Here is a 54,780-nt window from a genome sequence, read left to right on the forward strand (position 1 = left end):
GATTGTTTTGGAATTGTTAAACATTAGCTTTATTTGTGTTCTCGTATTGCCTTGTTGTTAATGCCAGTGGTTACTGAACGCGTTTTGTTGTGACACGTCCCAATAAGGCTCATTCGATAACCTCCAACGGAAGCTTTGTGCTTAAAACTTAAAATAGCCGTGCCAATAATCGGTGAGGAAACATCATGATTGCTGAGCATGTGGTAGACCTATCGCGGTTCCAGTTCGCTGCGACGGCCCTTTATCACTTTTTGTTTGTACCCCTGACGCTGGGAATGGCCTTTCTCCTGGCGATCATGGAATCCGTCTATGTGATGACCAACAACACCATCTACCGGGACATGACCAAATTCTGGGGTAAGTTGTTTGGTATCAACTTTGCCTTGGGGGTCACCACAGGTCTGGCCATGGAGTTCCAGTTCGGGACGAACTGGGCGTACTACTCCCATTATGTCGGCGATATCTTCGGGGCCCCGCTGGCTATCGAAGGGCTGATGGCCTTCTTCCTGGAGTCCACCTTCGTCGGTATGTTCTTCTTTGGTTGGGATCGTCTGAGCAAGCATCAGCATCTGGCTGCCACCTGGTTGATGGCGCTGGGTACCAACCTTTCAGCCCTCTGGATCCTGGTCGCCAACGGCTGGATGCAGAACCCGGTCGGTGCCGAGTTCAACTTCGAATCCATGCGGATGGAGATGATGAGCTTCGCTGACGTGGTGCTCAACCCGGTTGCTCAGGTCAAGTTCGTCCACACTGTGGCGGCTGGTTATACCTGTGGCGCCATGTTTGTGCTGGGTATCTCCTCCTACTACCTGCTGAAGAATCGTGATGTGGCGTTCGCCCGTCGCTCCTTCGCCATTGCCGCCGCGTTCGGTATGGCTTCCATCGTGTCCGTGCTGATCCTCGGTGACGAATCTGGTTACGAGACCGGTGAAGTGCAGAAGGTGAAACTGGCCGCTATCGAAGCTGAGTGGGAAACTGAACCTGCTCCGGCCGCCTTTACCCTGTTCGGTATTCCGAATCAGGAAGAGATGCGCACCGACTACGCCATCAAGATCCCCTATGCGCTGGGCATTATCGCGACCCGTTCTCTGGATGGTCAGGTAACCGGTCTGAAGGATCTGAAGAGCGAGCACGAACTGCGCGTTCGTAACGGTATGACCGCTTACGACTTGCTGACCAAGCTGCAATCCGGTGACAAGTCTGACGAGACCCGCGCTCGCTTCGACGAAGTGAAGCAGGATCTGGGCTACGGTCTGCTGCTCAAGCGCTACACCAGCAACGTGACCGATGCTACCGACGAGCAGATCAAGGCCGCCGTGGATGACTCCATCCCGCAGGTTCTGCCGCTGTTCTTCGCCTTCCGCATCATGGTTGCCGTTGGCATGCTGATGCTGGTGCTGATTGGTATGGCCTTCTATGACAGTGCCCGTCACCAGATCGGCAAGCGCAAGTGGCTGCTCAAGGGTCTGTTGTGGGGTATCCCGCTGCCGTGGATCGCTATCGAAGCTGGCTGGTTTGTTGCTGAATATGGTCGCCAACCGTGGACCATTGCAGAGGTGTTGCCGACTTCCCTCTCTGCATCCAATTTGCCTGCAGCCGAGATCTGGTTCTCTCTGATCGGTATCTGCCTGTTCTATACCGTACTTCTGGTTATCGAGATGTACCTGATGTTCAAGTATGCCCGTCTTGGCCCCAGCAGCCTGAAGACTGGCAAGTATCACTTTGAACAGATCAAGGCATAAGGAGAGCGACCATGTTTGATTACGAAACTCTACGTGTCATCTGGTGGGCTCTGGTCGGCGTACTGCTGATCGGTTTTGCCATCACTGACGGCTTCGACATGGGGGTAGGCGCACTGCTCCCGTTCGTCGGCAAGAAAGATGTCGAGCGCCGCGTGATGCTCAACACCATGGGACCGCACTGGGAAGGTAACCAGGTTTGGCTGGTCACTGCCGGTGGTGCCTTGTTCGCCGCCTGGCCGATGGTGTATGCCGCGACCTTCTCCGGCTTCTACATCGCCATGATCCTGACCTTGATGGCGCTGTTCCTGCGTCCGGTCGGTTTCAAGTACCGCTCCCTGCGTGCTGATGCCAAATGGCGCAGCAACTGGGACTGGGCCTTGTTCGCCGGCAGCGCCGTACCGCCCATCGTCTTTGGTGTGGCCTTTGGCAACCTGCTGCAAGGCGTTCCGTTCGAGTTTAACCAGTTCATGATGTTGACCTATCACGGCAACTTCTTTGGTCTGCTTAACCCGTTCGGCATTCTGGCTGGTCTGGTGAGCCTGTTCATGCTGCTCACCCAGGGCGCAACCTGGTTGATGATGAAGACCGACGGTGAAGTGCTGGCGCGTTCCCGCACTGCCGCCATGATCTGCTCACTGCTGACCCTGGTGCTGTTTGCTGCCGCAGGTTGGTGGGTAAGCGGTATGGAAGGCTATGTCATCGTCAAGGCTGCTGCGACTGACGCGGTATCCAACCCGATGAACAAGGAAGTTGTCCTGCAGGCTGGTGCCTGGATGAACAACTACACCCTCTATCCGTGGATGGTGGCTGCCCCTGTACTGGGCCTGGCCATGAGCCTGCTGACTGCGCTGTTTGCCCGCATGAACATCGGCTGGCTGGCGTTTACCAGCTCCTCGCTGGCGATTGCCGGGGTCATCCTCACTGCCGGTTTCTCCATGTTCCCGTTTGTGATGCCCTCAAGCCTTGAGCCATCACTGAGCCTGACCATGTGGGATGCTACCGCCTCTTTCAACACCTTGCAGGTGATGACTGTGGCTGCAGCGATCTTCGTACCGATTGTGCTGGGTTACACCATCTGGACTTACATCAAGATGTTTGGCCGGGTAACCAACAAGCACATCGAAGATAACCAACAATCTCTCTATTAAGAGGTGCGCTGACAATGTGGTATTTCACCTGGATCCTGGGATTGTTGCTGGCCTGTGCATTTGGCATCATCAATGCGCTGTGGCTGGAACACACCGAGAACATGGATCGTCAGATCGATGAAAACAAGTGATCGACTCGCCAGGCTGGCCGCTCCACTGGAGCGGCAGCCGTGGCAGGGGTTGATGTTACTCGCGGCGGCCTTGTTGGCCGTCGCTATTTTACAGGCCCCCAATCTGATCGCGGCCAACACCAGCGAGCATGGTCTCTGGCTTGCTCCCTGGCTGATGTGGGCCGTCTGTTGTGGCGTACTTAACGGGCTTGGCTTTCATCTGAAAAGCCTGCCCGGACGTGTGCTGTTCAACCCCTGGCTCGCCTGGCCCAGTTTGTTGTATGGCCTCTGGCTGACACATTCATATTTCCTTTCATAAAAAACGGGGGGAGGCAGGATTTCCCTGTCTCCCCCTGCTTCTTTCCTATTCAGCCCTGCGCTATGATAGCCCCCCATCTGACTGTCGAATGGATCACAGATTGTTATGGGGGAAGTCTTTGAGTTTCCGGTGCGTGTCTACTACGAAGACACCGACGCCGGGGGCATCGTCTACAACGCCAATTATCTCAAGTTTATGGAACGTGCTCGCACCGAGTTTCTTCGTGCCAAAGGGGTCGAACAGGACGTCTGGCTGCAGGAGGGATATGCCTTCGTGGTGAGCCGAACTGAGATCGATTTCCGCTCGGCGGCCCGTTTTAATGAACTATTGAATGTATTAACGCAAGTGATTGAAGTGAAACGCGCATCCCTGCGCTTTTCGCAGCAGATCCTGGCGGCTGATGGACGACTGATCACCCAGGCCATGGTACAGATAGCCTGTGTCAGTCATCCGCAAATGAAACCTGTAGCTATACCTGAAAAAATCAAGGGAGTGCTGTTAAGTGCACGCTGAAATTTCGTTTATTGGCCTGTTTTGGCAAGCCAGCCTGTTGGTAAAACTGGTCATGATGACCCTGATGAGCATGTCTATTGTCTCGTGGGCGCTGATTATCCAGCGTTCAAAGGCGATCAAGGCGGCCAATCTCGCATCGGAACAGTTTGAAGATCGCTTCTGGTCAGGGGTCGATCTCAATCGCCTCTATCAGGAGTCCTCTTCCCGCCGCGATGACATCGAAGGCATGGAAGATATCTTCTACTCCGGCTTCAAGGAGTATGCCCGCTTGCTCAAGGCCGGTGCCCGTGGTCAGGATGCGGTGATGGATGGTACCTACCGCGCCATGCGCGTCTCTCTCTCCCGCGCGGTGGACGATCTGGAATCCAACTTGCCGGTGCTGGCGACCATCGGCTCCATCAGCCCCTATATCGGTCTGTTCGGTACCGTATGGGGGATCATGAACGCCTTTATCGCCCTGGGTCAGGTGCAGCAGGCCACCCTGCAAATGGTGGCACCGGGTATCGCGGAAGCGCTGATCGCTACCGCCATGGGTCTGTTTGCCGCTATCCCGGCGGTTATCTTCTACAACCGCTTCTCCAACAAGGTCGAGCGGCTGGAGAACGCCTACGCCAACTTCATGGACGAGTTCACCACCATTCTGAACCGTCAAATTGCACAGCAGCAGGGTGATCAGTAATGCAAACCTATCAGCGGATCCGGCGCAAGAAGGTGGCCGAGATCAACGTGGTTCCCTATATCGACGTCATGCTGGTGCTGCTTATCATCTTTATGGCGGTCACGCCGGTGATCACGCAAGGGGTCAAGGTGGATCTGCCACAGGCTGAGTCCGAGCAGTTGCCGGAAGATGCCAAGCCGCCCTTCATCGTCAGCGTCAATACCGAAGGCGAGTATGTCATCAAGGCTGGCGAAGCCGATGACGAGCCGGTGCCAAGCGGCACGCCAGAGGCGATGCAGCAATACATCACCGAAAAAGCCATGGGCTATCTGGCGATCAACCAGAATGCCCCCGTGGTGGTCGCGGGTGACAAGGCCGTGCGCTACGAAGAGGTGATCCTGTTGATGGTGGCCCTCAAGAATGCGGGTGTGCCTCAGGTTGGCCTGATGACAGATCCGGTGAACTAACGGAGATGGATGTGAAGCGTGGTATTTCCGGTTATCTCATCGCGTCGTTTCTGCTGCACCTGATCATCGGCATCATCCTGTTTGTTGGGCTCGATTTCAGCAAACCGAAACGACCCGAATCGAAGGGGCAGATCGTCAATGCCGTCATGCTCGATGAGAACTTCCTCAACGAACAGGCCAAGCAGATCCAGCAGCAGAAATCTCAGCCCAAGCCTCAAAAGGTAGATAAAGAGAAGGATAAGGAAGACACGGATCTCGCCAAGCGCGAGCTGGCTCAGAAACAGGAGCAGCTTCGCATCGCCGAGACCAAGCGCAAGCAGGCCGAAGAGGCGACTCGCAAGGCCGAGGCCGAGAAGCAGAAGAAGGTTGCCGAGCAGAAGCAGGCGGAAGAGAAGGCCCAAAAAGCCGAGGAAGCCCGCAAGCTGGAAGAACAGAAGGCCAAGAAGGCTGAAGCCGAGCGTAAAGCGGCGGAAGCCGAAAGCAAGGCGTTGGCGCTGAAGAAGAAAAAGGAACAAGAGAAGAAAGAGGCCGAAGAGAAGGCAAAGGCGGCAGAAGCCAAGGCCAAGAAAGCGGAAGCTGACAAGAAGGCCAAAGCCGAAGCCGAGAAGAAAGCCAAGGCAGAAGCAGAGAAAAAAGCCAAAGCCGAGGCCGAGAAGAAGGCCAAGGAAGAGGCTGAGAAAAAGGCAAAAGCTGACGCAGAGAAGAAAGCCAAGGCAGAGGCCGAAAAGCAGGCCAAGATCGCGGCTGAGCGCAAGCGTAAAGCGGCCGAGCAGGCCAAGCTGCAAAAAGAGATGGAAGAGATGATGCAGCAGCAGCTGTCGGCTGAGGCCAATGCTCGCAGTCAGGCGGCATCGGCAGCAGCCCAGGGCGAAGTCGACAAATATGCGGCGCTCATCAAGGCCACTGTTGAGCGGTATATGATTTTGGATCCCACCATGCGGGGCAAAACATGTACTATCGGCGTACGTCTTGCGAGCAGTGGCTTTGTCATATCGGTAGATAACGGCCAGGGTGACCCGGCGGTTTGTCGTTCCGGTAAGGCGGCTGTTCTGAAAGCCAATCAACTGCCTGTGCCCAAGGATCCTGCGGCATTCGAGATGTTGAAGGAATTTAACCTGAAGTTAGAACCGAGTATCTAAGCGTGATAAAACGAGGTTGCTTGCCTCCGGTTGGCAACCTCTCGCCGAGAAAGGAATTTAACCTCTCATCTATATTGGAACCGAGTATTTAAGCCATGATCAGAAAAGTATTTTTTGCTTTGGTTGGCTGTTTGTTGCTGGGCCAGAGCGCCCAGGCGGCCCTGGACATCGTCATCACCGGCGGTATTGATAGCGCACGCCCCATCGCCGTCGCCCCCTTCAAGTGGGAAGGTAACGGACAGTTGCCGCAGGACATCGCGGAAGTGGTCTCCAACGACCTGATGCGCAGCGGCAAGTTCAAGCCGCTGGCCCGTGGCCAGATGCCGCAAACCCCGAGCAGCAGCAGCGAGATCAACTTCGCTCCCTGGGCCTCCCAAGGGGTTGAAGCCGTGGTGGTGGGTTCCATTTCGGCAGTCGGTGACGGCACCTACAAGGTCAACTTCGAGCTGGTCGATGTGCTGAAAGGCCAGCTGGCCAAGGCACAAGGTGGCGAGAGCAACGGTTACATCCTGGATAGCCGTATGGCGACCATCCCGGGTGCCCAGATGCGCCAGTTTGCCCACCGTATCTCAGACATCGTCTATGAGCGCCTGACTGGCGAGCGCGGTGCCTTCCTGACCCGTCTGGCTTATGTCTCCGTACAGCAGGGTACCCAGTTCCCGTACCAGCTGCGTATTTCTGACTACGACGGTTACAACGAGAAGACCCTGCTGCGCTCCCGCGAGCCCTTGATGTCTCCAGCCTGGTCGCCGGATGGCAGCAAGCTGGCTTACGTGAGCTTCGAGAACCAGAAGTCCGAAATCTATGTGCAGGATATTTACACTCAGCAGCGCAGCCTGATCACCAGTTTCCGTGGTATCAACGGTGCGCCGGAGTGGTCTCCGGATGGTCGTCGTCTGGCTATCGTTCTCTCCAAAGATGGTTCACCGAACCTCTATGTGGTTGATGTCGCTAGCAAGCAGCTGACCCGCGTCACAACCAGCCGTGTGATCGACACTGAACCCTCCTGGATGCCGGATGGGCAAAATTTGTTGTTCACCTCTGAACGTGGTGGCAAACCCCAGATTTATAGCGTAAATTTGGCGACTGGTATGACTCGCCGGATGACTTGGGAAGGTGAATCCAACCAGGGTGCATCCATCACTCCTGATGGCAAAATCATGGTGATGGTGACCCGTGTTCAGGGACAGTATCGTATTGCCCGTCAGGACATGGAAAACAATGCCCTGTTGGTCCTTACCCAGAGTGCTCTGGATGAGTCGCCAAGTGTGGCTCCCAATGGCAGCATGATCATTTATGCCACCATCTATCAGGGTCGTAAGAGTCTCGCGTTGGTGTCGACTGATGGTCGCTTCAAGGCTGTGCTTCCGACCAGTAGCGGTGAAATTCGTGCACCAGCTTGGTCGCCCTTCTTGAATTGATAAAAATCCAATTGTTTTTTGTTTTGTTATAAAGGTTTAAGGAAATAGCATGCAACTCAATAAACTGCTCAAGGGTTTGGCCATCGCACTGCCACTGTTCACCCTGGCCGCTTGTAGTTCTTCTTCTGATTCCGACGCCGCTGGCGCTGAATCAGGTATGACCGACGGCATGGGCGGTGTACAAACCGGCGGCGCCAACGGCATGTTGTCCCCGGAAGAGCAGATGCGTCAGAAGTTCGAAGCACTGCAACGTGACAACGTGATCTACTTCCCGTTCGACGGTTACGATATCCAGGGTCAGTACGCTGATCTGCTGGATGCCCACGCCAGCTACCTGCGCGAGCGCCCGAGCGTTAAAGTCCTGATCGAAGGTCACGCCGACGAGCGCGGTACTCCCGAGTACAACATCGCCCTGGGCGAGCGTCGTGCCAAGGCTGTTGCCAAGTATCTGCAAACCCTGGGTGTGCAGGCCGAGCAGCTCTCCATCGTCAGCTATGGCGAAGAGAAGCCGCTGGACATGTCCCACACCGAGGATGCCTTTGCCAAAAACCGCCGCGCGGTTCTGGTTTACTAAGGTTTAAACCGAACGAAGTTCGTTTATATGCAAGCGGCCATTTCGATGGCCGTTTTATTTGCACTAAACGCCAAGGTTTGATCCGAATGAAATCTGCATATGCGAGCGACGATGGCGCTGGCCGTTTTATCTGTACTAAACGCTAAGGTTTGATCCGAATGAAATCTGTGTACAAGCAAGCTGTCGTTGCGCTGGCCGTATTGGTTGCTCTGAATGCGCAAGCTGCGGCTCCTGTCAGCGATCTGGGCGGTGACTCAAGTGGTGGGGTTGTCCTTAGCGGCAACAACGGCGCCATCGTGCCCACCGGTAGCCTGGAAGATCGGGTTGCCCTGCTGGAGCGCACCCTCAATGCCCGTCTGCGACTGCAAGCTGAATTGCAGCAACAGGTCGACTCCCTGCAAGGGGAGGTCTCCGAGCTGCGTGGTCAGCTGGAGCAGCAGACCTACCAGATGGAACAGTCGCAAGAGCGCCAGCGCCAGCTCTACCAGGAGCTCGACAAGGTTGCCAGCAGCCAGCAAGCTGCTCCAGCCGCCCCGGCCCCTGCTGCTGCCACACCGGCTGCTGCCGCCAATTACTCAACCAATCAGGATGAGAACCAGGCCTACGACGCAGCGGTCAACATGGTGCTCAAAGAGAAGAACTACGACAAAGCCATTCCGGCTTTCCAGGGCTTTATCAAGCAGTACCCCAATTCAGGCTATGTTCCCAATGCACACTACTGGCTCGGCCAGTTGCTGTTCAACAAGGGTGACAGAGCCGGTGCCTCGGCCCAGTTTTCGACCGTGGCCAACAAATACAGCAAATCCCCCAAGCGAGCCGATGCGCTGCTGAAGTTGGGTATGCTGGCGCAACTGGATGGCAAGAAGGCGGAAGCCAAATCCTTCTATGAGCAGGTGATCAAGGGCTATCCCAACACCTCGCCAGCCCAGTTGGCCAAACAGAGTCTGGCCAAGCTGTAACATTGCTGTATGTCACTGTTTTCGTAACGCTACTGTAAAAACAGCCTGCATTTGTACGCACAGTGAGCAAACGGATTTAAATTACGAATTTTCTGTTGCACCGGAAATTTAAATCCGTAATATAGGCCGCCGTCAGAGCCGAAGCAGTAATGCAGTCGGAACTGGTCGTGGTGAGGGTCGTTAGCTCAGTCGGTAGAGCAGTTGACTTTTAATCAATTGGTCGCTGGTTCGAATCCAGCACGACCCACCATTTTCTCCACTCGGTGGAGACAGAATTCCCAGGTCGTTTAGCTCAGCTGGGAGAGCACCTCCCTTACAAGGAGGGGGTCACTGGTTCGATCCCAGTAACGACCACCAGTTTGTAGAAAAAATGATTTAGATGGGTCGTTAGCTCAGTCGGTAGAGCAGTTGACTTTTAATCAATTGGTCGCTGGTTCGAATCCAGCACGACCCACCATCATTTCAGAATCCCAGGTCGTTTAGCTCAGCTGGGAGAGCACCTCCCTTACAAGGAGGGGGTCACTGGTTCGATCCCAGTAACGACCACCAGTTTGTAAAAAAAATGATTTAGATGGGTCGTTAGCTCAGTCGGTAGAGCAGTTGACTTTTAATCAATTGGTCGCTGGTTCGAATCCAGCACGACCCACCATCATTTCAGAATCCCAGGTCGTTTAGCTCAGCTGGGAGAGCACCTCCCTTACAAGGAGGGGGTCACTGGTTCGATCCCAGTAACGACCACCAGTTTGTAGAAAAAATGATTTAGATGGGTCGTTAGCTCAGTCGGTAGAGCAGTTGACTTTTAATCAATTGGTCGCTGGTTCGAATCCAGCACGACCCACCATCATTTCAAGAATCCCAGGTCGTTTAGCTCAGCTGGGAGAGCACCTCCCTTACAAGGAGGGGGTCACTGGTTCGATCCCAGTAACGACCACCAGTTTGTAGAAAAAATGATTTAGATGGGTCGTTAGCTCAGTCGGTAGAGCAGTTGACTTTTAATCAATTGGTCGCTGGTTCGAATCCAGCACGACCCACCATCATTTCAAGAATCCCAGGTCGTTTAGCTCAGCTGGGAGAGCACCTCCCTTACAAGGAGGGGGTCACTGGTTCGATCCCAGTAACGACCACCAGTTTGTAGAAAAAATGATTTAGATGGGTCGTTAGCTCAGTCGGTAGAGCAGTTGACTTTTAATCAATTGGTCGCTGGTTCGAATCCAGCACGACCCACCATCATTTCAAGAATCCCAGGTCGTTTAGCTCAGCTGGGAGAGCACCTCCCTTACAAGGAGGGGGTCACTGGTTCGATCCCAGTAACGACCACCATATTCGCAAGCGAGGCTGAGATATCAGCTGCGTTTGCAGAGAAAGTCCCCACTCAGATGGGGATTTTTTTTGCCCGCAATTCAGTACTTCAACTTCTTCTGTTGCCGGTGTGGCGAGCCGAACCTCTTATTGTGCCACTCTGCCACTCTGCCACTCCGATCCTTCTTCATCCTGCTCTTCCGAGATTGCTCGACGGCCACTGACTTCACTCCTGTCCATCGTGATGCTGCTTATATGAACGCCAGCAATAAAAAGGGCAGGCCAAGGCCTGCCCGCAAAGATGCGCAAGGTGCTACATGATCCCGCGGATCAGGATCCCGCTGATCAGCAGCGGCGCCACCACGCGCCAGCACCAGAGCAGCGCCAGACGCAGGGCGGGTGACAGGCCTACAGGGAGAATGGCATCACCCAGGCGCCAGCCCAGCAGCAGGGTCAGTACCAGACCAAACAGCGGCATCATCAGGTTGGAGGTGAGATAGTCGAGCAGCTCGAAGATGGTCTTGCCAAACAGGGTCAGATCGCTCCATGGGCCGAACGACAGACTCACTGGGATGCCGGAGGCCATGATGAGCAGAGTCAACACCCGGCAGGCGCCGCGGCGTGACCAACCCCACTCTTCGGTAGTGAAGCGCACCAGATGCTCCAGCATGGAGATGGAGGAGGAGAGCGCCGCCACCAGCAGCAACAGGAAGAAGACCACCCCCAGCCCCTGACCGAACGGCAGATGGCTGAACACGGCAGGCATGGTCATAAATGTGAGCCCTGGGCCCGCGGTAGGGTCGATACCGGTGGAGGCCAGCGCCGGGAAGATCATCAAGCCCGCCAGCACCGAGATAAGGCTTGCCAGTGTGACCACCCAGACCCCGGAGCGCAGCACCCCTTCGCTATTGGGCAGGTAGGCGCCATAGGTCGTGTGTACCCCGAGCCCGATGGAGAGGGAGAAGAAGGCCAGCCCCAGCGCGTCCAGCACGCTCTGGCCGGTCAGCATGGAGAAGTCCGGCAGCAACAGCTGGCGCACACCCGCCATGGAGCCCGGCATGGAGAGACCGACCCCCACCAGCAGCAGCATCATGATGAAGAGTGCGGGCATCATCCAGCGCAGTGCCCGCTCCACCCCTTTCTGAATACCTCCCTGCACGAACCACCAGGTCAGGCCTGCGAAGATCAGATGGGTCAGCACCGGCCACCAGGGGTTGCTGACATAGCCGTTGAACAGGGCGGTGAGGGCGCTTCCTTCGCTCAGATTGAGCTTGCCAGCCATCGCCAGCGCGGCGTAACCCACGGTCCAGCCGCCCACCACGCTGTAGAAGCTGTAGATAAAGAAGCCGCAGGCGATCCCCATATACCCCATCCAGCGCCAGTTCGGCCCCACCAGTTTGCGAAAAGCGCCGAGCACCCCGCGCTGGCTATGGCTGCCGAGCAGAGTTTCGCCGACCTGTACCGCTACCCCCAGGGTGAAGCTGAACAGCAGAAAAACCAGCAGAAAAGCGCCACCGCCATTGGTGGCGGTCACATAGGGAAACTTCCAGATGGCACCAAGGCCAATCGCTGTGCCTGCTGCGGCCAGCACATGACCGAGACGGGAAGACCACTGAACCTGGCTCATACAACCTCCGGGTAACACGACATCGAAGCAATACTCCTCTGTAGCAATAAACGACAGACCATAAAAAAGGCCGCCTGAGGCGACCTTTGCAATGAACATTCAGAAAAACTGTGCGTGCAAGGTCACCTCTCTTGCGAGCTAAAAAATCGACCAAACAGCACGAGGATGGCAGACATGAGGTGACAACCTGACTAATGAATGAGGGAACAGCCTAAACCATGGAAAGAATAATTGACACATAAAATCAAAAATTTTTTATGTGTGCCGCTGTCATCACTCTGACTGTACGTACAACTCAATCGGTGAGCGCGTTACCTGGCCGTATCTTTTCTACCTTGTAGCTATTTACTGGGCGATAATCGACGTAGCTTCTTCTGGAACTAGTGACCGCTACATGGCGCTGACGGGAACAACGATGAGACAGGATGTCGTATGAGATGGATGGTGCTGCCCTGGTTACTGATCAGCCTGAGTGTGTCGGCGCAGCCCGCATTAACCCTGCTGAGTCACGACTTACCCCCCTTTACCGAATACCGCGACGGCAAGCTCGACGGATTTGCCATTCGCCTGATCGATGAGGTGCAGGAGGAGCTTGGCACCCGTTATCCGGTGCGGATTTACCCGCTCAAGCGGGCGCTGGCGCTGGCACGGGTCGAGCCCGGCTATGGACTGTTCGTGGTACAGCGGCTCCCGGAGCGGGAGTCTCATTTCAAATGGGTTGGCCCGCTCTTTATCAATCGGGTCTTTATCTATCAAGCGCCGGATAGCCGCCACCCGCTGACCTCGCTGACACAGTTGCGAGATCTGCCCAGAGTGGGGGTCGTGCTGGGCAATGCCGATGATGTGCGGCTGACCCATGAGGGCTACACCAATCTGGTGCGCTACAAGACGGTCGGGGAGGCGATAGAGCGGCTGATGCTGGGCAAGATCGATGCCTTGCCGATGGCGGAGCTGGTGATGGAGGCCACCCTCGACAAGATGGGGTTATCCCGGCGCAGCATCGTCAGCAGTGGCGTGCTGCTCCATCAGGCCGGTCTCTATATCGTCTTCTCCAAGGGAACGGATGATGCCGAGATCACCCGCTGGCAGCATGCCCTGGATGCCGTCAGAGCCGCCCAGGGGCGGGCCGATGAGCCCACCCGCGAAGAGTAACCGTCACACCAGACCGCGAATCAAGATCCCGCCGATCAGCAAGGGGGCAATCCAGCGCCAGCAGTTCATCAGCAGGTGATGCCAGTGGCTGGCAATCCCCTGCGGCAGCGCCTTGCGTCCCAGCTTCCAGCCCAGCAGCAGCGTCAGCATCAGGCCGAACAGCGGCATCATCAGGTTGGAGGTGACAAAGTCCAGCAGCTCGAAGATGGTTTTGCCAAATAGGGTTGCGTGTTGCAGCGGGCCAAACGACAGGCTGACCGGAACACCGCTAACCATGACGAATCCAGTGATGGCGCTGCAGGCCGCGCGGCGTGACCAGCCCCAGGTCTCGCACAGGAAGCACTGCAAATGCTCCAGCAGGGAGATGGCCGAGGAGAGCGCCGCAAAGACCAGCAGGGCGAAGAAGATCACCTCAAGCACCTGACCGAAGGGCAGCAGCTGAAACACCGCCGGCATGGTCATAAAGGTGAGACCGGGGCCGGAGGCCGGGTCGATACCGGTCGAGGCCAGCACCGGGAAGATCATCAGCCCCGCCAGTACTGCCACCATGCTGGCCAGCAGCACCACCCAGAGGCTGGAGCGACCAACCCCTTCGCTGGTCGGCAGATAGGCACCGTAGGTGGTGTGAATGCCCAGACCGATGGAGAGGGAGAAGAAGGCCAGCCCCATGGCATCGAGCACGCCGGACATCCCCAGCTTGCTGAAGTCGGGCATCAGGAAGTGACGTACTCCCGCCATCGCATTGGGCAGGGTGAGGCCAAAGGCGACCAGCATCAGGATCATCAGGAACAGGGCCGGCATCATCCAGCGCAGGGTGCGCTCCACCCCTTTCTGAATGCCTCCTTGTACCACCATCCAGGTGAGGGCGGCAAACAGCAGGTGAGTGAGGATTGGCCAGACGTCGCCGCTGACATAGTCATTGAAGCGGGCGGTGAGGGCTGCTGCATCACCATGGTTGAGATCGCTGGAGATGGCCATGCCGGTATAACCGAGCGTCCAGCCGCCCACCACGCTGTAGAAGCAGTAGATGAGCAGGGTAGAGATCACCCCCATTACCCCAACCCAGCGCCACTGTTTGCCGAGCAGATCGGAGAAGGCACCGACTACCCCGCGGCGACTCATGCTGCCGAGCAGGGTCTCCCCCATCAATACCGCCACCCCCAGGGTGAAGCTGAACAGCAGAAAGACCAGCAGGAAGGCGCCGCCGCCGTTGACGGCGGTGACATAGGGGAATTTCCAGATTGCACCGATACCGACCGCGGAACCCGCTGCGGCGAGGATGTAGCCGAGTCGGGATGACCATTGGGACTGCTTCATAAGAACTCCAATCGAGCGCCCCTTGGCAGGGGCAGAATGGCGCTCATATTACGGAGGTCACGGCGCAATCACTACGACGGTTATCAGGTGTAAATGCGATTTATTAGCATGATTGGCTAATTTAATTCTGTTTTTAGCCCAATCATGCCACCAAATAAAAAACCGGAGCGAGATTGCTCCGGTTTGGTCTCTGGCAACTGCTCGTCGGCGGACTAGATCACCCCGAGCTCCCGCAGCCGCTCCATCAGGTAGCTGTGGGCGGTATGACGCTCGGAGAGCACCACATCCGGGCGCGGGTGGAGGAACAGCGGCAGGGAGATGCGTGACTTGCTGGCACTGCCACCGGTCGGGTTGATGACGCGGTGAGTGGTGGAGGGGTAGTAGCCGCGAGAGGCCTCCTGCAGCATGTCGCCGATATTGATGATGAGGGTGCCAAAGTCGCACGGCACATCCATCCACTCGCCATCGGAACCCTTCACCTGCAGACCGGGCTCGTTGGCGGCGGGCAGGATGGTGAGCAGGTTGATATCCTCGTGGGCGGCGGCGCGGATGGCGCCCGGCTCCTCGGTGCCATCGAACGGCGGATAGTGCAGCACCCGCAGCAGGGTCTTCTGGCTCTCTTCGATCATCGAGGAGAGGGGGCAGCTGTAGTTGGCGGCAATATCGGCCGGGGTGTACTGCTCGACCCAGCCCAGCAGCTCGGCGGCCAGACCGTTGGCGAGACGGTAGTACTCCATCGCCTGCTCCTTCAGTTCTTCCGGCATCTGGCCCCAGGGGTAGATGTGGAAGTACTCCTTGATGTCTTTCTGGCTATGGCCCTTGGCCACCTCGGAGACCGAGGGTGGGAAGTAGCCATCCTGGGTCTCGCGGTTGAACAGGAAATCCTGCTTCTGCTCGCTCATGAAGAAGCGATACCAGTTGTCGTAGATGGACTGCACCAGCTCTTTCGGAATGGGGTGGTTGGTCAACACGCCAAAGCCGGTGGTTCGCAGGGATTCGGTGAAGCGTTGGGCCGCATCGGGTGAGCGGTAATCGACGGTCAGGACTTTCATTGTTTTTGTTGCGCGCCAGTTAAAAGATGGCGCAGTTTACCCTGCAAGCCGTAACAAGGAAAGGGACGCGGCCTCCAGCTGCCGCCCCCTGCCTGATAGTGATAAAAACATCAGATAAAAGAGGCGGATAGTGGCGAGAGTGGCTCCCTTGTCCTGCCTGCCCATCCTCACTAGAATGCCAGCCACTGTCTTTTCCGGAGTCTGTCCATGTCCTCGAAGATCCTGTTGCTCACCCTGCCACTGCTGCTGGCCGGATGCAGCTCCCTGTCAGAAGATGAGTGCCGCACCATGAGCTGGTACAACCTGGGTTATCAGGATGGATCGGAGGGCAAAACCCGTCAGGCGACCCGTGATTACGTTTCGTCTTGCAGCGAATATGGCCTCAAAGTGGATGAGGCCGAGTGGAAACGGGGCTACGACAAGGGGTTGGAGCTCTACTGCATTCCCGAACTGGCTTACAGCAAGGGTAAGGAGGGGCAGGCCTATCTGGGGGTATGCCCCAATGACGCCAGCTTCCTCAAGCAGTATCAGCGTGGCTACGAAGAGTACAAACTGGCTGCTCGCCTGCGGGAGATCAGCGACGAGCTGGAGCGTACCGAGCGTGATATCGATACGCTGGAGCGCAGCATCCGCAACGAAACCAACACGGAACAGCGTGACTATTACCGCGCCAAGCGCGATCGGGCCATTCGCCACTACGAATCCCTGCGCCGGGAGTACAATCGTCTGCGTTATCCGGATCGGGTGATCCAGTTCTCCTTCGGCGGTTAATCCCTCTCTTTATGGCCAGCCCGCGTGCTGGCCATGTTGCACCTTGTCAGATCAGGGCAGTACCCAGCGCTGCAGTGCCAGTGCGATACCATCTTCGTTGTGGTCGGCCGTGACCCGATGGGCATGGCTCTGGATCTGCGGCGCCGCATTGCCCATGGCTACCGCCAGCCCAACTTGCTCGAACATGCTGATGTCGTTGTTGTTGTCCCCAAACGCCACCACCTGCTCCATTGCAATCCCTTCGCTGGCTGCCCACTGGGCAAGCCGGTTGCCCTTGCTGCAACCGGGCTGTACCAGCTCCACCGCATAGGGGGCCGCCCAGTCGCGGGTAAAGGGCATCTGCTCGACCACCTCGCCCATAAAGGTGTGCAGGCGCGCAGGATCCTGATTGAACAGCTCCAGCTTCCAGACCGGATTGTCGAGCCAGCCTGCCAGCTCCTCGACCGGGTGGAGGGCGATCTTGAGGTGGTCCGGCTGATTGGCCGACCAGTGGCGGATGCGGGTGACATGCTCTTCACAGCCGATGTAGCCAATGCCCTCGCTCAGGTGGAACAGGGCGCCCATCTGCTGCGCTTCGACCGCGGCCAGCAGCTCGGTAAGCGGGGCAGCCGCCAGCGGGTCGCCGCTGATGATCCGGTTTTGCACCGGATCATAGAGATAGGCGCCGTTGCTGCAGATGAGGGGGGTATCGAGGGCCAGCTCGTGGTGAAAGGGGCGCGCCGTCATATAGTGGCGCCCCGTGACCAGCAGCACCTTGATGCCGTGGGCGCGGGCCTGCGCCAGTGCTGCCCGGGTGGCCGACGAGATCTTGTGATCACGGGTCAGCAGGGTGCCATCCATATCGAGCGCGATGGCCTTGTACTCACTCATAGCTCCTCCAGCATCGAACAAATCCGTAAAGAGCTTTACCGTCCCAGACCCGGCGCCCCGATGCAAGCCTTGCCCGCGGCCGAAGCACCGAACTGTGATCCCTTCGTGGCTCAGGTGCAGCTGGCCAGCTGTTGACGACGGTCGGCACGGCGGCGCAGCAGATAGAAACCGGCGGCACTGGCAAGGGAGCAGAGGGTGGCGAGATAGAAGGGCCACTCGGTACCGGCCAGCAGCACCAGACTGCCGAGCAGCACCGCCAGGATCTCGCTACCCACGGCGAGGGCGCGGTAGAGCCCCATCGCCTGCCCCTGCTGCTCCGGGTGACTGCGGTTGGAGATCGCCACCGAGGTGGCCAGCTCCCCCAGACTCATGCCGATGCCAGCGGGAACGAAGGTAAGCGCCAGCCCCCACCAGTGCACGGGCAGGATAAAGAGCAGCATGCCGCTCGCCATCACCAGATGGCCGACAATCCCGAGGGAGCTGCCGCGCCAGTGGCGGGCGATGCGAGAGCCGAGCCAGGAGCCCGCCATCATGGGCAGGCTCACCAGCACCGCCGCCTGCGCCAGCTGGGCCGGATCCCAGGCCAGCCTCTCCACCAGCCAGATATTGAAGTAGGTGAAATAGAGCTGCACGGCGCCATAGCTGATCAGGGTGAGTGCGAAGTAGGGGAGCAGGGCCGGTTGCAGCAACAGCTGGCGGCTGGAGAGGGTCGGGGCCTGCCGGGCGGCCGCCACCGGCGGACGATAGGGGATCAACCAGTAGACCAGCAGCAGGTTGAGCAGGGTCATTCCTACCGCCAGCCAGGCGGCCAGACTGTAATCCCCCGAGATCACCGCGGCGTAGCCCCCGATCATCGGCCCTACGACCCAGCCCAGATTCATACCGATGTTGATCCAGGCGAAGCTGCGGGTCTTGTGCTCCTTGCCGGCGAGATCCGCCGCCATCGCCTGCACGATGGCGATGTTGCCGTTGCATAGCCCCTCCACCACCCGGCTGAGCAGCAGCAGGGGGAGGGAGCGCCAGGCGATACCGAGTGCCATCAGGGCATAGCCTGCCAGCACCCCCGCCAGCGAGAGCAACAGCAGTGGCTTGCGGCCATAGCGGTCGGAGAGGCGACCGAGCCAGGGACTGCCCACCAGCTGGAACAGGGGATAGAGCCCCATGGTGACCCCCAGCCACACCTTGCGGCTCCAGTCGGAGGCATCCGGCGTCAGCATGCCGTGGGCCGGATCCAGCAGCAAGGGTGCCAACACCGGGGAGGGGAGACTGAAACCTGCAACTGCCAGCGTGACCGTCATGACCAGCACCCAGAGGGGATTTTTGTGCTCGTGTTTCTCCATGCTGCACTCATTAAGTAAAGTTATTGGTTTATTTATGCTGGTTCATAGACGGGATTAAGTAAAGTGAATTATTGATTTAATAAAGGGCGCTCCCCATAATGAGATCATGAACGCAAGCACCGACAAGATCCTGTTTCTGCTCAAGAGCCATGGCCCGCAGAGCGCCGCCGCGCTGGGGGAGCAGTTGCAGATGACCTCCATGGGCGCCCGCCAGCACCTGCTCACGCTCGAGCAGGAGGGGTGGGTCACATTCAGCGACGAGGCGCGCGGGCGCGGTCGTCCCGTGCGGCTGTGGCAGCTCACCGAGCAGGCCTGGCAGCGCTTCCCCGATAGCCATAGCGACCTGACCGTGCAGCTGATCGACAACGTGCGCGAGCTGTTTGGCGAGGAGGGGATGGAACGGCTGATCCAGCAGCGGGAGCAGCAGATGCTTGCTCGCTATCAGGAGGCGCTGGGGTCCTATGGCCTCTCTGGCCGGCTGGCGGCGCTCAGGGAGCTGCGTACTCGCGAGGGCTATATGGCGGAGATCCGCCGCGAAGAGGATGGCAGCTGGCTGCTGTGGGAGAGCCACTGTCCCATCTGTGCGGCAGCGCGTACCTGCCGCGGTTTCTGTCGCAGCGAACTGGCGCTGTTTCGCCAGCTGCTGGCGCCGGCGACGGTGGAGCGGGAGCAATATCTGCTGGAGGGGGCGCATCGCTGCCTCTATCGCATCACGCCGCCCGCGCTCTGATTTCGTCAAACGCCCAAAAACAACAAAGCAGGCGCCGGGATGCCTGCTTTGTTGCCTTCGGGGAGGGGGTTCTCTCGTTCCAGCCCGTCGTTTCCCGATAAGGTAAGACGGCTGATGGGGCTCTTGACCCGGTAAGGTCCTTCACCGCAGAGACCCGGTCAGGTATCTGCTTTGCCACCGGAAGATGTAACCATAGTATCCCTCCCGTGCCGGTGAGTGGTTGCAAAGCAACCACTTATTTCGGTTGTTTTTGCAATAGTTCACCCTTAATCTAGGAAAAGTGGATTAGTCATTGCAACGAGGAAGGGTAAATGCTGAAACTTGATCGCATAGACAGACATATTCTCGAGCTGATGCAGGAGAATGGCCGCATCAGCAATCTGGAACTGGCCGAGCTGGTCGGGCTCTCGCCGTCCCCCTGCTCCCGCCGGGTCAAGGCGCTGGAGGATGCCGGCCTCATCGACACCCACGTTACTCTGCTCAACGCCCGCCAGCTTGGCCTCACCCTCACCGCCTACATTCACATTTCCATGGACAGACACACGCCCGAGCGGTTCGAAAACTTCGATCGCGCCATCAGCGAACTGCCCGAAGTGCTGGAGTGTGACCTCATCACTGGCAATGATGCCGACTACCAACTCAAGGTGGTGGTGCGCGACATGGAGCACTATCAGCACTTCCTGCTGGACAAGCTGACCCATATTCCGGGGGTGACCGGAGTGCGCTCCAGCTTCGTGCTGCGTCGCATCAAGCACAAGACGGCACTACCGCTCAACCATCTGGGGTGAGCCCGCGCAAGCCGCTTATAGAAACAGAAAGAGGAGGCCAGTGGCCTCCTCTTTTGCTATTCGCTCTTGGTTATTCGGTAGTGGTTATCGGGTCTGGATTAGCTGTCGCGGTGACGGGGCGACTGCCGCTGTCAGACGCTGACCTGGCTGATGTCTTCCACCTGCAGCAGCCAGCCGCTCTGCTCCTGCTGCGGTTCGCCGCTGACCCGCAGCCGCTCGCCGGTCGGCACCCACTGCCCCTCGGGCAGGGATACCAGCAGGCTCTCGCTGCCGTTGTCGAACAGCCAGCGATCTTCGCCAAGCGATTCAATCAGATAACCTTCCATCTCCACTCTGGACTCGGCTTGCCAGGATGGCGCAACGGAATCACGGCTCTCGATGAAATCCCCCTGAACACCAAAACTGGCTAGCCCCCACAGAATGGAGAGCCCGACGATGGATGTTTGCATCTTGTCTCTCCTCTTTTGGAACTGTAGGGCCAGTATGGGAACAGAAAACTGAGCGCACCATGAACAAGGTGGCAAAGTGCTGGCGAGATCGCGAAAAAATCCGGTCAATTGGCCGGCAGAGTCATTTTATGGTGCCTGGATCACACTATTTGGCGGCTTCTTCTGCCATCCGTTCAGCTCTTGGCTTATTCGTCCACATGGCTACCCCGCGATGATCCCCACAGATCCCCTCTGCCACCACGGCGCGAACCCGGGTGCCATCTTTGCAAATGGCCTGCCAGGCGTCGGCATCATCGATGGCGAGCGAGTTGGGGGGCGGCGTGGTTTGGCAAGCTGTGAGCAGCAGGGCGCACAGGGGGAGCAATTTTTTCATGGCGGACTCCTCGAGGTAATGGGGAACTGAGAGGATTGGTATGACCTCTCCATCCGGGCTTCACTCCCCAGCATCAGTGATAACCGGTTCAGGGGCAAGGGGAGGGGTCACCGACAGGCGCAGGTGCCGTGCAGCCGGGGCTTGCCCTGTGCCCTTCTTGGGCCTAAGGTGGGGCCGTTTTACTGCCTGATTGAAGGAGCGTTTTCATGTCCACTCTCTATCCCCGCGTCGGGGTCGGCGTCATCCTGACCAACGCCCAAGGCCAGGTGCTGCTTGGCAAACGCAAAGGGAGCCATGCCCCCTACTGGTCGATCCCGGGTGGTCATCTGGAGTTGGGGGAGAGCTTCGAGTCGGCGGCGATCCGCGAGGTGGCCGAGGAGACCGGACTTGAGATCCACGGGCCCGAGGTGGTGGCGGTGACCAACAATCTGGAGACATGGCGCGAGAGCGGGCTGCACTATATCTCGGTGACGCTGCACGCCCGGGCCGATGGTGAGCCGCAGCTGCTGGAGCCGGAGAAGTGCGAAGGCTGGGTCTGGTGCGATCCGCGCGCGCTGCCTGAGCCCCATTTCGACGCCAGCCGTCAGTCCATCGCCTGCTGGCTGGCGGGACGCTGCTACTTGCCGGGTGATGTGCCAATGGTGTCGGCCGAATCAGTCTGATTGTCATAAAACGATCATCGCGCTGTCATAATATCCCCTCTCCATCGGGAGAAGAGGGATGAGGGAGAAGAGCGTGGGACAGGTATTTATTCAGTTTTTATGGCTGGGATGCATCAGCTTTGGTGGTCCAGCCGCTCATATCGGCTATTTCCAGCGCACCTTCGTCCAGCGGCTCGGCTGGTTGACACAGGCAGAATTTGCCCGCTTGCTGGCGCTGTGCCAGCTGCTGCCGGGGCCCGCCTCCAGCCAGCTTGGTTTCGCCATCGGTCGTCATCGCGCCGGTCTGGGCGGGGCGCTCTCTGCTTTTGTTGGCTTCACGCTGCCCTCATTTCTGCTGCTACTGGCGGCCGCGATCGGCATCGGCCAGCTGGGCAGCAATCTGTGGCTCGATGCGGCGTTGCACGGCCTCAAGCTGCTGGCGCTTATCGTGGTGGCCGATGCGGTGCTCACCATGAGTCGTCAGTTCTGTGCCACTGGAGTGACCCAAGGGATCATGGTGGTGACCGCTGCGGCACTCTGGTGGCAGCCCAGTCTGCTGACTCAACTGTTGATGCTGGCGGGAGCGGCGCTTATCTGCGCCCGCAGCCAGCGCGGGGCGGGTAGTCGCCCAGCCTCCGCCGAGTTGCCTTCTGCCGCCAGCAGTCAGCCTCATTGGCCGACCCTGCTGCTGTTTGGTATCCTTTTTATCGGTCTGCCGCTGCTCGGTAGCCCGCTTGGCCAGCTGGTTGCCGACTTCTATCGCGCCGGTAGTCTGGTGTTTGGCGGTGGCCATGTGGTGTTGCCGCTGCTGCAAGAGAGCGTGGGACACACTCTCAACGAGCAGCAGTTTCTGACCGGTTACAGCCTGGCCCAGTTGGTGCCGGGCCCCATGTTTACCCTTGCCACCTATCTTGGCGCCCAGCTGCAGCCCGAGATGCCGATGATCGGGGCCCTGTTGGCGACCCTGGCGCTCTTTGCACCCGGCTTTCTGCTGCTCTGGGCGGTGGGCCCCTGCTGGCAACAGTGGCTGGCCCATCCCCGTCTGGCGGGGGCCGTCACCGGCATCAATGCTGCCGTAGTGGGATTGCTGCTGGCGGCCCTCTATCAGCCGGTGTGGCAGAGTGCGGTGCTGGCGCCGACCGATCTGGCGCTGGTGGCCATCGGCTTTTATCTGCTGCGGGTGTTGAAGTTGCCGGTGCCGGCCATCGCGGCCCTGTTAGTGATGACTGCTATCCTGCTGGCGTGAACGCGGTGAAATCCCGATAAAAAACGGCGCCTCCGTGATGGAGGCGCCGTTTTTATTGCAATGGGTCAGCCGCTTAAGCGTCGGGATCGAAATCCAGACTCAGGCTGTTGACGCAGTAGCGCTGGCCTGTCTCGGTCGGTCCGTCGGGGAAGACGTGACCGAGGTGAGATCCGCACTGGCGGCAGGTGATCTCCACTCGCTTCATGCCGTGGCTGTTGTCCTCGGTGTACTCCACCGTCCCCTCGATGGCCTTGTCGAACGAGGGCCAGCCGCAGCCGGAATCAAACTTGGCTCCTGAGTGAAACAGCACGCTCTTGCAGCAGACACAGAGGTAGTCGCCGCTCTTGCGATTGTGGAGCAGGGCGCCGCTGTAGGGGCGCTCGGTGCCCTTCTCCCAGCAGACGTGAAACTGCTCGGCGGTCAGTTTGCTGCGCCACTGTTCCGGATTGTTACTGCTCATACCGACTCCTTGCCATCCATACCGGAGCCCAGCATAACGGCTCCGTAAAGCTGACTCCAGCATGCCTCTTATGCTTTGCCTGTATCTGTGATCGAGGTGGCAACCATCTCCTCACCGGATGCAGGGAGAATTTCCTGCTGCGGTGGCTGGGCATCCTCCGCCGTGCTGGCCAGCGCCACCCGCTCCAGCAGTTTGAGGGAGTGGGCCCGGCCGACCGCCACCTGCCGTTTGATGTCATCGGGCAGGAAGGGCAGCCCATCGTTGGTGGCGGTGTCGATGGTCTGGATCCACTCCAGCCCTTCCCCCGGCGGTGGCAGGCGGAACTGGATGTCGTAGTCGCTGGCGTTGAACAGCACGTACCAGCGCTCGCCGACACAGTTGATCATGCCGATATCCATGGCGAACGCCTGCCCCATGGGGGCGTGCCAATCCTGATCGGTGAGCTGGTGGCCGTCCGGGTGATACCAGTTGACCTGATGGCAGCTGGACGGGGTGCCATTCCAACTGTCGTCGCTCAGTTGCAGGTTGGAGAAGACGCAGGACTCCGCCCGCAGCGCCATCATCTGCTGGGTGAAGGCGAACAGCCGTTCATCCTCCGGTCGCCACTGCCAGTTGACCCAGCTGATCTGGTTGTCCTGACAGTAGGCGTTGTTGTTGCCAAGCTGGCTGCGTCCCATCTCGTCGCCGGCAAGGAAGTGGGGAGTACCTTGGGACAGCAGCAGGGTGGCAATCAGATTGCGCTTCTGCTGCTGGCGCAGGCTGTTGACCCGCGGATCCAGGGTCGGCCCCTCTACCCCATGGTTATAGGAGAGGTTGTTGCCGTGGCCGTCCCGATTGTCTTCACCGTTGGCCTGATTGTGGCGCTGGTTGTAGGAGACCAGATCCTCCAGGGTGAAACCGTCGTGATAGCAGAGGTAGTTGACGCTGCTGTGAGGCGAGCGCCAGTTCTTCGGGAAGATATCCCGCGAGCCTACCAAACGGGTGGCAAAGTCCCCCATCTTGCCCGCATCACCGCGCCAGAAGGCGCGCACCGTGTCGCGGTAGCGGTCGTTGATCTCCTGCCACTGGCTCGGGAATTGACCCAGCCGGTAGCCGAAGGGACCGATGTCCCAGGGTTCGGCGATGAGCTTGACCTGTGACAGCACAGGGTCGGCCATCACTGCCTTGAAGAAGGCGCCCATGGGCTCGAACTCCCCCGCTTCCCGCGCCAGTGTCACCGCCAGATCGAAACGGAAGCCATCCACCTGCATCTCGGTGACCCAGTAGCGCAGGGCATCGAGCACCAGTCGCAGGGTATTGGGATGATCCAGATTGACGCTGTTGCCACAGCCGGTCACGTTGGCGTGACGGGTGTAGTCCGGGCCGTGAGGACCCGCTTCGAACGCGTAGTAACCGGCGTTGTCAAAGCCCTTGAACGAGAGGGTGGGGCCGTCGAAGCCCGAGGCGGCAGTGTGGTTGTAGACCACATCCAGGATCACCTCGAGCCCAGCCCGGTGCAGCTCGCGTACCATGGTCTTGAACTCGGTCACCGCCTCGTCGGCCCTGGTGCTGTAGCGCGGCTCCGGGGCGAAGAAGGCGATGGGGTTGTAGCCCCAGTAGTTGGTGAGTCCCAGCTGCTCCAGTCGCGGTTCCGACATGAAGGCGGCCACCGGCATCAGCTGCACCGAGGTGATGCCGAGGCTCTTCATATGCTCGATAACCAGCGGGTGACAGATGCCAAGGTAGGTGCCCTGCAGCGCTTTGGGGATCCCCGGGTGCTGCTTGGTAAAGCCCTTGACGTGGGTCTCGTAGATAATGGTGCGGGCCGGACTGATCCCGGGTTTGCCAACCCCTTGCCAGTCAAAACTGTCATCCACTACCACCGACTTGGCAATCATCCCGGCGCTGTCACCCTGATAGAGGGCTTCATCCCAGTAGGTGGGACGACTGAGCGCCCTGGCGTAGGGGTCGATCAGCAGTTTTTGCGGATCGAACAGCATCCCCTCCTGCGGGGTGCCATAGACCCGATAGCCGTAGCGCTGACCGGCCTTTACACCGCGCACGTAGCCAAAGCGATACTGGCCACGGCGGCCGGGCAACTCCAGCCGCATCAGCTCCTGCTCCTGCTCGTCGTACAGGCAGATCTCCACCTTGTCCGACTGGGGGGCCCAGACGCAGAAGTGGCAACCGTTCTCGTCAAGGCGGGCCCCCAGCGGGTGGCCCACCCCTTTTTCCATTACAAGCATCAAGACTCCTGTTTGATAAACAAGGTCGCCAGCGGCGGCAAGTCCAGCACTATGCTGTGTGCCATCCCCTGCCAGGGGGTCGGCTCGGCAGCGAACACCAGACCTACATCATAGTTACTACCCCAGTAATACTCGCTGTCGGTGTTGAGCACCACCCGATAATTGCCCGCCGCAGGGACGCCGATCCGATATTCGAGACGGGGCACCGGGGTGAAGTTGCAAGCGACCACAATAGCCTGCTTGCCCTCTTTGTCCGCCCGCAGCCAGGCAAAGATGCTGTTGTCGGCATCGTTGTGATCCAGCCAGCGGAAGCCGGTCTGCTCATAATCGGCCTGATACAAGGCAGGCTCATGACGGTAGAGGTGGTTGAGATCGTGGATCAGCCGCTGCTGACCGGCATGCTTGGGATATTGCAGCAGATGCCATGGCAGCTGGGTATCGTGGTTCCACTCGTTGCTCTGGGCGATTTCGGTGCCCATGAAGTTGAGCTTCTTGCCCGGGTGGGCGTACATGAAGCCCATGTAGGCCCGCAGGTTGGCGGCTTGCTGCCACTCGTCGCCCGGCATCTTGTAGAGCATGGAGTGCTTGCCGTGCACCACCTCGTCGTGGGAGAGCGACAGGATGAAGTTCTCGTCATAGTGGTAAACCATGGAGAAGGTCATGTCGTTGTGGTGATAGCGGCGGTGGATCGGTTCTTTCTGCATGTAGGTTAGGGTGTCGTGCATCCAGCCCATATTCCACTTGAAGCCAAAGCCGAGGCCGCCGAGGAAGGTGGGGCGGGAGACACCGGCAAAGGCGGTGGACTCTTCGGCTATGGTCATGGCGTGGGGATACTTGCCGTAGACCTCCTCGTTGGTCCACTTCAAGAGGCTGATCGCCTCGTAGTTGTGGTTGCCGCCATCGACGTTCGGTACCCACTCACCGGCGTTGCGGGAGTAGTCCAGATAGAGCATGGAGGCGACGGCATCCACCCGCAGGCCGTCGATGTGGAACTTGTCGAGCCAGAACAGTGCGCTCGCCACCAGGAACTGGCGCACTGTGTCGCGGCCGAAGTCGTAGATGTAGGAGTTCCAGTCCGGGTGCCAGCCACGGCGCGGATCTTCGTACTCGTAGAGCGGTGTGCCATCGAAGCGGGCCAGCCCGTGGGCATCGGACGGGAAGTGGGCGGGCACCCAGTCCAGAATAATGCCGATCCCGGCCTGGTGGCACTGGTCGACGAAGTATTTGAAATCATCAGCGGTGCCGTAGCGGCTGGTGGGGGAGAACATGCCCACCGGCTGGTAGCCCCAGGAGCCGCTGAAGGGGTGCTCGGAGACCGGCAGCAGCTCGATGTGGGTGTACTCCATCTCCTTGACGTAGGCGACCAGCTCCACTGCCAGCTCGCGCCAGCTCAGGCTGTCGCCGTTGGGGTGGCGCTTCCAGGAGCCGACGTGCAGCTCATAGATGGAGAGCGGCTGCTCGCGTTTGTCGTTGTGCTGGCTGGCAATCCACTTGGCATCCTGCCACTGGTACTGGGCGTGGTCATAGACCACGGAGGCGAACGACGGATACTGCTCGCAGTAAAAGCCGACCGGATCGCTCTTGTGGGGCAGCCGGTTGCCCATGGGGTCCTTGAGCTCGAACTTGTAGCGATCCCCGGCCTTGAGGCCCGGCACAAACAGCACCCAGTGACCGCAGAGGCTGCGCTGCATCGGATGGCGGCGGCCATCCCAGAAGTTGAAATCGCCGATCAGGCTCACGGCGGTGGCGCTCGGCGCATAGACCGCAAAACGCACCCCTTCCACCTGCTGGCCAAGATGTTCCACGGTGCGCAGCTGGGCGCCAAGGGTGTGGTAGAGGTTTTCCGGCTGGGCGGTCAGTTCGGCTAGGCCTGCCCAAGCGGCATCCTGAAACTGGTAGGGGTCGATGACCTCGGTGGTGGCATCTTGGTAGCTGGCGATCAGCTGATAGGGGAAGGAGTTTTTGCGGCGGGTGAAAACAGTTTCAAAAAGACCCGATTCATCGGTGGGCGCCAGGGTGGCAACGACTTTGCCCGACTTGAGATCCTTGACGCGAACTTCGAGGGCATCAGGCAACCAGGCGGTCAGTTTGAGGCCGGGCCCATCCGGATTGGCCTGCAGGCCTAAGTGAGAGAAGGGATCGGAACAGCGGGCAGCAACCAAACGTTCAACGAGCATCGAGATTTCCTTTCATGACAGAGCATCCACTCCGGCCGAAGCCGGAGTGGATTTAGGTGAGAGCGCTGTGGGAGACAGCGTCTCAACGACTGGCCTCATCACGGGCTTGGCTCATCTTGCCAGCCAGTGCCTTGAGTGCCTCATTGGCAAAAATATCTTCCAGATCAGCGGAGAGCTTGCGGCGCCAGTTGGGGTATTCGTAACTGGTGCCCGGTACGTTGACCGGCTTGTCCATCTCCAGCCAATCTTCCAGCTGGGTACTGAACAGGGCACAGCTGCCGCGGGACATGTGGATCTGCAGACCGTGGTTGAGTTCGGTGTTCATGCCGACCCAGTTCACGTCATGACTGATGTTGTCAGAGATGACCTTGTGGGCATGCAGGCTGTCGAGGATCCGCTGTTTGGCCTGGTGACGATCAGCATACAGAGTCTTCAAAACATCTTCATCCGGATACAGACCCAGTTGACGGCCGAGCGCCAGATCATCGCAGTGCCAGAAGCCCTTGAGGGTCGGCATGTCGTGGGTGGTCAGGGCCGACATCGCCTGCTCTGTGTAGTGTGCCGGGGAGATAAAGCCGCCATCTTCCTTGGAGCGCTCGAAGAAGAACACCTTGTAGGAGTGGACGCCGTTCTCTTTCAAAGTCACGTCGATCCCCTCCGGCACGGTGCCCAGATCCTCGCCGATCAGCAGGCACTGATTACGGTGGGATTCGAGGGCCAGAATGCCCAGCAGATCGTTGACCGGATAGTAGATGTAGGCGCCCTTGGCGGCGGACGCTCCGGGCGGTACCCACCACAGGCGCAGCAAGGCCATCACGTGGTCGATGCGCAGTGCGCCGCATGAGCGCATGTTGGCACGGAACAAGTCCACCATCGGCTGATAGGCCGCTTCGAACAGCTTGTTCGGGTTCATCGGGGGCAGGCCCCAGTTCTGACCAAGCGGGCCGAGGATATCGGGCGGCGCACCGACCGAGGCTTTCGGGCAGTAGAGATCCTGGTTGGCCCAGATCTCGGTGGAGCCTTCGGAGACGCCCACTGCCAGATCCCGGTAGATCCCCATCACCATGCCGGCAGCCTTGGCGCGGGCATCGGCTTGCGCCAGTTGTTCGTCAGCCAGGAACTGCAGATAGAGGTAGAAGTTGACATCTTGCGGGTGCTCGGCCATCCAGGCGGCAACGGCAGGGTTGTGGTAATCGCGCAGCTCCTGCGGCCATACCGGCCAGCCCCAGGCATTTTCGCCTTTGGCATAGAAGTGGGCCTGCAGGGCATCAAATGCTGCCTGCTGTTGCAGGCTGTCGCCACCGGCGGCCACGAAGGCATCAAAGGCGGCCTGACGCTCGGCGCTCAGGGTGGCTTCGTCGAACACCTGACGCAGCATGCCGAGTTTGGTCTGGATCACGCCGGTGTAATCGACATTCTCTTTGGCGCGCAGATCGGCCAGATGTTGCTGGAAGGCAGGACTTGCCACTTCCGCCTTCAGGCGATCGCTCTGCTGGAATTCGGGCACCGCTTCCACATTGATATAGGCCACGTTGAGCCAGCGACGGGAAGAGGGGCTATAGGGACTGGCGCTCTCGGGATTGGCCGGATAGAGGGCGTGGATGGGGTTGAGGCCGACGAAGTGAGCACCCCAGGCGGCGGCTTTCTCAACCAGCTGGCCCAGATCGCTGAAATCACCGATACCCCAGTTGTGGCGGCTGCGCAGGCAGTAGAGCTGCACGCTCGGACCCCATACCTTGCGGCCATCGGCAATTGGCGCCTGCTTGTAGCAGGCCTTGGGGGCAACGATGAGGCGCATGGTAGCCAGCGGCTCGTCATTGCCCTCTTCCAGCAGCACCAGCTGGTGATAACCCAGCTCCGGGGCCATATCCAGAGTGACGCGATAGGCCTGGCACTCCATCTCTTCAAACTCGGCCACGCCGACCAGCTCACCCTCGATGGGGGTGAATTGACCGGACAACACAGCACCCTGCTCCTGCTGGAGCTGCCAGGTGAGGGCGTCGTTGACGAATTCGATGGGGAGGCGAACCTCAAGGGTAACGGCGTCGCCGGTGCGAACCACCATCACAGGATCCAGCGCCCGCAACCAGTGCTGGCGATGCTCCTCTTCCAGCTGCTGCACCAGTGCGGCCTCGTCATCGACGCGGTAGCCCATGGCGCCCAGCATGGCGGCCTTGCTCTCTTCTGATACCTGGGCCGGGTGGCCCCAGGCATCGACATACTCGCTGGCGATACCTTTTGCGGCAGCCAGCTGTTCAATCAGGGTGGTCATAGTTTGAGAATTCCCGCTGTGGATTCTATCTATACTATTTTGTTTGATTTTTATTGGGTGGTACTTGAACAGTGGCTCTATGGGCCATGCTAAACCGCGCACATTTTTACATATCTCTGTGAATGGTTGTGTGACCGAGTAGGCACTATTGTTGATATCTGCGCGATGCCACGATCTGGCACTTTTTTCGTCAAAACGTGGTAATCAGTTACATAAACAGAAAATTAATTTCACAGTTTTTCATGATATAGCGCAATTTCAGACAGAATGTTGGTTGACTCACCGGAGAGTTCTAGTAAATTTACAAGCGGAATTTTCTTTGACTACTGAACAGTTAGGTAACTAAATATGACTATCAAAGTAGGTATTAACGGTTTTGGCCGTATCGGTCGTTTCGTATTCCGTCTGGCTTGCGAGCGTGCAGACATCGAAGTTGTTGGTATCAACGACCTGATCGATGTTGACTACATGGCTTACATGCTGAAGTACGATTCAACTCACGGTCGTTTCAACGGTACCGTTGAAGTTAAAGACGGCAACCTGGTTGTAAACGGCAAAACCGTACGTGTTACCGCTGAGCGTGACCCGGCCAACCTGAAGTGGGGCGAAATCGGTGTTGACGTTGTTGCTGAAGCTACCGGTCTGTTCCTGACCGACGAGACTGCTCGTAAGCACATCGCTGCTGGTGCCAAGAAAGTTGTTCTGACTGGCCCGTCCAAAGACGCTACCCCGATGTTCGTAATGGGTGTTAACGACTCTACCTACGCTGGCCAGGACATCGTTTCCAACGCTTCCTGCACCACCAACTGTCTGGCCCCGATCGCCAAGGTTCTGAACGATACCTTCGGTATCGAGTCTGGCCTGATGACCACCGTTCACGCTACCACTGCTACCCAGAAGACCGTTGATGGTCCGTCTGCCAAAGACTGGCGCGGTGGCCGCGGTGCGGCTCAGAACATCATCCCGTCCTCTACCGGTGCTGCCAAAGCTGTTGGCGTAGTTATCCCGGAACTGAAAGGCCTGCTGACCGGTATGGCTTTCCGTGTTCCGACTCCGGACGTGTCTGTTGTTGACCTGACCGTTAACCTGAAGAAAGCTGCCACCTACGCAGAAATCTGCGAAGCGATGAAAGCTGCTTCCGAAGGCGCTATGAAAGGCGTTCTGGGCTACACCGAAGACGAAGTTGTATCTACCGACTTCCTGGGTGAGCGTCAGACCTCCGTATTCGACGCCAAGGCTGGTATCCAGCTGAACGACAAGTTCGTTAAAGTTGTATCCTGGTACGACAACGAAATGGGCTACTCCAGCAAAGTTCTGGACCTGATCGCTCACATCTCCAAGTAATTTGGGATGCGCAATCGCGTAGCTTGAAAAAGGCGGCCATTGGCCGCCTTTTTGTTTTTCGGTTTCCCCTGATGACAGGAGTCCACATGCAATCCATTCGTCCCCTGACCGCCAATTGCAAGCTTGCCAACAATGCGGCCGGTCTGCCGGTTCTCACCATTAATAACGACTATGCCAAGGCTGAGATCAGCCTGTTTGGCGCCCATGTGCTGAGCTATCAGCGTCATGGCGAGCCGGCCTCCATCTGGCTGAGTGACAAGGCGGTGCTGGATGGCAGCAAGCCTGTTCGCGGTGGTATCCCGATCTGCTGGCCCTGGTTTGGCCCGGCGCCCGCCCGCGTTGGTAGCGGCAAGCCCTCCCACGGTTTTGCCCGCACCACCCTCTGGATGCTGGACGGGGTCTCCGATCACGCCGATGGCACGCTCGTTCATCTTTCCCTGCGCGACAGCGACGCAACCCGCGCCCTGTGGGATCACCCCTTCGAGCTGGAACTGGACGTGCTGGTGGGCAAAGAGCTTTCGCTGGTGCTGACCACTCGCAACACAGGTGCTCAGCCGCTGACTTATAGTGGTGCGCTGCACACCTATTTGCAGATCAGCGCTCCGGAGGCGTTGAGCGTGAGCGGTCTGGGTGAGCTCTATGCCGACAAGCTGACCGGGCAGGATGCCAAACAGCAGGGTGCATTGACCCTGAGCGGGCCGCTGGATCGGGTCTACTGGCAGCCAGAGGCGCTGGTGAGCGTGCAGGATGGTGAGCGCGAGACCCGGGTTGTCAGTGGCAACCACGACAGCGTGGTGGTCTGGACCCCCTGGCTGGAAGGGGCCACCGCCATGGCCGACATGAGCGACGATGGCTATCGCACCATGCTCTGCGTCGAAGCTGCCATTGCCGGCGACGCTGGGGTGACCGTTGCGCCGGATGAAGAGCACAGCCTCTCCACCGTAATCATCTGAGTTGGATGAGGTTCAGATAAATAAAGAGGGCTCCCGCGGGAGCCCTCTTTGCATCTCGTGACGGCGGCAATCAGGCGTTGCCCTGAGTCTTGAGCTTGAGTTCGGCGGCGAAATTGAGCATCCGGTCGAGCGGAATGAGGGCCTTTACCCGCAGCGCTTCATCGACATGGATCTCGTGGCGTTCGGCACCATCGGTGAGGGCCTCCTTGATCGCCACCAGACCGTTCATCGCCATCCAGGGGCAGTGGGCGCAGCTGCGGCAGGTAGCGCCATCGCCACCGGTCGGTGCTTCCACCATCTCTTTCTCCGGACAAGCCTGCTGCATCTTGTAGAAGATGCCCCGATCGGTCGCCACGATCAGCTTCTGCTGGGGCAGCTCTTTGGCTGCCTTGATCAGCTGACTGGTGGAGCCGACCGCATCGGCCAGCTCAATCACCGAGGCGGGGGATTCCGGATGAACCAGCACGGCGGCGTCAGGATTCTGCTCTTTCAGCTCGCGCAGGGCGCGGGCCTTGAACTCGTCGTGGACGATGCAGTGGCCTTGCCAGCGCAGCATTTGCGCCCCGGTCTTCTTCTCGATATAGGCACCCAGATGACGATCCGGGCCCCAGATGATCTTGTGACCCTGGCTGTCGAGGTGCTCGACGATCTCCAGCGCGATGCTGGAGGTCACTACCCAGTCAGCCCGTGCTTTGACGGCGGCCGAGGTATTGGCGTAGACCACCACGGTATGGTCGGGATTGGCATCGCAGAAGGCGGAGAACTGCTCGATGGGGCAGCCCAGATCGAGGGAGCATTCGGCCTCCAGAGTCGGCATCAGCACCCGCTTGTGGGGGCTCAGGATCTTGGAGGTTTCCCCCATGAAGCGCACCCCGGCGACGATCAGGGTTTGCGCCTCGTGATCGCGGCCAAAGCGGGCCATCTCCAGCGAGTCACCGACGAAACCGCCGGTGGCTTCGGCCAGCGCCTGGATCTCGGGATCCGTGTAGTAGTGGGCAACCAGTACCGCCTTGCGCTCCTTGAGCAGCGCCTTGATTTCTGTGGTCAAGGTCATTCTCTGCTCGGCACTCAGGGGAAGAGGTTTGGCCGGAAAGGGGTAGTCCATCGCGACTACCGGCGGGACACTGCTCAGTGCATTGTTCATTGCGACTGTTCCATCAACGCTCGGGAAGGCAAAAATTATAACCATAAGCCTGTCACAAACCCATCAACAAATCGGGTGAAGCGCAAGTGGGCGAATATACTCAAGTAATTCGTTGTTATTCTGCCATAAGGAGTTGTCGCATGAAGCAACGTTCCCTCAAGTTCAAGTTGTTGTGCCTTACCATGGGGCTGTTTCTGCTGACCGGGCTAGCCATGACCCTGTTGCAATCGGCCTCTTTCAGCTCCCTTCGCAACATGGTGATGACCCAGACCAGCGATGCATTGGAAGAGGAGGTCTCCCGCAGCCTGCAGTATCAGGCAGAGCGCTATGCCATCCAGATTGCCTCGCTGATGCAGAACTCCTATCAGATCCCCCTGACCGTGACCGCCCAGATTGAAGCCGGGATGGTCAAACCGGAACTGCGCTTGTCGCGGCCCCAAGTGGAGTCTCTGCTCGGCAGCAGCCTACAGCAGGCGAGCGGGATCAGCTCCATTTATGCCCAGTTTGAACCGGATGGCTATGATGGCGAGGATGGCAACTGGCTGGGCGGGGCCAGCCACTCGGTGGCAAGCAAGGGGAGTCTGGAGGTCTATTTCACCAAGGATCAGGGAGGGGCCGTCGCCCAGCAAGCGGTGGACGCCGCTGCCAGCGAGGCCAAGTTTGATACCTCCCTCAACGAGTTCGGCATTCGCAACAGCGAGTGGTATCTCTGTGGCCGCGATACCCGCCAGCCCTGCCTGATGGAGCCCTACCTCTACGAAATCAGCCCGGGCAACAAGATGCTGATGACCAGCCTGACGGTGCCCGTGCTGCGTGACGGCAAGTTTGTCGGGCTGGCCGGGGTGGATATGAACCTGCCCATCTTCCAGCAACTAGCTGAAAACCTTGGCAAGAGCCTCTATGACAACAAGGCGGATGTGACCCTGGTCAGCAAGATGGGGCTGATTGTGGGCAGCAACCGCTATGCCGACAAGCTGGGCCGTCCACTCAAGGAGGTGGGTCTGACCCTGCCTGACGGTCAGCCGGTCAGCAGCGACAGTGACTTCATTCTTCATCAGCCCATCCGGGTTGAGGCAGCCAATACCCAGTGGTGGTTGATGATCAAGGTGCCCAAGGCGCTGGCGCTGAGCAAGGCGCACGCCATCAGCAATGAACTGGGCACCCTGCTGGTGGATGCCCAGCGGCAGCAGATCATCGCCATGGGCGGGATTACCCTGTTGGTGTTGGGGTTGCTGGTCTGGTTTATCCAGACCATCACAGCGCCACTTTCTCTTATCAGCCGCCATGTGGGCCACCTCTCCAGCAACGAGGGGGACCTGACCCAGCAGATGGAGATCGACACCCATCAGGAGCTGATCGATCTGGGGGCCCAGCTCAATGCCTTCCTCGGCAAGCTGCGGGGCATGGTGCAAATGAGCAAGGGGATCGGTCAGCAGGTCTACCAGCAGGCGCGGGAGATGAAACATACCGCCGACACCATGCGCAGTAGTCTGGACGAGCAGAATCTGGAGCTGGAGAGCGTGGTAAGCGCCATGCATCAGATGAGCACCACGGCAGTCAGCGTGGCGGGTTATGCCGAGCAGGCGGCGCAGGAGTCGGAAGCGGCGACCCACCACATCAATACCGCCCAGCAGACCCTCAGCAATGCTCGCAACGAGATCCATACTCTGGTCGGCGATATGCATGAGGCGGATAAAGCGGTGGCGCTGGTGGCCCAGCGCAGCACCAATATCAGCAGGATCCTCGATGTGATCCGTGCCATTGCCGAGCAGACCAATCTGCTGGCCCTCAATGCCGCCATCGAAGCGGCACGTGCGGGTGATATGGGCCGTGGCTTTGCTGTGGTGGCGGATGAGGTAAGGGCGCTGGCCAACAAGACCCGTGAATCGACCGACGAGATCGGCCAGCTGATTGGTAGCCTGCAAACAGAGGTGAGCAGCAGCCAGCGTCTGATGAATACCGGCATCGAGCGCTCCACCACCACGGTGCAGGGCACCGAGCAGGCGTTCGAGGCGCTCAATCGGGTGGTGGCGCAGATCCAGCAGATCCACGACCACATCAGTCAGGTGGCTACCGCCGCCGAGCAGCAGAGCGCCGTCAGTGACGATATCAACAAGAATTTGATGCGGATTGGTGATACCGCCAACGTGATCGGGCAGGAGGCCAGCTCCAGCCATCAGCTGAGCGAAGCGCTGGAGCAAGCGGCCACTGCGCTGGCCAGTCAGCTCGATCGGCTGCGTACCTGAGTGGCAGCCAGAGAGACAAAAGCCCGCGAGCGATCGCGGGCTTTTTTATGACTCGATGGCAGAGTTGCGTCAGTTGCGGGGTTCAACCAGCAGGATGTGGGAGTCGGCTCCGACCACCCTGACCTTGCTGCCCGCCGGCAGAGACTCGTCGCAGCGCACCGTCCAGACCGTGTCGTCCAGATGTACCCGACTGGTGCCTTGGGCGACATCATCCAGCAGGGTCAGCTCGCGGCCCATATAGCTCTGCATCCGCTCGTTGATGGTGCTGGCGGCATCCTGACCCGAGTTGTCACGCTGGTGCTGCCAGCGCCACCAGGCCCAGGTGGTGAGCAGGGATTGCACCGCAAACAGCAGCAACTGCGCCTGCCAGCCAAAGGGCCAGATCAGCAGCAGTAGCCCCACTTCCAGCGCGGCGATGCCGGTCCAGAGCAAAAAGCCCACCGAGCCGAGCACCTCGATGGCCAGCAGAATAAAGCCGAGCCCCAGCCAGTGCCAGTGGGTCAGCCCCTCTAACAGGGCTGTCATGACTTGCTGCCCTTGCCATCTTTGTTGAACAGCTCGGCCATGCCAGCCACAGAGCCAATCAGGCTGCCCGCTTCCAGCGGCATCATGATGATCTTGCTGTTGGGGCCTTCACCGATGCGGGCCAGTGCCTCGGTATATTTCTGGGCTACGAAGTAGTTGATGGCCTGCAGGTCTCCTTCCGCAATCGCCTGGGAAACCATGTGGGTCGCCTTGGCTTCCGCCTCGGCAGCCCGCTCCCGCGCTTCGGCGGCGAGGAAGGCGGCCTGGCGCTCACCTTCGGCTTTGAGGATCTGGGACTGCTTCTCGCCTTCAGCTTTCAGGATTTTGGACTGGCGCACCCCTTCGGCTTCCAGCACCTCGGCCCGTTTCTGGCGCTCGGCCTTCATCTGGGCGTTCATCGCTTCTACCAGTGCCAGCGGCGGGCGCACATCTTTAATCTCGATGCGGGTCACCTTGATGCCCCAGGGGGCGGTGGCGGCATCCATGGTGCGTAACAGCTTCTCGTTGATGGTGTCGCGCTGGGATAGCATCTCGTCCAGCTCCATGGCGCCGAGCACGGTCCGCATATTGGTCATGGTGAGATTGCGGATGGCGCTGGTGAGATCGTTAACCTCATAACCCGCTTTGCGGGCATCCACCACCTGCACAAAGCTGATGGCGTCGATGGTGACGTTGGCGTTGTCGCGGGAGATCACCTCTTGTGCCGGGATGTCCAGCACCTGCTCCATCATGATGATCTTGTGTCCGACCCGATCCACATAGGGGATCAGCAGGTTGAGACCCGGGGTCAGGGTACGGGTGTAGCGGCCGAAGCGCTCCACCGTCCAGTTGTAGCCCTGGGGCACGATCTTGATGCCCGCGCTCAGGGTGGCGAGCACCAGGAACACGAAAATCCCTAGCACAATCAATGATTCATTCATCATTTAGCTCCTTATGAAACACAGTCCCTAGCCTATGGTCTGGCGTCAGGTACCACAAGTGACTTTGTACGCCTTTGTCATGAATCGGCTTTGCTAATTACCAAAACGCATTAAAAAGCATTTTTTATTATTTTGAGGGATAAGCTGCCCTGCCTATAGTCGCCCCATATTAGTCGTGTTCCGAGGGATGGGCTGAAATGGATTATTTACCTATGTTTGCCAAGTTGGAAGGCCGCTCGGTACTGCTGGTGGGCGGGGGCGAGGTTGCCCTGCGCAAGGCGCGCCTGCTGCTGGCAGCCGGTGCCCGGCTGTCCCTGGTCTCCCCGGAGCTTGAACCGGAATTTTCGGAATTCACCGGTCGTTTCACCCATCTGGCGGAGCGCTTCACCCCGGCCCATCTGGCAGGCCAGATCCTGGTGGTGGCTGCGACCGACAACCTCGAAGTCAACGCACTGGTTTATCAAAGTGCCAATCAGCTGGGTCTGTTCGTCAACGTGGTGGATGACCCCAAGCGTTCCAGCTTTATTTTCCCCTCGATCATCGATCGCTCGCCGCTGATGGTGGCTGTCTCCAGCGGCGGCAAGGCGCCGGTGCTGGTGCGCCTGTTGCGCGAGCGGCTGGAGAGCCTGCTGCCGCGCCATCTCGGCGGGCTGACCGAGCTCTCCGGCCGGGTCCGTGACAAGGCCAAGCGGGTGCTCTCCTCGATTTCCGATCGCCGCCGCTTCTGGGAGCGCGCCTTTGCCTCCAACACCCTCGCCAGCCTGATTGAAAAAGAGGATTGGCAAGGTGCCGAGCAGTGGCTGAGCGATGGCCTCGACCAGGCGAAAAGCGAAGTAGGGGAAGTGGTATTGGTCGGGGCGGGCCCCGGCGATCCGGGCCTCTTGACCCTCAAGGCGCTGCAACAGATTCAACAGGCCGAAGTGGTGCTCTACGACCAGCTGGTCTCCGCCGAGATCCTCGATCTGGTGCGTCGCGATGCCACTCTGGTGTCGGTCGGCAAGAAGGCGGGCGCCCACAGCGTGCCGCAGGAGGAGACCAATCGCCTGCTGGTGGAATACGCCAAGGCGGGCAACCGGGTGGTGCGGCTGAAAGGGGGCGATCCCTTTATGTTTGGCCGGGGTGGCGAGGAGCTGGAAGTGCTGGCCGACGAAGGTATCCCCTTCTCGGTAGTGCCCGGCATCACGGCTGCTGCCGGTGCCACCGCCTATGCCGGTATTCCACTCACTCACCGTGATTACGCCCAGAGCGCCGTCTTTATTACCGGCCACTGCCAGAAAGAGGGCAAGGAGCCCGACTGGCAGCAGCTCGCCGCCACCAGTCAGACCCTGGTCATCTATATGGGGCTGATGCGCTCCGAGCATATCCAGCAGCAGTTGGTGGATCACGGCCGAAGCCAAGCCACCCCCATCGCCATCATCGAGCGCGGCACCACATCCCGTCAGCGGGTGTTGACCGGCACGCTGGCCGAACTGGCCGAGCTGGCCAAACAGGCGGTGAGCCCGTCGCTTATCGTCATCGGCGAAGTGGTTGCCCTGCGCGAGCGGCTGGCCTGGTTTGGGGAAAAGAGCGGCGAGCAGCAGCGTGCTAACCCGGATCTCGATGGCTGCGACCTCAAGCTGGTGCAGCTGGCCTGACCCGGAAAGAGATATTTGATGCGGTTGCCAGCGCGGCCGCGCACTGAGCCACCCAGCGCCCCGAGCAGGCGCATAAGCAATGACCCGAGGACCAACATGGACCGTGAAAGATTGACGCACTTGCAGCAGCTGGAAGCCGAGAGCATCCATATCATCCGCGAGGTGGCTGCCGAATTTGAAAACCCGGTGATGATGTACTCCATCGGCAAGGACTCCTCCGTCATGCTGCACCTGGCCCGCAAGGCCTTCTATCCGGGCAAGATCCCGTTCCCCTTGCTCCACGTCGATACCGACTGGAAGTTCAAGGAGATGATCAAGTTCCGCGACGAGACCGCCAAAAAGTACGGGCTGGATCTCATCGTCCACAAGAACCCGGAAGGGCTCGCCATGGGCATCAACCCCTTCGTCCACGGCAGCGGCAAGCACACCGACATCATGAAGACCGAGGCGCTCAAGCAGGCGCTCAACAAATATGGCTTCGATGCCGCCTTCGGTGGCGCCCGTCGCGACGAGGAGAAGTCTCGCGCCAAGGAGCGGGTCTACTCCTTCCGTGACAAGTCCCACCGCTGGGATCCGAAGAACCAGCGCCCGGAGCTGTGGCGGGTTTACAACAGCCAGGTCAACAAGGGGGAGAGCATCCGGGTGTTCCCGCTCTCCAACTGGACCGAGCTGGATATCTGGCAATACATCTATCTGGAAAAGATCGACATAGTGCCGCTCTACTTCGCCGCTTACCGTCCGGTGGTGGAGCGCAACGGCATCAAGATCATGGTGGATGACGATCGTATGCCCATCGGCCCGGAAGACGAAGTGAAGCAGGAGCTGGTGCGCTTCCGCACCCTCGGTTGCTACCCGCTCACCGGGGCCATCGAATCCGATGCCACCACCTTGCCGGAAATTATTGAAGAGATGCTGCTCACCACCTCGAGCGAGCGGCAAGGGCGGCTGATTGACCACGATCAGGCCGGCTCCATGGAGCAGAAGAAGCGTCAGGGATATTTCTAAGGAGTCGTCAGCATGAACAGCCATATTCAGACCGCCATCACCGAACAGGGCATCGAAGCCTACCTGCACGCCCAGCAGCACAAGAGTCTGCTGCGTTTTCTCACCTGCGGCAGCGTGGATGACGGCAAGAGCACCCTTATCGGTCGCCTGCTGCACGACTCCCAGCAGATTTATGAAGATCAGCTCAAAGCGCTGGAGTCCGACAGCCAGAAGCTCGGCACCACCGGCGAGAAGCTGGACCTGGCACTGCTGGTGGATGGCCTGCAAGCGGAGCGTGAGCAGGGCATCACCATCGACGTGGCCTACCGCTATTTCTCGACCGCCAAGCGCAAATTTATCATCTCGGATACCCCGGGCCATGAGCAGTACACCCGCAACATGGCGACCGGCGCCTCCACCTGCGATCTGGCCATCATTCTGATCGACGCCCGCAAAGGGGTGCTGGATCAGACCCGCCGCCACAGCTTTATCGCGAGCCTGCTCGGCATCAAGCAGTTCGTGGTGGCGGTCAACAAGATGGATCTGGTGGAGTTCAGTCAGGAGGTGTTCGAGCGCATCAGTGCCGACTACCGCGAGTTCGCCAAGAAGCTCAGCGTGGACACCATCCATATCGTGCCGGTCTCGGCGCTGGACGGTGACAACGTGGTCAACCAGAGCGACAAGCTGGCTTGGTATCAGGGCGAAACTCTGCTTGCTCTGCTGGAGTCTGCCGAGGTTGAGCGCGAGCTGGAGCGTCATCCGGTGCGCCTGCCGGTGCAGTATGTGAACCGCCCCAACCTCGATTTTCGCGGCTTCGCGGGTACGCTCGCCTCCGGCATCCTGCGGGTGGGCGACCGGCTTGCGGTGCTGCCGTCGGGCAAGGAGAGCACAGTCACCCGCATCGTCACCTTCGACGGAGATCTGGAGTACGCCCTGCCGGGTCAGGCCATCACGGTCACCTTCGCCGACGAGATCGACATCAGCCGCGGCGACCTGCTGGTGGATGCGGCCAAGCAGCCGCAAGTGACCCAGAATGTGCTGGCCCATATCGTCTGGATGGGGGAGGAGTCCCTGCAACCGGGTCGGGTCTACGACGTCAAACTGGCCACCAAGAAGAGTCGCGGTCAGGTGGAGGCCATTCGCCACCGCATCGAGATCAACAAGCTGGACGAACTGCCCGCGAGCGAGCTCAAGCTCAACGAGATCGGCCTGTGCGAGCTGAGCCTCACCGACCCGGTGGCGTTTGACCCGTATCAGGAGATCCGTGATACCGGCAGCTTTATCCTGATCGACCGGCTGACCAACGTCACCGTCGGCGCCGGCATGATAGTGGAAGGCTTGGCCGCCAAAGCGGTAAAAGGGCATTACAGCGAGTTCGAGATCGAGCTCAACGCTCTGGTACGCAAGCACTTCCCGCACTGGCAAGCCCTTGCCATCGGTAACGACACAAGCAAGGAGTAAGCCCATGACCTGGCAACAATTCCTGGTGCTGGGTCTGCTGGCTGCTCTCGTGGCCCTGCTGATCCAGGGCAAACTCCGCCCGGCGCTGCTCTTCTCGGGCGCCGTGCTCATCACCTACCTGAGCGGGTTGGCGGATATCAACGCCGTGGCTGCGGGCTACACCAACAGTGCCCTGCTGACGCTGGTGCTGTTGCTGCTGGTGTCGCTGGCGGTGGAGAAGACCCGCATCATGAGCTGGTTCGCCAATCTGGTGGGCACAGGTTCATTCAACAAGGTGCTGGTGAAGGTGTGGTTCTCCACCGCTTTCCTGTCGGCTTTCGTCAATAACACTGCCGTGGTGGCCTCCATGCTGGGAGCGGTCAAACGCAACCCTAACCATGCGCCATCGCGGCTGCTGCTGCCCATGTGCTTCGCGGCCACCTTTGGCGGGGTGCTGACCCTGATCGGCACCTCCACCAACCTGATCGTCAACAGCTTCCTCATCAAGATGGGGGCGCCGCCGCTCGGCATGTTCGACTTCTTTATGGTGGGGGCGGGTACTCTGCTGACCGGTCTGGTGGCCGTGCTGCTGTTTGCCCGTCACCTGCCGGTTCAGGATACCGAGATGAGCCGCGAATCCGGCTACTTTCTCGAAGCCAAGGTGGGCGCCGGTTCACCGCTGGCGGGGCGCAGCGTCAAGGAGAACGGCCTGCGTAGCCTGAAAAGCCTCTATCTGGCGGAAATCATTCGCGGCGAGCAGGTGATCTGCCCGGTGCAGCCGGAACACGAACTGCACGAAGGGGACGTGCTGCTGTTTTGCGGCGATGTGGAGAGCGTCGGCGTATTGCAGGAGATGAAAGGGCTGGATCTCTACGGTCAGCACCGCCTCAACGGCCAGCATCTGGTGGAGGTGATCGTCAGCCACAGCTCGCGGCTGGTGGGTCAGACCATCAAGGATGCCGAATTTCGCACCCACTTCGATGCGGTGGTGCTGGCGGTGCGCCGCGGCGAAACCCAGCTTACCGGCGGTCTCGGCCAGATTGAACTGCACGCCGGTGATACCCTGCTGCTAGCCCCCGGCCCCCAGTTTGCCCGTAACAAATCGCTGGGGCGGGAGTTTGTGGTGGTGAGCGGGCTGGAAGCCTCCACCCGTCTCGATGGCAAGCGCAGCGCTGCCGTGGTGCTGGGCTTTCTCGGGGTGTTGGCGCTCTCGGTATTCGATCTGGTGCCGCTGTTCAAGGGGTTGCTGCTGATGCTGGTGGCGCTGCTGCTCACCCGCATTCTGACCCTGGACGAGATCCGCCGCCGCTTCCCGCTGGATATCTGGCTGGTGGTGGGCGGGGCGCTGGCCATCGCCGATCAGCTCGAAAAGAGCGGACTGGCCAAGCTTATCGCCGACTGGCTGATGGGGGAGTTCAACGGTGCCAGCCCCATCATCGCCTTTATCGGTATCTATGTGTTTACGCTGGTGTTGACCGAGCTGATGAGCAACAACGCCGCCGCCGCGCTGGCCTTCCCCATGGGTTACCAGCTGGCGCTCAGCATGGATGTCTCGACCATGCCGTTTATTCTGGCGGTGCTGTTCGGGGCGAGCTCCAGCTTTATCCTGCCCTACGGCTACCAGACCAACCTGATGGTCTATGCAGCGGGCAACTACAAGATGCCGGACTACCTCAAGCTGGCCCTGCCGGTCTCGCTGGCCTATAGCCTCGGGGTGATTGTGATGGTGCCCCTGCTGTTTCCGTTTTAAGGCGTAAATGCCAATCAAGGCGTGTTGGATGAGCAATGCCATGGCATCAGCACGTTGTCGGCGGATAGTCCTAGGCGGCTCCCCGTGGTGCCGGACAGTTTCCGTTTTAAGGCGTGAGCGCCAATCAAGGAGTGTTGGATGAGCAATATCGTGTGGCACAAGCATGCCGTCGACAAACAGAGCCGGGCCGAATTGAAAGGGCAAAAACCGCTGGTGATCTGGTTTACCGGGCTCTCCGGGGCGGGCAAATCGACCCTGGCGGGGGCGCTGGAGCAGGCGCTGGCGGCACAAGGCAAGCACACCTATCTGCTGGATGGGGACAATGTGCGCCATGGCCTGTGCGGCGATCTCGGGTTCGATGATGCCGCGCGGCAGGAGAATATCCGCCGGGTCGGCGAGGTGGCAAAGCTGATGGTGGATGCGGGACTTATCGTGCTCACCGCCTTTATCTCGCCGTTTCGTGCCGAGAGGGCGCTGGTGCGCAGTCTCTTGGGTGAAGGGGAGTTTGTCGAGGTTTTTGTCGATGCGCCGCTCGCCGTCTGTGAGGAGCGCGACCCCAAGGGGCTCTATAAAAAGGCTCGGGCAGGGGAAATTCGCAACTTTACCGGTATCGATTCCGCCTATGAGGCGCCGGAGCAGCCGGAAATCCATCTGCTGAATGCCGGTAAATCGGTGGAGGCGCTGGTGGATGAGCTGCTGACCGCCCTGCGGCAGGGGAACTACCTGTAGTTGGATCGGAAGAATTTATCACAAGCACCCGGCAGCCGTTAAGTTGATCACCACTGGCGCTTATGGGCTGGCGGTAGCCACTATAAGCAAAACTTGGGTCATTATCGGAAAATCCATAAATCTAGCTTATAGTGGCACCGATGAGCCTTGAGCTGTTCCAAGGCGCCCGATAGCAACCCCGCAAGAGGATCTTCCGATCCTTGCTTATATCGCGGCGGGGTTATTCGCGATTGTCCGAATACGCTGCGCTATTCGAACCTACGGGCTGGTGGGGGAGCGACTGAGGTTGGTTGCCTATTCCGAGGATTGATATTAGATAGGGAGTTTGCCCATTTATTCGGTGTCTGCAATTTAATTGTGGTCATGATTTTCCCTGCCCTTATCTCACTCGTTATGTTAAATGTTGAATGATGAGTGTTATTTTTCTGGAAAATAACTTTGATGAATTAAAATTAAAAAAGGCCAGTTGCAATAATCCTGCTAGCTACAACCTCCAATCTTTTATATGTTGCATGTTTATGCCCTCTTAAAATCACCTGGTTGTTAATGTCATGTGTTATTGATGTGTTTATGCTGGTCATTGATATGTGAATGGATGCTGCCGTTATCAAGTGTGGTTTATATGACTTTATTATATTAACTACATGTTTAGCATTATTACCAAATGCAATGATATTTTTTACATGAGCAAGTTCATCACACAGCCTTACTATATTCCAAGTTTGGTTTAGATCACTAATTGACGCCTCTGTACGCCCTGTAATTTTTTTATATTCAACAAGAGGCCAAGCATTGTTGATATACAAATCACTTCTTGTCTTCGGTGTGGTTATGTGGGGGTTCATTGTTCTAAGAATATCTAGTAGTTTGTCAAGATTGCTGCCAGTTGTTCCTGCGCACGGTTTGTTACTCTTTAGCTCTTTCGAACCTGGACATGAAAATAAAAAACAAAAAGGTAATAATGGATTTTCCTTATAATTCATAATTTATCTATCCGATAGATGTTAATGCCATATTGTTCACTTTTAAGTCGAAAATTATGCGATACAATCGTTGAATCATAGTTGCGGGTGACAAGGTGTGGTCTGTCGCGTTCTTACCAACCTCCACACCGTATTCCTGTATACCACTTGATATTCCATAGTATCGCCTTGATACCATGGCTGACGTTGGAAAACTGCTTTCTAAGTCAAAGTTGTGAGCTTTCCTCTTTCTTGACATAAAGCCCATTAATAATGTCGCGATCACAGTAACCACCACCATTAATACCAAGGCTTGCTCAACTAGATGAGCTATTTTGAAATAGTTTTCAACTATTAGCGTCGGGAAGTTTAATTATATTTGTTATCATTATGCTGGATGGGTCGAAAATAAAAATTTTTGTATGTCCGGCATTATTTGATGCTGTTGTGTCAATTACACCTGCAATACCTTTGAATTCAGAAAAAAAACCAGCTTCAGATAGTTTTCGTAAATAATTGCAAGTGGATTCATAATCTGAAAACTCTTCATATTCGTAAAAATGACCAGCTAAACAATCAACGAAACCTTCGAATTTTATAAAAACCAAGTTGTCTTTTGGTTTTGATGTCAATAAATATGGGCTGGCGTAGTTTCTTGCATAGCTTTCAACCTCACTCCAGAATGAACAGCCAAGAGATAATTCATTATGTTCTTGTCCACGATATAGCTTGGTTGAGTTTATAAAAATAAAATTATTTTTTTTGTCGTTAAATTTTTGGCGTAAATATTCTCTAACCTTGGAAAGTAGTAATTCATTATCCGAAGTATTTGTATTCATGGAAACGTAAGGCCTTGATGGAGATGTTTGTTTGATATCCTTATCGGTGTTTTTGCTAAACAATTTCTTGAAGGAAAAAAGCATAAACTTATCTCAATTTTATTTAAAGGTGGTGTGTGGAATAATTGGGTAGTATACAGTTGTAAACCCAATGACTGAGAAGTTAAAGTAAAAAATTATCCTTAATAAATCATAGGGGAAATTTAATCGATAGCCTGTAAAGTTAAGGTGGTTACTATTCAGAGTAATGCACAGTATTGTGTTATTTTGTCGGGCAAGGCTACCGCCCCTGAATTTCAGCCTCCAGCTTGCTGCTTTTACCTGAGATTTGGCACTGGCTTGGCTCATGGCTGACTCCTGCGAGAGGTTGCCAAGCGGCTATGTTACCGAACGGAGCTGTGTTGAAAAGCACAAGCGGGCGGTTTTCTGAGCAAGATCAAGAAATTACTCAGTAATGGGGTTAAATGTGGTTGCTCAACCGCTTGGGCCCATCAGCGCAGAGGGAAATCGGACAGTGAAGCGAGAGTGTCAAAGCGGGAGTACCGCCATCTTGCTGGCGGGCATTAAAAAACCCTATGAGCCCAAAGGCCCATAGGGTTTGTCTGCGGTGATTGTTTGGGTAGTGGTTATCTGGCTTGGCGAACCGGCACGGCGCGGGTGGTGGCCACTTCGTAGCGGCTTTGGCTTGCCGGAGCCCCTTTCTGGAACTGGCGTACCAGCCGGTCGAGATCGCTTAACTGGTTGACCAGCTGGGTGATGCCGTGCACGGCGTGCTGGCTGCCGACGCTGGAGTCATCGGCCAGGGTCTTGATGCTGAGCACGTTGCGGTTGATCTCGGCGGTGACGTGGAACTGCTCCTGTACCGCTTGGGCAATCTGGCCGCTGCCGGAGGCCACCTGCTGCAGCATATTGTTGATCTGCTGGAGAATGGTGCCGGTCGCCGAGGCTTTCTGCTGGCAGCTCTCGGAGAGTTGGCAGCCCTTCTCCATCGCCTGTTCTGCATCCCCGGCGCTGGTTTGCAGCTCGGTGATCATCTTCTGGATTTCGCTGGTCGAGGATTGGGTCTTGATGGCGAGCGAGCGGATCTCGTCAGCCACTACCGAGAAACCGCGACCCGCTTCGCCAGCCCGGGCCGCTTCGATGGCGGCATTGAGGGCCAGCAGGTTGGTCTGGTTGGCGATGTTGTTGATCACATCGAGGATGCCGTCGATATCGCGGCAGTGGCCGACCAGCGCACTGATCACGCTCTTGGAGGTGGTCAGCTCGCTGTTCATGCCTGCCACGGCAGCCACGGTTTCGGCCACGCTACTGTTGCCGCTCTTGAACAGCACGGCCGTTTCATCCAGCAGGCTGGAGGAGTCTGTCGAACTTTGCGACACCTCGCGAATGGATTCCGACATCTCGGTCACGGCAGTGGCTACCTGATTGGTTTCGGCCTGCTGCTGTTGCAGGTTGTCGGTGATGGATTCGGCGTTGCGCAGATCCCCCTCGGCGGCCTGCAGGATCTTGCTGCAAGTCTGTTGGGTGCGGGCCAGCACGGCGTTGAACTCGGCCTGATTCATCACCATCGAGAGTTCGATGGCGGCGATATTGTCCACCTTGTTGGTGTAGAGCAGTTGCATCAGCGGGTTGTCAAAGCGGCTGCGGGCCATCTTGTTGAGCTTGCCGAGGCGGCGGGAGAGGGCATTCAGGGTGATGGCCGCTATCGCCAGCGGCAGGGCGACCAGCGCCAGTTGCCAGTTCATATTGTGGCCCAGTGCAAACATGACGAGCAGGCTCAGCAGCAGACAGAGGTTGATGGTCAGGGTATGGGAGAAGGTGGGCAGCTTGAGCGCCAGCGGCAGCTTGTTGTTGCGAAGGTCGGCATAGACCTTCTCGGCCCGCTGTTTGATCTCCTCGCTCGGGGCGGTGCGCACCGACTGATACTCCACCACCCGGCCGCTGGCATCCTTGATGGGGGTGACAAAGGCGCTGACCCAGTAGTGATCGCCACTCTTGCAGCGGTTCTTCACCGGCCCCATCCAGCTCTTGCCTTCGCGGATATGGTTCCACAGATCGGCAAAGGCCTGTTTCGGCATGTCAGGATGACGTACCAGATTGTGGTGTTCCCCCACCAGCTCGTCGAGCTGGAAGCCTGCTATCTCGCAGAACTCATCGTTGGCGTAGGTGATGCGGCTCTCCAGATCCGTGGTGGAGATCAGGCTCTGGTGGTCTGGATAGAGACGTTCTCTTTGGGTAACCGGTTGATTGATTCTCATGGCCTTACTCCCGAGCTGTGATGGTTAGATTTTGATCTACATCAAGACATCTGCAAGGGGTGGGCCAGTTGGCAAAAGCTAATGATTGATATGTTATTAGTGCCGTTTTGGCAGGAAAAGAACGTTGCTGTTTGCAATATGCAACGGAGCAGACGGGTGTGCCTCTGCGGCATCTGCAATTTGCAACCTATTCTGGTCAAGCCCATAAGCTTGGAGCCAGCAGCTGGATGCGAAGGAACCACGAACCGACGGGGCATCCGCTGCCCCGCCAGAGATCAGGGGAGAGGGTCGGGAGCGGGTGAGGAGGGGGCGCTGACGAGCTGCATCACTTCAATCTGGATCCCCTGCACCAGCACGGTTTTCAGATCCTGCAGATACTCCTCCAGCGGTGACTCTTGCAGCAGCTGGGCAAGCTCGTTGCCCACCGGGGTGAGGCGGTAGTAGAGCAGGGTGATGTTGTTCTGCTTGCACTGCAGCCGCCAGCGCTGGTTGCCGAACTCCAGCTCGACCCCATCGGCGGGCAGCGGGCCGGATTCCAGCTCCGCGCGATGCAGCAGCCCCAGCTCGAACAGTTGCAGCAGGGCGTTGTAGGGGAGGCGATATTTGCCAAGGCCAAGGCGGGTTGCCTTGGCACGACTCAGCAAACTGGCCCCCTTGTGCAGCCCCAGCAGCAGTCGCTGCTCGTCGCTGCCGGTGTAGTGGCAAGTCAGTGAACAGATGCGCTGGAACAGCTGGGCCTCGCGCTGGGTCATCTCTTTGAGGGTGGCGAGCGCCCGAATGGAGAAGCGGCCCGGCGTGGCGACTTCCAGCGCGAAGATCCGCCCCCACAGCTGCTGCATCGGCACCATGCTGATATCTTCCGCCAGTTGCAGAAAGCGGGTCAGCCAGTCGCTGTCCATCTCGCCGCCAGCCGCGGTCTCTTCGCAGTGGCGGGAGGCCATCACCATGATGGCTTCCAGATTGCGCTGGCGGGCAGCCTGATCCGCCAGATGGCGAAAGGTGGCGCGCTGTTCGAAGGTGCTGTCGGTATTGCGGATGAGCATGCCGTCGATGCCGCGACTGCGGGCCAGACGCAGGGTCTGCTCCTGGCTGCTCAGGATCGAACTCTCTTTTTTCGGGGGGGGGGAGGTCTGCCATGCTGACTCCATTCGCACAGGTTCTGGAGCTGAATGTTACTCCAACCGGGATGCCAAGATAACAAAGCGGCCTCCGTGGAGGCCGCTTTTTTTGCAACGGGAGAATTACTCCTCGTAGACGCTCACCTCGACCGCTTCCATCGAGTAGGAGGCGGTGGCCATCTCGTGGCTGGAGCTGACCGTGCGCATCTTGCCCTTCACCCAGATGGCATCCCACAGATCATCCACCGGCGCACCCTTGGGGTAGCTCACATAGATCACCTGATTGGTGGGGGGCGGCGGCACATGGATGCAGGCGCCGAAGTAGGGCACCAGCAGGAAGGCGGTGATCTTCTTGGCATCCCCTTCCAGTGGCACCACGAAGCCCGGAATGCGCACATCCTGGTTGTCCAGCTTCTTGTTCACCCCGCCCACCGGTTGCGGCACCGACATGGGATCTTCGTGATTGACCTGGGGCGGTGGCAGCAGTTTTTCCCCTTCCGGGATGAGCACATCCCAGTCGATGGTCTTGTAATCGGCGGCCAAGGCGGGCAGCACCAGCAGGCTGGCGAGCAGCGCCACAATTTTCCACTTCATCATCTGTCCTTCTGTTTCTATTTTTGGGCGTCTCGCTAGACGCGAATGCTCATGCCATCGCTCAGGCTGTAGCGGTAAGCGCGGGCAGCAGGGAGCAGGCCGATCACCATGCCTGCCAGCCAGACTACCCCCAGCAACTGCCACTCGTAGGTGCTCGGCAGCCCCAGACTCAGTTGCAGGCCATAGTGGCTGAGCAGCCAGGGCGAGGCAAGCCCCTGCCCCAGATAGAGCACGGCGACCCCGAGGGCGATGCCGACCGTGGTCAGCGCCATTGCCTCCAGCGCCAGCAGCAGGAACAGGTGGGCAGGGCCCGCGCCGAGGGATCGCAAGATGGCGAGCTCCCGGCGCCGCTCGTTAAGCCCCGCCAGCAAGGTAGTCAGCATGCCGATAAGGCCCGCCACCACCACGAAACCGGCGATGACCGACAGCGCGGTTTCCGCCACGCTCATCAGGCTCCACAGCTCCTGCAGGGCGGCCCCCGGCAGGATCGCCATCAGCGGCTCCTTGGGATAGGTGTTGACGCTACGTTGCAGCTGGAACGCCAGAATCCGGTTGCTCAGTCCCACCATAAAGGCGGTGATGGTTTTCGGGGTGAGATCCTGCGCCAGCGCCTGCTCCGGCGTCACGTTCTTGCTGTGACGGCCGGTATCCCAACCGAGATGGATCGCCTCTATCCCCGCCAGCGGCACATGGATGGTGCGATCGATGGGCGTACCGGTCGGCGCCAGAATACCCACCACCTTGAACGGCAGATTGTCGTGCTGGCTGAACGAGGTGTTGCCAGCGCCGTGGGCGATGACGATGGATTGGTCGAGGTGATAGCCGAGCTTCTCAGCCACCTGGGCGCCGAGTACCGCTTCAAACGGCGTCTCGAACGGCCGACCTTCCCGCAGTTGCAGCGACTGTTGCTGACCGTACTTCAGGTGGGTGAAGTAGTCGCCATTGGTGCCGAGCACCCGAAATCCCTTGTGGGAGTCACCAAGGGAAAGCGGGATGGTCCAGGCGACGCCCGGTTTCTGTTTGATGGCCTGATAGGAGTCCCACCCCACGTTGTTGGTGGGGTTGCCGATGCGAAACACCGAGTAGAGCAGCAGGTTCACCTGACCGGAGCGGGCGCCAACGATGAGATCGGTCCCCGAGACGGTGTTGGAGAAACTTTCGCGGGCCTGGGTGCGCACCCGCTCCACTCCGAGCAGCAGGGTGACGCTGATGGCGACGGCCAGCAGGGTAAGCCCGGCGGTGAGGCGGCGGGCCCAGAGACTTTGCAGGGCTAGCTTTAGCATGATGCCCTCCGGTTGAGCTGTTGCAGGTTTTCGACCCGCGGGAACAGGGGTTCGAGATAAGGGTCGTGGCTGACGAAGATCAGGGTCGAGCCCTGCTTGTCGCACTCCTCGAACAACAGCTTGATAAAGGCCGCCCGGTTGTCGGTGTCGAGGGCCGAGGTGGGCTCGTCGGCAATCACCAGCGGTGGCGAGCCGATCAGCGCCCGTGCGGCAGCAACCCGCTGCTGCTGGCCGATGCTGAGGGCGTGCACTGGGCGATGCAGTGCGTCATCCGGCAGTTGCAGCTCCGCCAGCAGACGGCGCGCCTCCTGCTCCGGACTCCCTTGCAGGCGGGCCCGTTTGGCGGGCGAGAAGGTGAGGGCAGCAGTCACGTTGTCCTGCACCGAGAGAAAAGGCAGCAGATTGAACTGCTGGAAGATATAACCCAGATTGGCCGCCCGGAAGTGGTCACGGGCACGGCCAGAGAGCCGGGCCAATGGTTGGCCCAGCACCTCCAGGGTGCCGTGGTTGGCGGTCTGGATCCCGGCCAGCAACCCGAGCAGGGTCGACTTGCCGGAGCCCGACGGGCCCTTGATAAAGACCCGCTCACCCTCGCGGATGGTGAGGGCGGGCAGATCGAGTACAGCGTCGCCACTTGGCCAGGCAAAGGCCAGATCGCGGATCTCAACCACGGCTTTTTTCATGGCGTTACCAGCTCAGCTTGTTGGCGGACGGGGTCAGCTCGCCCGCGGTCTGGCCGGTGGGCAGGATGCCCTGCACGCTCAGCTTCTCAAGGCTCGGATAGACGCTGAACAGGGTCGCCTCAAGGCCGGTCAGTTTGGCCGGCGTGGCGCAAGTGTAGGTGTACATGGCGCCCATATCGGCGTGACCCGCTTCGTCATGATCATGGTGGTCTTCATGTTTGTCGCTGGCAGCCTTGTCATGGTCATGGTCGTGATCATGCTCTGCTTTGGTGGCTTGCAGCTCCTGCTGGGTCAGTTTGCAGCCAGCCGCCGGGTCGAAGCGAAACAGGGTGTCAGGTTGCTGGAGGCGGGCGACCGCCTTGGCGTATTGCGCCTTCTCTTCATCGCTCTTGGCGGCGTGTTCGAAGCCCACCAGATCGGCAGCAGGGGCCTGCAGCTCGATCATTAGCTGGTCGCCATCGACCACCAGATTGAGGTGGCCGTGGCCATGCTCGTGGGCGCCATGGCTGTGGCTCTCGTGTTCGTCGTGATTTGCGTGTGCGCCAAAGGCCGCAGCGGCCAGCAACAGAGTAACTGCTTTCATCTTTAATCCTTTTTCAAAACAAATAGCGAAATTAAACAAAGGGATAGAGAAAAGCAGAGGCGGGCGGCGCACGGATGGCATAGCTGTGAAGCGTGGTTGTATCCGCCGAGCATTGCATGATTGCAACTGCGGGCAGAACAGAGGTCGAACCGGGGAAACAATAGGGGGTAGCGGTGATGACCTGTTTGCCATCCAGATGGAGGGCGCAGACCAGGCAGTGATGGTCGTCGTGGCCGGGCAGGGCAGATTCAAACTGGTGCCGGGCAAGGGCAGGCTGCAGCCATAACCAGCCCAGCAGCAAGATCCAGATTTTCAGCTTGATACGACCCATAGACCCTTATGGAAAGGGCGCCATCAGCGCCCTTTCTCTCTGACTTAGAGATGGGACTTGATGAGCCCCATCACGGTAGCAATGTTGTTGGCATCGAGCTGGCCATCTTTGGCAAACAGCACCTTGCCCTCTTTATCCAGCAGGATGATCGCCGAGCTTTCCGGCGTCAGATCCCAGGCGTTGCGCGCCATGCCCTTGGCATCCAGCACCATGGCGGACCAGGGGAACTCTTTCTTGCTGTCCTCGGCACTGCTCTTCACGAAGCCGGAGGTGCCCCAGATGGCGTCATTGCTGTTGATGACGGTAACGGTCTGGTACTTGTCTTGCGGCAACTTGGCGGCCTTGATCGCCTCGATCATCGGGGCGTTCAGCTCCTTGGCACTGGAGCGACCGGCAATATGCTGGATCAGGAACACCTTGCCGGTGAGCGAGGTGCTCTGCCACGGCTGGTAACCGATCTCCTTGCCATTCAGTACCAGCTCACCCTTGTCGCTGACATTGACCAGCGGCACTGGGTTGCCATCCTTGAAGTTGTGAGCAAAGACCAGAGATGGCAGCAGCGCCAAAGTAAGTACGAGATGTTTCATCCTGATGACACTCCATTTGTTATGTTATAACGAGTTTCGGATTGAGGGAATGGGCGAGCTTCATCCTAAACTGATCGGATCTGTTTAAAAAGTGTTAAATAAGATCGCAATTCAGAAGCGTCGGCGCCCCGCCAGTCAGGTGGTTGGCTGGCAAGGGCGGCTAGGATGGCATGACATCGATAAAAATCAATGAATTGGCTGCTGGTCTGAGCTGTCTGCGTCAGTAGAGCGACTCGCTGATGAGGGGGATCTTGGCCATGGTCATCTGTTGGGCCAGCAGGGACGAGCCGGTCAGCAACACATGGCGCTGATTGTTGATCACCACCACATCACCGGGTACGCCACTGTCTGCCGTAATGGCCAGCCAGGCAGGGGAGACGCTGCCGATGCTGATATCCGGATAGATGATGCTGAGCACATATTGCGGCGCCAGCTCTGCCAGCAGGCTGGCCATCAAGAGCGCCTTCTCGTCGCTGTCGGCCTTGTTATCCTGCAGCGCCTGCAGCGGCGGCGCGAAGTGATCCAGCTGCTCCGGCTGGGTGGGGATGGCGTTCAGCCACTCCTGCAGCAGGCTGACGCTGGTGGCTAGATCCTTGGCCGCAAATTGCTGCGCCAGCGGCTTGAGATGCCCCTTGAAGTGGTAGAAGAGCTGGGAGTAATCGGGTCGCACGCAAGGCAGTTTGCGATTGGCCGGATGGACGCAGGGGATCACCCTCATCTGGTAGAAGGCATCCTCCTGATACTGCTGGTAGGCTTGCCAGAACAGCATCGACTCCATGCTGTCGTCCCGCAGGGTGAAGGCCTGCTCCAGATTGCGAAACTTGGTAGCGGTCTCTGGGCTGCTCTGATTGATCAGGTTGATGCTGTTGTAGAGCCGCGGGCTGATGTAGGCGTAGAGGGTCTCCAGCGGATTGGTGAGGGAAGCCTTCAGCAGGCTCATCTCGTGGCGACTGGCGGCCATCACCTGATCGTCGGTGGTCAGCTGGAAGTGCTTGCGCTGGCCATCGGTGGATTGCCACTGCCAGCTCATGTTGATTTCGCTGGCGTTGCTTGTGGCGCCAAGGGTGGTGCTGAGAGTGAGGCTGAGCAACAGCGCGGGGGTCAGCTTCATGTTGGTGCTTCCTGCCGTGGACGATAATTAACAACTAGGTGAGCCGGCACCACTTTGGTGATGTTTCGTTTTGTGATCTGGATAACAGATTGATGTGACTTTTAATTTAATTGTGAAATTAAGTCACTCTGGAGGGGTTATGAAGCCTTGGATCATAGTGCTGTTTGGGCTGCTCAGCCTGCCAGCCATGGCGGGTCAGGTGATCGTCAACAAGGGGATGTCCATTGCGGATACCTTTGCCCTGCGCGATCAGTTGGCGCGCGAACACGAATGGCAGGAGTGGCTGCGCTACCAGCAGGCTATCAAGTGGCTGGAGGTATTGCCGGTCAACTGCGAGCTGATGAGCCAGCCGGGCGGTGGCTATCGCTGTGGCGGTGATTACTATCGTCCCTACCAGAAAGATGGTCGTGAAATATACATTCAGGGCAATCCTGCCGGAGATGCGGCAGGTCAGCTGCCGCAAACACCGACAAAAAAGGCGCCATAAGGCGCCTTTTTTATTCCGGGTGACGCTTACTTGGCAGCGTAACGCTCGGCAGAGGTCTTGATCTCGGCTTCGGCAGCGGCCTTGTCGCCCCAACCTTCCACCTTGACCCATTTGCCCGCTTCCAGCTCTTTGTAGCGCTCGAAGAAGTGCTGGATCTGGGCTTTCAGCAGTTCCGGCAGATCGTTCACATCCTGGATGTGGTCGTACTGCTTGGTCAGCTTGGAGTGCGGTACGGCAACGATCTTGGCATCTTCGCCAGATTCGTCGGTCATCTTCAGCACGCCAACCGGACGGCAGCGAATGACGGAGCCGGCCAGCAGCGGGTAGGGGGTCGGAACCAGTACGTCGACGGGGTCACCATCCAGAGAGAGAGTCGCGTTCACGTAGCCGTAGTTGCACGGATAGAACATCGGGGTAGACATGAATCGATCGACGA

Annotated in this window: 52 protein-coding genes, 12 tRNA genes and 1 pseudogene (1 of these 65 cut by a window edge); 38 read left to right on the forward strand and 27 right to left on the reverse strand. The window is 58.5% G+C overall.

What is annotated here, in order from left to right:
* The first annotated feature begins 185 nt into the window (after positions 1-185).
* The 23 genes from ACTG2T_RS12950 to ACTG2T_RS13060 all read left to right on the forward strand — a co-directional run bounded on the left by ACTG2T_RS12950 (position 186) and on the right by ACTG2T_RS13060 (position 10,370).
* A complete protein-coding gene (locus ACTG2T_RS12950) occupies positions 186-1,742 on the forward strand; it encodes a cytochrome ubiquinol oxidase subunit I (RefSeq protein WP_005335743.1) in 1,557 nt (518 codons plus the stop codon).
* Positions 1,743-1,753: 11 nt separating this feature from the next.
* The gene (cydB, locus tag ACTG2T_RS12955) at positions 1,754-2,890 is read left to right on the forward strand and encodes a cytochrome d ubiquinol oxidase subunit II (protein WP_005335741.1); all 1,137 of its coding nucleotides are present in this window, start codon (positions 1,754-1,756) and stop codon (positions 2,888-2,890) included.
* A gap of 14 nt (positions 2,891-2,904) precedes the next feature.
* Complete coding sequence (cydX, locus tag ACTG2T_RS12960; protein ID WP_005304933.1) at positions 2,905-3,021, forward strand: cytochrome bd-I oxidase subunit CydX; 117 nt, start codon at positions 2,905-2,907, stop codon at positions 3,019-3,021.
* A complete protein-coding gene (locus tag ACTG2T_RS12965; protein ID WP_041202810.1) occupies positions 3,008-3,319 on the forward strand; it encodes a cyd operon YbgE family protein in 312 nt (103 codons plus the stop codon). The genes cydX and ACTG2T_RS12965 overlap by 14 nt, the downstream gene beginning before the upstream one ends.
* A 105-nt stretch (positions 3,320-3,424) precedes the next feature.
* Complete coding sequence (ybgC, locus tag ACTG2T_RS12970; RefSeq protein WP_005335737.1) at positions 3,425-3,832, forward strand: tol-pal system-associated acyl-CoA thioesterase; 408 nt, start codon at positions 3,425-3,427, stop codon at positions 3,830-3,832.
* On the forward strand, positions 3,822-4,511 hold the full coding sequence (tolQ, locus tag ACTG2T_RS12975) for a protein TolQ (RefSeq protein ID WP_005335735.1): 690 nt from the start codon (positions 3,822-3,824) through the stop codon (positions 4,509-4,511). Before ybgC ends, tolQ begins: the two co-directional genes overlap by 11 nt.
* Entirely contained in the window at positions 4,511-4,957 is a 447-nt protein-coding gene (tolR, locus tag ACTG2T_RS12980) for a protein TolR (protein ID WP_005335733.1), read from the forward strand. Before tolQ ends, tolR begins: the two co-directional genes overlap by 1 nt.
* Positions 4,958-4,962: 5 nt before the next feature.
* Positions 4,963-6,096 (forward strand): cell envelope integrity protein TolA, encoded by a 1,134-nt coding sequence (gene tolA / locus ACTG2T_RS12985; RefSeq protein ID WP_330125483.1) that lies wholly within the window; start codon positions 4,963-4,965, stop codon positions 6,094-6,096.
* A 95-nt stretch (positions 6,097-6,191) separates the two neighbouring features.
* On the forward strand, positions 6,192-7,517 hold the full coding sequence (tolB, locus tag ACTG2T_RS12990) for a Tol-Pal system beta propeller repeat protein TolB (RefSeq protein WP_005335728.1): 1,326 nt from the start codon (positions 6,192-6,194) through the stop codon (positions 7,515-7,517).
* Between the two features lie 49 nt (positions 7,518-7,566).
* Entirely contained in the window at positions 7,567-8,091 is a 525-nt protein-coding gene (gene pal / locus ACTG2T_RS12995; RefSeq protein ID WP_005304908.1) for a peptidoglycan-associated lipoprotein Pal, read from the forward strand.
* 158 nt (positions 8,092-8,249) lie between these two features.
* Positions 8,250-9,050: a tol-pal system protein YbgF gene (gene ybgF / locus ACTG2T_RS13000; RefSeq protein WP_021231759.1), complete on the forward strand. Its 801-nt coding sequence runs from the start codon at positions 8,250-8,252 to the stop codon at positions 9,048-9,050.
* Between the two features lie 174 nt (positions 9,051-9,224).
* Positions 9,225-9,300: transfer RNA gene (locus ACTG2T_RS13005), tRNA-Lys, on the forward strand.
* Positions 9,301-9,331: 31 nt separating this feature from the next.
* Positions 9,332-9,407, forward strand: a tRNA-Val gene (locus tag ACTG2T_RS13010).
* Between the two features lie 24 nt (positions 9,408-9,431).
* Positions 9,432-9,507 (forward strand) — tRNA-Lys (locus tag ACTG2T_RS13015).
* Positions 9,508-9,523: 16 nt separating this feature from the next.
* Positions 9,524-9,599 (forward strand) — tRNA-Val (locus ACTG2T_RS13020).
* Positions 9,600-9,623: 24 nt separating this feature from the next.
* A tRNA-Lys gene (locus ACTG2T_RS13025) sits at positions 9,624-9,699 on the forward strand.
* Positions 9,700-9,715: 16 nt separating this feature from the next.
* Positions 9,716-9,791 (forward strand) — tRNA-Val (locus tag ACTG2T_RS13030).
* Between the two features lie 24 nt (positions 9,792-9,815).
* Positions 9,816-9,891 (forward strand) — tRNA-Lys (locus tag ACTG2T_RS13035).
* Positions 9,892-9,908: 17 nt separating this feature from the next.
* A tRNA-Val gene (locus ACTG2T_RS13040) sits at positions 9,909-9,984 on the forward strand.
* 24 nt (positions 9,985-10,008) lie between these two features.
* Positions 10,009-10,084 (forward strand) — tRNA-Lys (locus ACTG2T_RS13045).
* Positions 10,085-10,101: 17 nt separating this feature from the next.
* A tRNA-Val gene (locus ACTG2T_RS13050) sits at positions 10,102-10,177 on the forward strand.
* Positions 10,178-10,201: 24 nt separating this feature from the next.
* A tRNA-Lys gene (locus tag ACTG2T_RS13055) sits at positions 10,202-10,277 on the forward strand.
* A gap of 17 nt (positions 10,278-10,294) precedes the next feature.
* Positions 10,295-10,370, forward strand: a tRNA-Val gene (locus ACTG2T_RS13060).
* 292 nt (positions 10,371-10,662) lie between these two features.
* Here ACTG2T_RS13060 and ACTG2T_RS13065 read toward each other — a convergent pair.
* Positions 10,663-11,976 (reverse strand): sodium-dependent transporter, encoded by a 1,314-nt coding sequence (locus ACTG2T_RS13065; RefSeq protein WP_005362979.1) that lies wholly within the window; start codon positions 11,974-11,976, stop codon positions 10,663-10,665.
* A gap of 432 nt (positions 11,977-12,408) precedes the next feature.
* Here ACTG2T_RS13065 and ACTG2T_RS13070 point away from each other — a divergent pair, with 432 nt between their 5' ends.
* Positions 12,409-13,128, forward strand: coding sequence for a substrate-binding periplasmic protein (locus ACTG2T_RS13070; RefSeq protein WP_330125321.1), 720 nt, complete (start codon positions 12,409-12,411; stop codon positions 13,126-13,128).
* 3 nt (positions 13,129-13,131) lie between these two features.
* Here the strand turns inward: ACTG2T_RS13070 and ACTG2T_RS13075 are convergent, their stop codons facing one another.
* Both ACTG2T_RS13075 and ACTG2T_RS13080 read right to left on the reverse strand, forming a co-directional pair.
* Complete coding sequence (locus ACTG2T_RS13075; protein ID WP_139401266.1) at positions 13,132-14,445, reverse strand: sodium-dependent transporter; 1,314 nt, start codon at positions 14,443-14,445, stop codon at positions 13,132-13,134.
* Between the two features lie 212 nt (positions 14,446-14,657).
* Positions 14,658-15,497: an isopenicillin N synthase family dioxygenase gene (locus ACTG2T_RS13080; RefSeq protein WP_100652797.1), complete on the reverse strand. Its 840-nt coding sequence runs from the start codon at positions 15,495-15,497 to the stop codon at positions 14,658-14,660.
* Positions 15,498-15,704: 207 nt separating this feature from the next.
* Here ACTG2T_RS13080 and ACTG2T_RS13085 point away from each other — a divergent pair, with 207 nt between their 5' ends.
* The gene (locus ACTG2T_RS13085; RefSeq protein WP_005343222.1) at positions 15,705-16,268 is read left to right on the forward strand and encodes a DUF2799 domain-containing protein; all 564 of its coding nucleotides are present in this window, start codon (positions 15,705-15,707) and stop codon (positions 16,266-16,268) included.
* Between the two features lie 51 nt (positions 16,269-16,319).
* Here ACTG2T_RS13085 and ACTG2T_RS13090 read toward each other — a convergent pair whose 3' ends face one another.
* Together ACTG2T_RS13090 and ACTG2T_RS13095 are read right to left on the reverse strand one after the other, a co-directional pair.
* Positions 16,320-17,138: a Cof-type HAD-IIB family hydrolase gene (locus tag ACTG2T_RS13090; protein WP_064335451.1), complete on the reverse strand. Its 819-nt coding sequence runs from the start codon at positions 17,136-17,138 to the stop codon at positions 16,320-16,322.
* A 110-nt stretch (positions 17,139-17,248) separates the two neighbouring features.
* Positions 17,249-18,478: an MFS transporter gene (locus ACTG2T_RS13095; RefSeq protein WP_330125322.1), complete on the reverse strand. Its 1,230-nt coding sequence runs from the start codon at positions 18,476-18,478 to the stop codon at positions 17,249-17,251.
* A 106-nt stretch (positions 18,479-18,584) separates the two neighbouring features.
* Between ACTG2T_RS13095 and ACTG2T_RS13100 the strand changes: the two genes are divergently transcribed.
* Both ACTG2T_RS13100 and ACTG2T_RS13105 read left to right on the forward strand, forming a co-directional pair.
* Complete coding sequence (locus ACTG2T_RS13100; RefSeq protein ID WP_330125323.1) at positions 18,585-19,208, forward strand: helix-turn-helix transcriptional regulator; 624 nt, start codon at positions 18,585-18,587, stop codon at positions 19,206-19,208.
* Between the two features lie 311 nt (positions 19,209-19,519).
* Positions 19,520-19,996 carry an Lrp/AsnC family transcriptional regulator gene (locus tag ACTG2T_RS13105; RefSeq protein ID WP_005304871.1) on the forward strand — a complete coding sequence of 159 codons (477 nt, stop codon included), beginning with the start codon at positions 19,520-19,522 and terminating at the stop codon, positions 19,994-19,996.
* A gap of 131 nt (positions 19,997-20,127) precedes the next feature.
* Here the strand turns inward: ACTG2T_RS13105 and ACTG2T_RS13110 are convergent, their stop codons facing one another.
* Together ACTG2T_RS13110 and ACTG2T_RS13115 are read right to left on the reverse strand one after the other, a co-directional pair.
* On the reverse strand, positions 20,128-20,445 hold the full coding sequence (locus tag ACTG2T_RS13110) for a hypothetical protein (RefSeq protein ID WP_005343224.1): 318 nt from the start codon (positions 20,443-20,445) through the stop codon (positions 20,128-20,130).
* A gap of 145 nt (positions 20,446-20,590) precedes the next feature.
* Positions 20,591-20,818, reverse strand: coding sequence for a hypothetical protein (locus ACTG2T_RS13115; RefSeq protein WP_005335715.1), 228 nt, complete (start codon positions 20,816-20,818; stop codon positions 20,591-20,593).
* Positions 20,819-21,024: 206 nt separating this feature from the next.
* Between ACTG2T_RS13115 and ACTG2T_RS13120 the strand changes: the two genes are divergently transcribed.
* Both ACTG2T_RS13120 and chrA read left to right on the forward strand, forming a co-directional pair.
* Positions 21,025-21,480, forward strand: a complete 456-nt coding sequence (locus ACTG2T_RS13120) for a nucleotide triphosphate diphosphatase NUDT15 (protein WP_139462045.1) — start codon at positions 21,025-21,027, stop codon at positions 21,478-21,480.
* A gap of 73 nt (positions 21,481-21,553) precedes the next feature.
* Complete coding sequence (gene chrA / locus ACTG2T_RS13125; protein ID WP_439973790.1) at positions 21,554-22,705, forward strand: chromate efflux transporter; 1,152 nt, start codon at positions 21,554-21,556, stop codon at positions 22,703-22,705.
* Between the two features lie 73 nt (positions 22,706-22,778).
* On the opposite strand, the gene msrB is transcribed toward chrA, so the two are convergent.
* The 4 genes from msrB to malQ all read right to left on the reverse strand — a co-directional run bounded on the left by msrB (position 22,779) and on the right by malQ (position 29,839).
* Entirely contained in the window at positions 22,779-23,165 is a 387-nt protein-coding gene (gene msrB / locus ACTG2T_RS13130; protein ID WP_040068248.1) for a peptide-methionine (R)-S-oxide reductase MsrB, read from the reverse strand.
* Positions 23,166-23,233: 68 nt separating this feature from the next.
* Positions 23,234-25,390, reverse strand: coding sequence for a glycogen debranching protein GlgX (glgX, locus tag ACTG2T_RS13135; protein WP_201907585.1), 2,157 nt, complete (start codon positions 25,388-25,390; stop codon positions 23,234-23,236).
* Positions 25,390-27,567 (reverse strand): 1,4-alpha-glucan branching protein GlgB, encoded by a 2,178-nt coding sequence (glgB, locus tag ACTG2T_RS13140; protein ID WP_330125325.1) that lies wholly within the window; start codon positions 27,565-27,567, stop codon positions 25,390-25,392. The genes glgX and glgB overlap by 1 nt, the downstream gene beginning before the upstream one ends.
* Before the next feature lie 82 nt (positions 27,568-27,649).
* The gene (malQ, locus tag ACTG2T_RS13145; RefSeq protein ID WP_128816048.1) at positions 27,650-29,839 is read right to left on the reverse strand and encodes a 4-alpha-glucanotransferase; all 2,190 of its coding nucleotides are present in this window, start codon (positions 29,837-29,839) and stop codon (positions 27,650-27,652) included.
* Positions 29,840-30,187: 348 nt separating this feature from the next.
* Between malQ and gap the strand changes: the two genes are divergently transcribed.
* Positions 30,188-31,183, forward strand: coding sequence for a type I glyceraldehyde-3-phosphate dehydrogenase (gene gap / locus ACTG2T_RS13150; protein WP_005335708.1), 996 nt, complete (start codon positions 30,188-30,190; stop codon positions 31,181-31,183).
* An 86-nt stretch (positions 31,184-31,269) separates the two neighbouring features.
* Positions 31,270-32,136, forward strand: coding sequence for a D-hexose-6-phosphate mutarotase (locus ACTG2T_RS13155; protein ID WP_139748210.1), 867 nt, complete (start codon positions 31,270-31,272; stop codon positions 32,134-32,136).
* Between the two features lie 70 nt (positions 32,137-32,206).
* On the opposite strand, the gene nadA is transcribed toward ACTG2T_RS13155, so the two are convergent.
* Positions 32,207-33,280: a quinolinate synthase NadA gene (gene nadA, locus ACTG2T_RS13160; RefSeq protein ID WP_162519753.1), complete on the reverse strand. Its 1,074-nt coding sequence runs from the start codon at positions 33,278-33,280 to the stop codon at positions 32,207-32,209.
* 140 nt (positions 33,281-33,420) lie between these two features.
* On the opposite strand from nadA, the gene ACTG2T_RS13165 reads away from it, so the two are divergent.
* On the forward strand, positions 33,421-35,526 hold the full coding sequence (locus ACTG2T_RS13165; protein ID WP_265061493.1) for a methyl-accepting chemotaxis protein: 2,106 nt from the start codon (positions 33,421-33,423) through the stop codon (positions 35,524-35,526).
* Between the two features lie 69 nt (positions 35,527-35,595).
* Here ACTG2T_RS13165 and ACTG2T_RS13170 read toward each other — a convergent pair whose 3' ends face one another.
* Both ACTG2T_RS13170 and ACTG2T_RS13175 read right to left on the reverse strand, forming a co-directional pair.
* Entirely contained in the window at positions 35,596-36,051 is a 456-nt protein-coding gene (locus ACTG2T_RS13170; protein ID WP_005354718.1) for an NfeD family protein, read from the reverse strand.
* Positions 36,048-36,971 carry an SPFH domain-containing protein gene (locus tag ACTG2T_RS13175; RefSeq protein WP_005335703.1) on the reverse strand — a complete coding sequence of 308 codons (924 nt, stop codon included), beginning with the start codon at positions 36,969-36,971 and terminating at the stop codon, positions 36,048-36,050. The genes ACTG2T_RS13170 and ACTG2T_RS13175 overlap by 4 nt, the downstream gene beginning before the upstream one ends.
* 197 nt (positions 36,972-37,168) lie before the next feature.
* Between ACTG2T_RS13175 and cysG the strand changes: the two genes are divergently transcribed.
* The 5 genes from cysG (at position 37,169) to cysC (ending at position 43,508) form a co-directional block, all read left to right on the forward strand.
* Complete coding sequence (gene cysG, locus ACTG2T_RS13180; RefSeq protein WP_330125326.1) at positions 37,169-38,605, forward strand: siroheme synthase CysG; 1,437 nt, start codon at positions 37,169-37,171, stop codon at positions 38,603-38,605.
* A 72-nt stretch (positions 38,606-38,677) separates the two neighbouring features.
* Positions 38,678-39,610, forward strand: coding sequence for a sulfate adenylyltransferase subunit CysD (gene cysD / locus ACTG2T_RS13185; protein WP_330125379.1), 933 nt, complete (start codon positions 38,678-38,680; stop codon positions 39,608-39,610).
* 12 nt (positions 39,611-39,622) lie between these two features.
* Entirely contained in the window at positions 39,623-41,050 is a 1,428-nt protein-coding gene (cysN, locus tag ACTG2T_RS13190; protein WP_058059675.1) for a sulfate adenylyltransferase subunit CysN, read from the forward strand.
* A gap of 4 nt (positions 41,051-41,054) precedes the next feature.
* A complete protein-coding gene (locus ACTG2T_RS13195; RefSeq protein ID WP_319919670.1) occupies positions 41,055-42,779 on the forward strand; it encodes an SLC13 family permease in 1,725 nt (574 codons plus the stop codon).
* Between the two features lie 138 nt (positions 42,780-42,917).
* On the forward strand, positions 42,918-43,508 hold the full coding sequence (gene cysC, locus ACTG2T_RS13200) for an adenylyl-sulfate kinase (protein ID WP_330125327.1): 591 nt from the start codon (positions 42,918-42,920) through the stop codon (positions 43,506-43,508).
* Positions 43,509-43,960: 452 nt separating this feature from the next.
* Here the strand turns inward: cysC and ACTG2T_RS13205 are convergent, their stop codons facing one another.
* From ACTG2T_RS13205 to ACTG2T_RS13260, 12 genes and pseudogenes are all read right to left on the reverse strand, one after another.
* Entirely contained in the window at positions 43,961-44,491 is a 531-nt protein-coding gene (locus ACTG2T_RS13205) for a hypothetical protein (protein WP_330125328.1), read from the reverse strand.
* Positions 44,492-44,817: 326 nt separating this feature from the next.
* A complete protein-coding gene (locus ACTG2T_RS13210) occupies positions 44,818-45,393 on the reverse strand; it encodes a hypothetical protein (protein WP_439973791.1) in 576 nt (191 codons plus the stop codon).
* Between the two features lie 15 nt (positions 45,394-45,408).
* The gene (locus ACTG2T_RS13215; protein WP_330125330.1) at positions 45,409-45,657 is read right to left on the reverse strand and encodes a hypothetical protein; all 249 of its coding nucleotides are present in this window, start codon (positions 45,655-45,657) and stop codon (positions 45,409-45,411) included.
* A gap of 278 nt (positions 45,658-45,935) precedes the next feature.
* A complete protein-coding gene (locus tag ACTG2T_RS13220; RefSeq protein WP_330125331.1) occupies positions 45,936-47,567 on the reverse strand; it encodes a methyl-accepting chemotaxis protein in 1,632 nt (543 codons plus the stop codon).
* A 275-nt stretch (positions 47,568-47,842) separates the two neighbouring features.
* Positions 47,843-48,704, reverse strand: a pseudogene (locus ACTG2T_RS13225) (TIGR03899 family protein).
* A 104-nt stretch (positions 48,705-48,808) separates the two neighbouring features.
* Positions 48,809-49,282, reverse strand: coding sequence for a DUF3299 domain-containing protein (locus ACTG2T_RS13230; protein ID WP_026034852.1), 474 nt, complete (start codon positions 49,280-49,282; stop codon positions 48,809-48,811).
* Positions 49,283-49,314: 32 nt separating this feature from the next.
* Entirely contained in the window at positions 49,315-50,562 is a 1,248-nt protein-coding gene (locus tag ACTG2T_RS13235; RefSeq protein ID WP_005354695.1) for an ABC transporter permease, read from the reverse strand.
* Positions 50,556-51,245, reverse strand: coding sequence for an ABC transporter ATP-binding protein (locus ACTG2T_RS13240; protein WP_129503305.1), 690 nt, complete (start codon positions 51,243-51,245; stop codon positions 50,556-50,558). The genes ACTG2T_RS13235 and ACTG2T_RS13240 overlap by 7 nt, the downstream gene beginning before the upstream one ends.
* 4 nt (positions 51,246-51,249) lie before the next feature.
* Positions 51,250-51,828 (reverse strand): DUF2796 domain-containing protein, encoded by a 579-nt coding sequence (locus tag ACTG2T_RS13245; RefSeq protein WP_330125333.1) that lies wholly within the window; start codon positions 51,826-51,828, stop codon positions 51,250-51,252.
* A gap of 31 nt (positions 51,829-51,859) precedes the next feature.
* A complete protein-coding gene (locus ACTG2T_RS13250; protein ID WP_330125334.1) occupies positions 51,860-52,159 on the reverse strand; it encodes a hypothetical protein in 300 nt (99 codons plus the stop codon).
* Positions 52,160-52,203: 44 nt separating this feature from the next.
* Entirely contained in the window at positions 52,204-52,746 is a 543-nt protein-coding gene (locus ACTG2T_RS13255) for a YtfJ family protein (protein ID WP_005335681.1), read from the reverse strand.
* Positions 52,747-52,966: 220 nt separating this feature from the next.
* The gene (locus ACTG2T_RS13260; RefSeq protein ID WP_047439570.1) at positions 52,967-53,857 is read right to left on the reverse strand and encodes a hypothetical protein; all 891 of its coding nucleotides are present in this window, start codon (positions 53,855-53,857) and stop codon (positions 52,967-52,969) included.
* Between the two features lie 139 nt (positions 53,858-53,996).
* Between ACTG2T_RS13260 and ACTG2T_RS13265 the strand changes: the two genes are divergently transcribed.
* The gene (locus ACTG2T_RS13265; RefSeq protein WP_076492509.1) at positions 53,997-54,344 is read left to right on the forward strand and encodes a hypothetical protein; all 348 of its coding nucleotides are present in this window, start codon (positions 53,997-53,999) and stop codon (positions 54,342-54,344) included.
* 26 nt (positions 54,345-54,370) lie between these two features.
* Here ACTG2T_RS13265 and ppa read toward each other — a convergent pair whose 3' ends face one another.
* On the reverse strand, positions 54,371-54,780 hold the 3' portion of the coding sequence (gene ppa / locus ACTG2T_RS13270; protein WP_005335667.1) for an inorganic diphosphatase. The gene runs 121 nt beyond the window's last position; 410 of the gene's 531 nt are visible here — the last part of the coding sequence; its start codon lies beyond the right edge, outside the window — the gene reads right to left on this strand; the stop codon is at positions 54,371-54,373.

This window comes from Aeromonas sp. 75A (assembly GCF_051919425.1).
Lineage (GTDB): Bacteria > Pseudomonadota > Gammaproteobacteria > Enterobacterales > Aeromonadaceae > Aeromonas > Aeromonas veronii.

What these genes read in the sequence shown, in the direction of transcription:
- ACTG2T_RS13095 (WP_330125322.1), bottom strand. Translation starts at nt 18,478, where the DNA reads ATGGAGAAACACGAGCACAAAAATCCCCTCTGGGTGCTGGTCATGACG.
- ACTG2T_RS13085 (WP_005343222.1), top strand. Translation starts at nt 15,705, where the DNA reads ATGTCCTCGAAGATCCTGTTGCTCACCCTGCCACTGCTGCTGGCCGGA.
- ACTG2T_RS13210 (WP_439973791.1), bottom strand. Translation starts at nt 45,393, where the DNA reads ATGCTTTTTTCCTTCAAGAAATTGTTTAGCAAAAACACCGATAAGGAT.
- nadA (WP_162519753.1), bottom strand. Translation starts at nt 33,280, where the DNA reads ATGAACAATGCACTGAGCAGTGTCCCGCCGGTAGTCGCGATGGACTAC.
- ybgC (WP_005335737.1), top strand. Translation starts at nt 3,425, where the DNA reads ATGGGGGAAGTCTTTGAGTTTCCGGTGCGTGTCTACTACGAAGACACC.
- ACTG2T_RS13240 (WP_129503305.1), bottom strand. Translation starts at nt 51,245, where the DNA reads ATGAAAAAAGCCGTGGTTGAGATCCGCGATCTGGCCTTTGCCTGGCCA.
- ACTG2T_RS13220 (WP_330125331.1), bottom strand. Translation starts at nt 47,567, where the DNA reads ATGAGAATCAATCAACCGGTTACCCAAAGAGAACGTCTCTATCCAGAC.
- ACTG2T_RS13195 (WP_319919670.1), top strand. Translation starts at nt 41,055, where the DNA reads ATGACCTGGCAACAATTCCTGGTGCTGGGTCTGCTGGCTGCTCTCGTG.
- ybgF (WP_021231759.1), top strand. Translation starts at nt 8,250, where the DNA reads ATGAAATCTGTGTACAAGCAAGCTGTCGTTGCGCTGGCCGTATTGGTT.
- ACTG2T_RS13255 (WP_005335681.1), bottom strand. Translation starts at nt 52,746, where the DNA reads ATGAAACATCTCGTACTTACTTTGGCGCTGCTGCCATCTCTGGTCTTT.
- ACTG2T_RS13105 (WP_005304871.1), top strand. Translation starts at nt 19,520, where the DNA reads ATGCTGAAACTTGATCGCATAGACAGACATATTCTCGAGCTGATGCAG.
- tolR (WP_005335733.1), top strand. Translation starts at nt 4,511, where the DNA reads ATGCAAACCTATCAGCGGATCCGGCGCAAGAAGGTGGCCGAGATCAAC.
- glgB (WP_330125325.1), bottom strand. Translation starts at nt 27,567, where the DNA reads ATGCTCGTTGAACGTTTGGTTGCTGCCCGCTGTTCCGATCCCTTCTCT.
- glgX (WP_201907585.1), bottom strand. Translation starts at nt 25,390, where the DNA reads ATGCTTGTAATGGAAAAAGGGGTGGGCCACCCGCTGGGGGCCCGCCTT.
- cydX (WP_005304933.1), top strand. Translation starts at nt 2,905, where the DNA reads ATGTGGTATTTCACCTGGATCCTGGGATTGTTGCTGGCCTGTGCATTT.
- ACTG2T_RS13175 (WP_005335703.1), bottom strand. Translation starts at nt 36,971, where the DNA reads ATGAATGAATCATTGATTGTGCTAGGGATTTTCGTGTTCCTGGTGCTC.
- ACTG2T_RS13250 (WP_330125334.1), bottom strand. Translation starts at nt 52,159, where the DNA reads ATGGGTCGTATCAAGCTGAAAATCTGGATCTTGCTGCTGGGCTGGTTA.
- ACTG2T_RS13090 (WP_064335451.1), bottom strand. Translation starts at nt 17,138, where the DNA reads ATGAGTGAGTACAAGGCCATCGCGCTCGATATGGATGGCACCCTGCTG.
- ACTG2T_RS13235 (WP_005354695.1), bottom strand. Translation starts at nt 50,562, where the DNA reads ATGCTAAAGCTAGCCCTGCAAAGTCTCTGGGCCCGCCGCCTCACCGCC.
- ACTG2T_RS13155 (WP_139748210.1), top strand. Translation starts at nt 31,270, where the DNA reads ATGCAATCCATTCGTCCCCTGACCGCCAATTGCAAGCTTGCCAACAAT.
- cysG (WP_330125326.1), top strand. Translation starts at nt 37,169, where the DNA reads ATGGATTATTTACCTATGTTTGCCAAGTTGGAAGGCCGCTCGGTACTG.
- tolB (WP_005335728.1), top strand. Translation starts at nt 6,192, where the DNA reads ATGATCAGAAAAGTATTTTTTGCTTTGGTTGGCTGTTTGTTGCTGGGC.
- ACTG2T_RS13265 (WP_076492509.1), top strand. Translation starts at nt 53,997, where the DNA reads ATGAAGCCTTGGATCATAGTGCTGTTTGGGCTGCTCAGCCTGCCAGCC.
- ACTG2T_RS13070 (WP_330125321.1), top strand. Translation starts at nt 12,409, where the DNA reads ATGAGATGGATGGTGCTGCCCTGGTTACTGATCAGCCTGAGTGTGTCG.
- ACTG2T_RS13100 (WP_330125323.1), top strand. Translation starts at nt 18,585, where the DNA reads ATGAACGCAAGCACCGACAAGATCCTGTTTCTGCTCAAGAGCCATGGC.
- cydB (WP_005335741.1), top strand. Translation starts at nt 1,754, where the DNA reads ATGTTTGATTACGAAACTCTACGTGTCATCTGGTGGGCTCTGGTCGGC.
- ACTG2T_RS12965 (WP_041202810.1), top strand. Translation starts at nt 3,008, where the DNA reads ATGAAAACAAGTGATCGACTCGCCAGGCTGGCCGCTCCACTGGAGCGG.
- cysC (WP_330125327.1), top strand. Translation starts at nt 42,918, where the DNA reads ATGAGCAATATCGTGTGGCACAAGCATGCCGTCGACAAACAGAGCCGG.
- tolA (WP_330125483.1), top strand. Translation starts at nt 4,963, where the DNA reads ATGGATGTGAAGCGTGGTATTTCCGGTTATCTCATCGCGTCGTTTCTG.
- ACTG2T_RS13110 (WP_005343224.1), bottom strand. Translation starts at nt 20,445, where the DNA reads ATGCAAACATCCATCGTCGGGCTCTCCATTCTGTGGGGGCTAGCCAGT.
- ACTG2T_RS12950 (WP_005335743.1), top strand. Translation starts at nt 186, where the DNA reads ATGATTGCTGAGCATGTGGTAGACCTATCGCGGTTCCAGTTCGCTGCG.
- ACTG2T_RS13165 (WP_265061493.1), top strand. Translation starts at nt 33,421, where the DNA reads ATGAAGCAACGTTCCCTCAAGTTCAAGTTGTTGTGCCTTACCATGGGG.
- ACTG2T_RS13065 (WP_005362979.1), bottom strand. Translation starts at nt 11,976, where the DNA reads ATGAGCCAGGTTCAGTGGTCTTCCCGTCTCGGTCATGTGCTGGCCGCA.
- ACTG2T_RS13260 (WP_047439570.1), bottom strand. Translation starts at nt 53,857, where the DNA reads ATGAAGCTGACCCCCGCGCTGTTGCTCAGCCTCACTCTCAGCACCACC.
- ACTG2T_RS13120 (WP_139462045.1), top strand. Translation starts at nt 21,025, where the DNA reads ATGTCCACTCTCTATCCCCGCGTCGGGGTCGGCGTCATCCTGACCAAC.
- msrB (WP_040068248.1), bottom strand. Translation starts at nt 23,165, where the DNA reads ATGAGCAGTAACAATCCGGAACAGTGGCGCAGCAAACTGACCGCCGAG.
- ACTG2T_RS13245 (WP_330125333.1), bottom strand. Translation starts at nt 51,828, where the DNA reads ATGAAAGCAGTTACTCTGTTGCTGGCCGCTGCGGCCTTTGGCGCACAC.
- ACTG2T_RS13075 (WP_139401266.1), bottom strand. Translation starts at nt 14,445, where the DNA reads ATGAAGCAGTCCCAATGGTCATCCCGACTCGGCTACATCCTCGCCGCA.
- ACTG2T_RS13115 (WP_005335715.1), bottom strand. Translation starts at nt 20,818, where the DNA reads ATGAAAAAATTGCTCCCCCTGTGCGCCCTGCTGCTCACAGCTTGCCAA.
- ACTG2T_RS13080 (WP_100652797.1), bottom strand. Translation starts at nt 15,497, where the DNA reads ATGAAAGTCCTGACCGTCGATTACCGCTCACCCGATGCGGCCCAACGC.
- ACTG2T_RS13215 (WP_330125330.1), bottom strand. Translation starts at nt 45,657, where the DNA reads ATGAGCCAAGCCAGTGCCAAATCTCAGGTAAAAGCAGCAAGCTGGAGG.
- ACTG2T_RS13230 (WP_026034852.1), bottom strand. Translation starts at nt 49,282, where the DNA reads ATGATGAAGTGGAAAATTGTGGCGCTGCTCGCCAGCCTGCTGGTGCTG.
- malQ (WP_128816048.1), bottom strand. Translation starts at nt 29,839, where the DNA reads ATGACCACCCTGATTGAACAGCTGGCTGCCGCAAAAGGTATCGCCAGC.
- ACTG2T_RS13205 (WP_330125328.1), bottom strand. Translation starts at nt 44,491, where the DNA reads ATGAATTATAAGGAAAATCCATTATTACCTTTTTGTTTTTTATTTTCA.
- cysN (WP_058059675.1), top strand. Translation starts at nt 39,623, where the DNA reads ATGAACAGCCATATTCAGACCGCCATCACCGAACAGGGCATCGAAGCC.
- ACTG2T_RS13170 (WP_005354718.1), bottom strand. Translation starts at nt 36,051, where the DNA reads ATGACAGCCCTGTTAGAGGGGCTGACCCACTGGCACTGGCTGGGGCTC.
- gap (WP_005335708.1), top strand. Translation starts at nt 30,188, where the DNA reads ATGACTATCAAAGTAGGTATTAACGGTTTTGGCCGTATCGGTCGTTTC.
- pal (WP_005304908.1), top strand. Translation starts at nt 7,567, where the DNA reads ATGCAACTCAATAAACTGCTCAAGGGTTTGGCCATCGCACTGCCACTG.